The organism is Campylobacter concisus (assembly GCF_902460415.1).
Lineage (GTDB): Bacteria > Campylobacterota > Campylobacteria > Campylobacterales > Campylobacteraceae > Campylobacter_A > Campylobacter_A concisus_Y.
Map to the genome: position 1 here is coordinate 33,595 of NZ_CABPTY010000001.1, position 57,671 is coordinate 91,265.

At 36.9% G+C, this 57,671-nt stretch carries 54 protein-coding genes and 6 tRNA genes; 43 read left to right on the forward strand and 17 right to left on the reverse strand.

Translation table 11 applies throughout. The annotated features are described in order from the left end of the window. Positions 1 to 42 precede the first annotated feature (42 nt). From FZ940_RS00175 to FZ940_RS00315, 29 genes are all read left to right on the forward strand, one after another. Positions 43 to 118, forward strand: a tRNA-Thr gene (locus FZ940_RS00175). 54 nt (positions 119 to 172) lie between these two features. Continuing rightward, positions 173 to 257 (forward strand) — tRNA-Tyr (locus tag FZ940_RS00180). A gap of 7 nt (positions 258 to 264) precedes the next feature. Then, positions 265 to 341: transfer RNA gene (locus tag FZ940_RS00185), tRNA-Gly, on the forward strand. A 126-nt stretch (positions 342 to 467) separates the two neighbouring features. Then, positions 468 to 542 (forward strand) — tRNA-Thr (locus FZ940_RS00190). A 74-nt stretch (positions 543 to 616) separates the two neighbouring features. Next, complete coding sequence (gene tuf, locus FZ940_RS00195; RefSeq protein WP_021090663.1) at positions 617 to 1,816, forward strand: elongation factor Tu; 1,200 nt, start codon at positions 617 to 619, stop codon at positions 1,814 to 1,816. 58 nt (positions 1,817 to 1,874) lie between these two features. Next, positions 1,875 to 2,033, forward strand: coding sequence for a 50S ribosomal protein L33 (rpmG, locus tag FZ940_RS00200; RefSeq protein WP_107793184.1), 159 nt, complete (start codon positions 1,875 to 1,877; stop codon positions 2,031 to 2,033). Positions 2,034 to 2,046: 13 nt separating this feature from the next. After that, positions 2,047 to 2,122 (forward strand) — tRNA-Trp (locus FZ940_RS00205). Between the two features lie 17 nt (positions 2,123 to 2,139). After that, positions 2,140 to 2,319 carry a preprotein translocase subunit SecE gene (gene secE / locus FZ940_RS00210; protein ID WP_035167317.1) on the forward strand — a complete coding sequence of 60 codons (180 nt, stop codon included), beginning with the start codon at positions 2,140 to 2,142 and terminating at the stop codon, positions 2,317 to 2,319. Positions 2,320 to 2,336: 17 nt separating this feature from the next. Beyond that, positions 2,337 to 2,867, forward strand: coding sequence for a transcription termination/antitermination protein NusG (gene nusG, locus FZ940_RS00215; RefSeq protein WP_021090793.1), 531 nt, complete (start codon positions 2,337 to 2,339; stop codon positions 2,865 to 2,867). Positions 2,868 to 2,877: 10 nt separating this feature from the next. Then, positions 2,878 to 3,303, forward strand: a complete 426-nt coding sequence (gene rplK / locus FZ940_RS00220; protein WP_148821070.1) for a 50S ribosomal protein L11 — start codon at positions 2,878 to 2,880, stop codon at positions 3,301 to 3,303. A 59-nt stretch (positions 3,304 to 3,362) separates the two neighbouring features. Beyond that, the gene (gene rplA / locus FZ940_RS00225) at positions 3,363 to 4,064 is read left to right on the forward strand and encodes a 50S ribosomal protein L1 (RefSeq protein ID WP_107793183.1); all 702 of its coding nucleotides are present in this window, start codon (positions 3,363 to 3,365) and stop codon (positions 4,062 to 4,064) included. Between the two features lie 105 nt (positions 4,065 to 4,169). Next, on the forward strand, positions 4,170 to 4,655 hold the full coding sequence (rplJ, locus tag FZ940_RS00230) for a 50S ribosomal protein L10 (protein ID WP_072594865.1): 486 nt from the start codon (positions 4,170 to 4,172) through the stop codon (positions 4,653 to 4,655). A 29-nt stretch (positions 4,656 to 4,684) separates the two neighbouring features. Next, a complete protein-coding gene (rplL, locus tag FZ940_RS00235) occupies positions 4,685 to 5,065 on the forward strand; it encodes a 50S ribosomal protein L7/L12 (RefSeq protein ID WP_021090592.1) in 381 nt (126 codons plus the stop codon). A gap of 118 nt (positions 5,066 to 5,183) precedes the next feature. Continuing rightward, complete coding sequence (gene rpoB, locus FZ940_RS00240; protein ID WP_148821071.1) at positions 5,184 to 9,329, forward strand: DNA-directed RNA polymerase subunit beta; 4,146 nt, start codon at positions 5,184 to 5,186, stop codon at positions 9,327 to 9,329. Then, the gene (gene rpoC, locus FZ940_RS00245; protein WP_148821072.1) at positions 9,316 to 13,830 is read left to right on the forward strand and encodes a DNA-directed RNA polymerase subunit beta'; all 4,515 of its coding nucleotides are present in this window, start codon (positions 9,316 to 9,318) and stop codon (positions 13,828 to 13,830) included. The genes rpoB and rpoC overlap by 14 nt, the downstream gene beginning before the upstream one ends. Before the next feature lie 122 nt (positions 13,831 to 13,952). Beyond that, complete coding sequence (locus FZ940_RS00250) at positions 13,953 to 14,342, forward strand: DoxX family protein (RefSeq protein WP_084108347.1); 390 nt, start codon at positions 13,953 to 13,955, stop codon at positions 14,340 to 14,342. Positions 14,343 to 14,473: 131 nt separating this feature from the next. Further along, on the forward strand, positions 14,474 to 14,872 hold the full coding sequence (gene rpsL, locus FZ940_RS00255) for a 30S ribosomal protein S12 (protein ID WP_148821073.1): 399 nt from the start codon (positions 14,474 to 14,476) through the stop codon (positions 14,870 to 14,872). Between the two features lie 78 nt (positions 14,873 to 14,950). Beyond that, positions 14,951 to 15,421 carry a 30S ribosomal protein S7 gene (gene rpsG / locus FZ940_RS00260; protein WP_021090980.1) on the forward strand — a complete coding sequence of 157 codons (471 nt, stop codon included), beginning with the start codon at positions 14,951 to 14,953 and terminating at the stop codon, positions 15,419 to 15,421. Positions 15,422 to 15,433: 12 nt separating this feature from the next. After that, positions 15,434 to 17,512, forward strand: coding sequence for an elongation factor G (fusA, locus tag FZ940_RS00265; protein WP_148821074.1), 2,079 nt, complete (start codon positions 15,434 to 15,436; stop codon positions 17,510 to 17,512). Between the two features lie 78 nt (positions 17,513 to 17,590). After that, positions 17,591 to 17,667, forward strand: a tRNA-Arg gene (locus FZ940_RS00270). Between the two features lie 413 nt (positions 17,668 to 18,080). Then, positions 18,081 to 18,458, forward strand: a complete 378-nt coding sequence (locus tag FZ940_RS00275) for a rhodanese-like domain-containing protein (protein WP_148821075.1) — start codon at positions 18,081 to 18,083, stop codon at positions 18,456 to 18,458. Positions 18,459 to 18,608: 150 nt separating this feature from the next. After that, positions 18,609 to 19,043 carry a Dps family protein gene (locus FZ940_RS00280; protein ID WP_021090517.1) on the forward strand — a complete coding sequence of 145 codons (435 nt, stop codon included), beginning with the start codon at positions 18,609 to 18,611 and terminating at the stop codon, positions 19,041 to 19,043. Positions 19,044 to 19,126: 83 nt separating this feature from the next. Beyond that, a complete protein-coding gene (locus FZ940_RS00285; RefSeq protein WP_148821076.1) occupies positions 19,127 to 19,714 on the forward strand; it encodes a hydrogenase-4 component G in 588 nt (195 codons plus the stop codon). Positions 19,715 to 19,846: 132 nt separating this feature from the next. Continuing rightward, entirely contained in the window at positions 19,847 to 20,284 is a 438-nt protein-coding gene (locus tag FZ940_RS00290; RefSeq protein ID WP_103593124.1) for a hypothetical protein, read from the forward strand. 255 nt (positions 20,285 to 20,539) lie between these two features. After that, entirely contained in the window at positions 20,540 to 21,787 is a 1,248-nt protein-coding gene (locus FZ940_RS00295; protein WP_148821077.1) for a major outer membrane protein, read from the forward strand. 92 nt (positions 21,788 to 21,879) lie between these two features. After that, a complete protein-coding gene (locus FZ940_RS00300) occupies positions 21,880 to 22,437 on the forward strand; it encodes a c-type cytochrome (RefSeq protein ID WP_148821078.1) in 558 nt (185 codons plus the stop codon). 45 nt (positions 22,438 to 22,482) lie between these two features. Then, positions 22,483 to 25,578 carry a cytochrome c biogenesis protein CcsA gene (locus tag FZ940_RS00305; protein ID WP_148821079.1) on the forward strand — a complete coding sequence of 1,032 codons (3,096 nt, stop codon included), beginning with the start codon at positions 22,483 to 22,485 and terminating at the stop codon, positions 25,576 to 25,578. Positions 25,579 to 25,635: 57 nt separating this feature from the next. Then, entirely contained in the window at positions 25,636 to 26,010 is a 375-nt protein-coding gene (locus tag FZ940_RS00310; RefSeq protein ID WP_262367571.1) for a fatty-acid--CoA ligase, read from the forward strand. Positions 26,011 to 26,062: 52 nt separating this feature from the next. After that, positions 26,063 to 26,563 carry a hypothetical protein gene (locus FZ940_RS00315; protein ID WP_262367572.1) on the forward strand — a complete coding sequence of 167 codons (501 nt, stop codon included), beginning with the start codon at positions 26,063 to 26,065 and terminating at the stop codon, positions 26,561 to 26,563. A gap of 111 nt (positions 26,564 to 26,674) precedes the next feature. Here the strand turns inward: FZ940_RS00315 and FZ940_RS00320 are convergent, their stop codons facing one another. The 13 genes from FZ940_RS00320 to sstT form a co-directional block, all read right to left on the reverse strand. After that, the gene (locus FZ940_RS00320; RefSeq protein ID WP_072594993.1) at positions 26,675 to 28,507 is read right to left on the reverse strand and encodes a peptidoglycan D,D-transpeptidase FtsI family protein; all 1,833 of its coding nucleotides are present in this window, start codon (positions 28,505 to 28,507) and stop codon (positions 26,675 to 26,677) included. Positions 28,508 to 28,514: 7 nt separating this feature from the next. Then, positions 28,515 to 28,808, reverse strand: coding sequence for a flagellar hook-basal body complex protein FliE (fliE, locus tag FZ940_RS00325; RefSeq protein ID WP_021090507.1), 294 nt, complete (start codon positions 28,806 to 28,808; stop codon positions 28,515 to 28,517). Next, entirely contained in the window at positions 28,808 to 29,308 is a 501-nt protein-coding gene (gene flgC / locus FZ940_RS00330; protein WP_148821081.1) for a flagellar basal body rod protein FlgC, read from the reverse strand. The genes fliE and flgC overlap by 1 nt, the downstream gene beginning before the upstream one ends. Before the next feature lie 8 nt (positions 29,309 to 29,316). After that, positions 29,317 to 29,751, reverse strand: a complete 435-nt coding sequence (flgB, locus tag FZ940_RS00335) for a flagellar basal body rod protein FlgB (RefSeq protein WP_148821082.1) — start codon at positions 29,749 to 29,751, stop codon at positions 29,317 to 29,319. Positions 29,752 to 29,813: 62 nt separating this feature from the next. Further along, complete coding sequence (locus tag FZ940_RS00340) at positions 29,814 to 30,410, reverse strand: TlpA disulfide reductase family protein (protein WP_148821083.1); 597 nt, start codon at positions 30,408 to 30,410, stop codon at positions 29,814 to 29,816. 8 nt (positions 30,411 to 30,418) lie between these two features. Next, complete coding sequence (gene smpB / locus FZ940_RS00345) at positions 30,419 to 30,871, reverse strand: SsrA-binding protein SmpB (protein ID WP_035170093.1); 453 nt, start codon at positions 30,869 to 30,871, stop codon at positions 30,419 to 30,421. A 14-nt stretch (positions 30,872 to 30,885) separates the two neighbouring features. Then, positions 30,886 to 31,629, reverse strand: coding sequence for a 4-(cytidine 5'-diphospho)-2-C-methyl-D-erythritol kinase (locus FZ940_RS00350; RefSeq protein ID WP_148821084.1), 744 nt, complete (start codon positions 31,627 to 31,629; stop codon positions 30,886 to 30,888). After that, positions 31,626 to 31,856 carry a carbon storage regulator CsrA gene (gene csrA, locus FZ940_RS00355; protein ID WP_021090864.1) on the reverse strand — a complete coding sequence of 77 codons (231 nt, stop codon included), beginning with the start codon at positions 31,854 to 31,856 and terminating at the stop codon, positions 31,626 to 31,628. Before csrA ends, FZ940_RS00350 begins: the two co-directional genes overlap by 4 nt. After that, positions 31,850 to 32,671: a tRNA pseudouridine(55) synthase TruB gene (gene truB / locus FZ940_RS00360; protein ID WP_148821085.1), complete on the reverse strand. Its 822-nt coding sequence runs from the start codon at positions 32,669 to 32,671 to the stop codon at positions 31,850 to 31,852. The genes csrA and truB overlap by 7 nt, the downstream gene beginning before the upstream one ends. Beyond that, positions 32,668 to 34,737 (reverse strand): ATP-dependent helicase, encoded by a 2,070-nt coding sequence (locus FZ940_RS00365; RefSeq protein WP_148821086.1) that lies wholly within the window; start codon positions 34,735 to 34,737, stop codon positions 32,668 to 32,670. The genes truB and FZ940_RS00365 overlap by 4 nt, the downstream gene beginning before the upstream one ends. Positions 34,738 to 34,788: 51 nt before the next feature. Then, positions 34,789 to 35,238: a hypothetical protein gene (locus FZ940_RS00370; protein ID WP_148821087.1), complete on the reverse strand. Its 450-nt coding sequence runs from the start codon at positions 35,236 to 35,238 to the stop codon at positions 34,789 to 34,791. Position 35,239: 1 nt separating this feature from the next. Then, positions 35,240 to 36,961 carry a M3 family oligoendopeptidase gene (locus FZ940_RS00375; protein ID WP_148821088.1) on the reverse strand — a complete coding sequence of 574 codons (1,722 nt, stop codon included), beginning with the start codon at positions 36,959 to 36,961 and terminating at the stop codon, positions 35,240 to 35,242. Positions 36,962 to 37,049: 88 nt separating this feature from the next. Next, on the reverse strand, positions 37,050 to 38,417 hold the full coding sequence (gene sstT / locus FZ940_RS00380) for a serine/threonine transporter SstT (RefSeq protein WP_410368981.1): 1,368 nt from the start codon (positions 38,415 to 38,417) through the stop codon (positions 37,050 to 37,052). A 137-nt stretch (positions 38,418 to 38,554) separates the two neighbouring features. On the opposite strand from sstT, the gene metK reads away from it, so the two are divergent. Next, the gene (gene metK, locus FZ940_RS00385) at positions 38,555 to 39,760 is read left to right on the forward strand and encodes a methionine adenosyltransferase (protein ID WP_148821089.1); all 1,206 of its coding nucleotides are present in this window, start codon (positions 38,555 to 38,557) and stop codon (positions 39,758 to 39,760) included. A gap of 44 nt (positions 39,761 to 39,804) precedes the next feature. Here metK and FZ940_RS00390 read toward each other — a convergent pair whose 3' ends face one another. Beyond that, positions 39,805 to 41,097: an apolipoprotein N-acyltransferase gene (locus tag FZ940_RS00390; RefSeq protein WP_187422119.1), complete on the reverse strand. Its 1,293-nt coding sequence runs from the start codon at positions 41,095 to 41,097 to the stop codon at positions 39,805 to 39,807. Here FZ940_RS00390 and yajC point away from each other — a divergent pair. The 13 genes from yajC (at position 41,073) to epsC (ending at position 55,950) form a co-directional block, all read left to right on the forward strand. Continuing rightward, a complete protein-coding gene (gene yajC, locus FZ940_RS00395) occupies positions 41,073 to 41,345 on the forward strand; it encodes a preprotein translocase subunit YajC (RefSeq protein WP_021090619.1) in 273 nt (90 codons plus the stop codon). The two genes, FZ940_RS00390 and yajC, sit on opposite strands and share 25 nt — an antisense overlap. Next, a complete protein-coding gene (secD, locus tag FZ940_RS00400) occupies positions 41,345 to 42,925 on the forward strand; it encodes a protein translocase subunit SecD (protein WP_148821091.1) in 1,581 nt (526 codons plus the stop codon). The genes yajC and secD overlap by 1 nt, the downstream gene beginning before the upstream one ends. A gap of 2 nt (positions 42,926 to 42,927) precedes the next feature. Further along, on the forward strand, positions 42,928 to 43,899 hold the full coding sequence (gene secF / locus FZ940_RS00405; protein ID WP_148821092.1) for a protein translocase subunit SecF: 972 nt from the start codon (positions 42,928 to 42,930) through the stop codon (positions 43,897 to 43,899). 9 nt (positions 43,900 to 43,908) lie between these two features. Then, complete coding sequence (locus tag FZ940_RS00410) at positions 43,909 to 44,247, forward strand: DUF6394 family protein (protein ID WP_021090699.1); 339 nt, start codon at positions 43,909 to 43,911, stop codon at positions 44,245 to 44,247. An 8-nt stretch (positions 44,248 to 44,255) separates the two neighbouring features. Next, positions 44,256 to 46,721 (forward strand): leucine--tRNA ligase, encoded by a 2,466-nt coding sequence (gene leuS / locus FZ940_RS00415; protein WP_148821093.1) that lies wholly within the window; start codon positions 44,256 to 44,258, stop codon positions 46,719 to 46,721. A 3-nt stretch (positions 46,722 to 46,724) separates the two neighbouring features. Further along, positions 46,725 to 47,264 carry an LPS assembly lipoprotein LptE gene (gene lptE / locus FZ940_RS00420; protein WP_148821094.1) on the forward strand — a complete coding sequence of 180 codons (540 nt, stop codon included), beginning with the start codon at positions 46,725 to 46,727 and terminating at the stop codon, positions 47,262 to 47,264. Continuing rightward, positions 47,245 to 48,819, forward strand: a complete 1,575-nt coding sequence (locus FZ940_RS00425) for a GGDEF domain-containing protein (protein ID WP_148821095.1) — start codon at positions 47,245 to 47,247, stop codon at positions 48,817 to 48,819. Before lptE ends, FZ940_RS00425 begins: the two co-directional genes overlap by 20 nt. Then, positions 48,816 to 50,018, forward strand: a complete 1,203-nt coding sequence (locus tag FZ940_RS00430; protein WP_148821096.1) for a Mur ligase family protein — start codon at positions 48,816 to 48,818, stop codon at positions 50,016 to 50,018. The genes FZ940_RS00425 and FZ940_RS00430 overlap by 4 nt, the downstream gene beginning before the upstream one ends. After that, complete coding sequence (gene mfd / locus FZ940_RS00435) at positions 49,999 to 52,944, forward strand: transcription-repair coupling factor (protein WP_148821097.1); 2,946 nt, start codon at positions 49,999 to 50,001, stop codon at positions 52,942 to 52,944. Before FZ940_RS00430 ends, mfd begins: the two co-directional genes overlap by 20 nt. Then, on the forward strand, positions 52,941 to 53,705 hold the full coding sequence (locus FZ940_RS00440; RefSeq protein WP_148821098.1) for an ATP-binding protein: 765 nt from the start codon (positions 52,941 to 52,943) through the stop codon (positions 53,703 to 53,705). The genes mfd and FZ940_RS00440 overlap by 4 nt, the downstream gene beginning before the upstream one ends. Next, positions 53,702 to 54,370, forward strand: coding sequence for an endonuclease III domain-containing protein (locus tag FZ940_RS00445; RefSeq protein ID WP_148821099.1), 669 nt, complete (start codon positions 53,702 to 53,704; stop codon positions 54,368 to 54,370). Before FZ940_RS00440 ends, FZ940_RS00445 begins: the two co-directional genes overlap by 4 nt. A 118-nt stretch (positions 54,371 to 54,488) precedes the next feature. Then, a complete protein-coding gene (gene cysK, locus FZ940_RS00450; protein ID WP_148821100.1) occupies positions 54,489 to 55,394 on the forward strand; it encodes a cysteine synthase A in 906 nt (301 codons plus the stop codon). A gap of 4 nt (positions 55,395 to 55,398) precedes the next feature. Then, on the forward strand, positions 55,399 to 55,950 hold the full coding sequence (epsC, locus tag FZ940_RS00455) for a serine O-acetyltransferase EpsC (RefSeq protein ID WP_148821101.1): 552 nt from the start codon (positions 55,399 to 55,401) through the stop codon (positions 55,948 to 55,950). Positions 55,951 to 55,975: 25 nt separating this feature from the next. Here epsC and FZ940_RS00460 read toward each other — a convergent pair whose 3' ends face one another. From FZ940_RS00460 to rpmB, 3 genes are all read right to left on the reverse strand, one after another. Further along, complete coding sequence (locus FZ940_RS00460; RefSeq protein WP_021091004.1) at positions 55,976 to 56,176, reverse strand: HP1242/YdcH family protein; 201 nt, start codon at positions 56,174 to 56,176, stop codon at positions 55,976 to 55,978. 115 nt (positions 56,177 to 56,291) lie between these two features. Beyond that, the gene (locus FZ940_RS00465; protein WP_021090478.1) at positions 56,292 to 57,422 is read right to left on the reverse strand and encodes a potassium channel family protein; all 1,131 of its coding nucleotides are present in this window, start codon (positions 57,420 to 57,422) and stop codon (positions 56,292 to 56,294) included. A gap of 23 nt (positions 57,423 to 57,445) precedes the next feature. Then, complete coding sequence (gene rpmB / locus FZ940_RS00470) at positions 57,446 to 57,637, reverse strand: 50S ribosomal protein L28 (RefSeq protein ID WP_148821102.1); 192 nt, start codon at positions 57,635 to 57,637, stop codon at positions 57,446 to 57,448. Positions 57,638 to 57,671: the final 34 nt, after the last annotated feature.

Below are 57,671 nucleotides of genomic sequence, written 5' to 3' on the forward strand. Positions count from 1 at the left end.
TTACATTGTTTTGATATATAATTGCCACTTCACAAAATAGGTGCTGGTGTAGCTCAGTTGGTAGAGCTACTGCCTTGTAAGCAGTGGGTCGGCGGTTCAAGTCCGTTCACCAGCTCCATTTTTGTAACAGTGTTTGACCAGAAAATACCAAAATACTTTAATTAATGTTTAAGGTGAGATACTCAAGCGGCCAACGAGGGCAGACTGTAAATCTGCTGACTATGTCTTCCGTGGTTCGAATCCACGTCTCACCACCATTGTTATGCGGGAGTAGCTCAGTTGGCTAGAGCATCAGCCTTCCAAGCTGAGGGTCGCGGGTTCGAGCCCCGTTTCCCGCTCCAAAATTTGGGAAAATAAACTGGGAGCTGTATCTAGATTTTACTAAACACAGTTATTCCTTACTTTATTTTCAAAATTTTTAGTTGTTTGTATTATTTAATTGGAATCATCTCTGCCAAGCGTTTTTCGCTCATATGGCTCAGAGGTAGAGCACTTCCTTGGTAAGGAAGAGGTCGCGGGTTCAAGTCCCGCTATGAGCTCCACTGGTTAATATGATTTTATTATGATTATACAAATTTGGTAAGAAAAAAGACATATATCACATACGGAGGAAAAGATGGCTAAAGAAAAATTTTCACGTAACAAGCCGCACGTAAACATAGGTACTATTGGTCACGTAGATCATGGTAAAACTACATTAACAGCTGCAATATCTGCTGTTCTTTCACGCAAAGGACTTGCTGAGCTAAAAGATTATGATAATATTGATAATGCTCCAGAAGAAAAAGAGCGTGGTATTACAATTGCTACTTCACATATTGAGTACGAGACAGAGAAACGCCACTATGCCCACGTTGACTGCCCTGGTCACGCTGACTATGTAAAAAATATGATTACAGGTGCTGCACAAATGGATGGAGCTATTCTGGTTGTTTCTGCAGCTGATGGTCCAATGCCACAAACTAGAGAGCATATTTTATTATCACGCCAAGTTGGTGTTCCATACATTGTTGTTTTCATGAACAAAGCTGATATGGTTGATGATGCAGAGCTACTTGAATTGGTTGAAATGGAAATCCGTGAATTACTTAATGAGTATAATTTCCCAGGCGATGATACACCTATTGTTTCTGGTTCAGCACTTAAAGCTCTTGAAGAGGCAAAAGCTGGTCAAGATGGCGAATGGTCAGCAAAAATTATGGAATTAATGGATGCAGTTGATAGCTATATTCCAACTCCAGTTCGTGCAACAGATAAAGACCTTCTTATGCCAATCGAAGATGTTTTTTCGATTTCAGGTCGTGGTACAGTTGTAACTGGTAGAATCGAAAAAGGTGTTATAAAAGTTGGTGACACAATTGAGATTGTTGGTATTAAGCCAACTCAAACAACAACAGTTACTGGTGTTGAAATGTTTAGAAAAGAGATGGATCAAGGCGAAGCTGGTGATAATGTTGGCGTTCTTCTCCGTGGTACTAAGAAAGAGGATGTTGAGCGTGGTATGGTTCTTTGCAAACCTAAATCAATTACCCCTCATACAAAATTTGAAGGCGAAGTCTACATCTTGACAAAAGAAGAAGGTGGTCGCCATACTCCTTTCTTTAATAACTATAGACCACAATTCTATGTAAGAACAACTGATGTTACTGGTTCAATTACGCTTCCAGAAGGAACAGAGATGGTTATGCCAGGTGATAATGTAAGAATTTCAGTTGAGTTGATTGCTCCAGTAGCACTTGAGGAAGGCACTCGTTTCGCTATCCGTGAAGGTGGCAGGACTGTTGGTTCAGGTGTTGTTTCAAAAATACTTGGTTAATTTATAAAAAATTGTCAAAGGGAGGAGATATCCCTTTGATATCTTAATAAGGACTTATATGAGAATTAAAATTGGTTTAAGATGCTCCGAAAGTGGTGATATAAATTATACAACAACTAAAAATAGTAAAACTACAACGGATAAAGTTGAACTTAAAAAGTATTGCCCAAGATTAAAAAAACATACTATTCATAAAGAAGTTAAATTAAAAAGTTAATTAAGAAGCTATTAGGGCAATAGCTCCAACGGTAGAGCGCTGGATTCCAAATCCAATGGTTGGGGGTTCGAATCCCTCTTGCCCTGCCACGACTAAGGTTAAGATTATGGAAAAAATTATAAATTATATTAGGCTTTCTAAATTGGAAATAATGAAGGTTATCTATCCTACAAAAGAACAAATTAGAAACGCTTTTTTTGCAGTTTTTATCGTAGTTGCTGTTGTATCACTTTTTTTAGCTCTTGTTGATGTTATTATGTCCTTTGTTTTATCTAAAGTTATATGATATAAGGAAAAGAAGTAATGTCACATAAATGGTATGCTATACAGACTTACGCTGGAAGCGAAATGGCAGTAAAAAGAGGAATTGAAAATTTAGTAAAAGATCATGGAATAGAAGATCAACTAAAAGAAATTATAGTTCCTACAGAAGACGTAATAGAAATAAAAAATGGTAAGCAAAAAATCAACGAAAGAACTCTTTATCCAGGTTATGCTTTTGCATGCTTAGATCTTGATACGGCTCTTTGGCACAGGATTCAATCTTTACCAAAAGTTGGACGTTTTATTGGTGAGGCCAAAAAACCTACGCCATTATCTGAAAAAGATATAAATACTATTTTGGAAAAAGTTCAAAAAAGAGCTGCACCAAAACCTAAGATATTTTTTGAGGATGGTGAGAGTGTTCGTATAACAGAAGGTCCTTTTGCTAACTTTACAGGTATTGTGGAAGAATATGACATGATACATGGTAAACTTAGACTTAATGTTTCTATTTTTGGTAGAAGTACCCCTGTTGATATTTTGTATTCACAAGTTGAGAAGATAATTTAAGGAGCAAGAAATGGCTAAAAAAGTTATAGGTGAAATAAAATTACAAATTGCTGCAACAAAAGCAAATCCTAGTCCACCAGTTGGTCCAGCTCTTGGACAAAAAGGTGTTAATATTATGGAATTTTGTAAAGCCTTTAATGAAAGAACAAAAGACATGGTTGGATTTAATATTCCAGTTGTTATAACTGTTTATGCTGATAAAAGTTTTACATTTATTACAAAACAGCCTCCTGCTACAGATCTTATTAAAAAGGTTGCAGGTATAACAAAAGGAACTGATAATCCTTTAAAAAATAAAGTAGGCAAACTAACAAAAGCTCAAGTTTTAGAAATAGTTGAGAAAAAACTTGTTGATTTAAATACAAATGATAAAGAGCAAGCAGCTAAAATTATTGCTGGTTCAGCTCGATCAATGGGTGTCGAAGTAATAGACTAAAACCTTTACCGTCAGGTTGATTAGCAAAAGACGGAAGCAATATATATGCGGAGAAATTTATGGGAAAAACTAGTAAGAGATTTCAAGAATTGCTCAAAAAAGTAGAGCAAGATAAAATTTATAACCTTAGTGAGGCTATTGATACAGTCAAAACTCTAGCTTCTGCTAAATTTAATGAAACAGTTGAGATTGCATTAAAATTAAATGTTGATCCAAGACATGCTGATCAAATGGTTCGTGGTTCAGTAGTTTTACCAGCTGGTACAGGTAAAACTGTAAGAGTTGCTGTTATTGCTAAAGATGCTAAAGCTGATGAGGCTAAAGTAGCTGGTGCTGATATTGTTGGTGCAGATGATTTGGTCGAAGATATTCAAAAAGGTATAATGAATTTTGATGTTCTTATAGCTACTCCAAACCTAATGGGTCTCGTAGGTAAGGTCGGTAGAATTTTAGGACCAAAAGGATTAATGCCAAATCCAAAAACTGGTACAGTCACAATGGATGTTGCACAAGCTGTTAATAATGCAAAAAGTGGTCAAGTAAATTTCCGTGTTGATAAGCAAGGAAATATACATGCAGGTCTTGGTAAAGTTAATTTTACTAAAGAACAATTAAATGAAAATATTTCAACATTTATTAAAGCGATCAATAAACATAAGCCTGCAACCGCAAAGGGTAGATATGTTAAAAATGCTTCGTTGTCTTTGACAATGAGCCCATCTATAGCTCTTGATACTCAAGAAGTTATGGACTTAAAATAAAACTAAAAATTAAAATTTATATCTTAGATTGGAGATAGCCGAGGCCATTGGGCTTAATTGATTCGACCCGCTCTGCTTGAAATCGCCGGTCGGAAAGGAGAAAAAGTGACACGTAACGAAAAAACTGAAGTTGTTGCAAAATTAGAGAGTGAATTTAAAACTGCTGAAGCTATTATAGTTTGTGACTATCGTGGCCTTTCAGTAAAGAAACTTGAAGTTTTAAGAAATTCTGCTAAAGAACAAAATGTAAAAGTTCAGGTTATTAAAAATACTCTTGCAAATATTGCTCTTAAAAATTCTGATAAAGTCGGAATGGAACTCAAAGATACAAATATCTATCTTTGGAGTGAAGATCAATTAGCAGTAACTAAAGTAGCCGCAAAATTTGAAGAGTCTAATGCTGATCTTTTTAAAATAAAAACAGCTTATATTGATGGCGAAGTTGCTAGCGTTGATAAAGTTAAAGCTCTATCTAAAATGCCTAGCCGTGATGAGCTTATTGCGATGCTTTTACAAGTTTGGAATGCGCCAATTCAAAATTTTACAATTGGTTTGAATGCGCTTAAAGAGAAAAAAGAACAATCAGCTTAAATTAAATTAAAAAACAATAAGGATTAAAAATGGCAATTACTAAAGAAGATGTATTAGAGTTTATATCTAATCTTTCTGTACTTGAGCTTAGTGAACTTGTAAAAGAGTTCGAAGAGAAATTTGGTGTTAGCGCAGCTCCTGTAATGGTAGCTGGTGGTGCTGTTGCAGCAGGCGGTGCAGCAGCTGCAGCAGAGGAAAAAACAGAATTTAACATTGTTTTGGTTGATTCTGGTGATAAGAAAATCAATGTTATTAAAGTTGTTAGAGCGCTTACTGGTCTTGGTCTTAAAGAAGCTAAAGATGCAGTTGAGGGAACACCATCTGTTCTTAAAGAAGGCGTTAGCAAAGATGAGGCTGAGGCAGCTAAAAAAGAGCTTGAAGAAGCTGGTGCTAAGGTTGAACTTAAATAATTTTTTATTATTTGAGCTTAATATTTCAAGAGAGGGCAAAGGCTCTCTCTTTTTTAAATTTTAGATGCCTTGTTAAAAGGCTATACTTTTCTTTCAAAATTACCACGAGGTAGATGCAATGTTAAATAGCTTATACTCAGGAAATCGTCTTAGAGTTGACTTCTCTAATGTCGTTAAAGAGATAGACGTTCCGAACCTACTACAACTACAAAAAAAGAGCTTTGATAATTTTTTAAATCTAAATAACAATCAAACTGAAAGCGGTATCGAAAAAGTTTTTAAGTCGATTTTCCCTATACATGATCCGCAAAATCGTTTGACTTTAGAGTATGTTGGCTCAGAAATTGGAAAACCAAAATATACGATCAGAGAGTGTATAGAAAGAGGTCTTACATACTCTGTAAATTTAAAGATGAAAATACGTCTTATCGTTCATGAGAAAGATGATAAGACAGGTGATAAAGTCGGTGTTAAAGATATAAAAGAACAAGAAATTTTTATACGCGAAATTCCACTAATGACTGATAGAATTTCATTTATTATAAATGGTGTTGAGCGCGTTGTTGTAAATCAACTCCACAGAAGTCCAGGTGTTATTTTTAAACAAGAAGAGAGCGCGACTGTTGCAAATAAATTAATTTATACAGCTCAAATAATACCTGATCGTGGCTCTTGGCTACATTTCGAATATGACACAAAAGATATTTTATATGTTAGGATAAATAAACGTAGAAAAGTGCCAGTAACTATATTATTTAGGGCGCTTGGATATAAAAAGCAAGACATCATTAAGTTGTTTTATCCAATACAAAATTTAATTATTAAAAATAACAAATTCTTAACTCTTTTTAATCCTGAAGATTATTTGGGAAGAGTTGAATATGATATAAAAAACGAAGATGGAGAAATTCTTCACCAAGCGGGCAAGCGTCTTACTAAGAAAAAAGCTGACAAGTTGATCGAGGATGGAGTAAAATTTGTTGAATACCCAGTTGAAGCACTTATTGGTAGATATTTGGCAAACCCTGTAATAAATACAGAGAGTGGAGAAATTTTATATGATACACTATCTGCTCTTGACGAGAATAAACTTGCAAAGATTTTAGCTGAGTATGAAAGTATTGAGATTATAAATAACTCTGCTGCTGGTGTTGATGATGCGATTATAAATTCTTTCATAGCTGACAACGATATGCTTAAGGTTTTAAAACAAACTGAGGGCGTGGATGACGAAAATGATCTTGCGGCTATTAGAATTTATAAGGTCATGAGACCAGGAGAGCCAGTTGTTAAAGAGGCTGCAAAGAGTTTTGTAAATGATATGCTATTTAACCCTGAGAGATACGATTTAACAAAAGTTGGTCGTATGAAAATGAATCATAAGCTCTCACTTGATGTACCAGAATATGTTACTTTACTAACAAGTGAAGATATCATAAAAACTGCGAAATATCTTATAAAAGTTAAAAACGGACAAGGTCACATTGATGACCGTGACCACCTTGGTAACCGCCGTATAAGGTCAATAGGTGAGCTACTCGCTAGCGAACTTCATCTTGGTTTTGTAAAGATGCAAAAGGCAATCCGCGATAAATTTACAAGTTTAAGTAATAATACCGAAGAGATTATGCCATACGACCTTATTAACCCAAAAATGATCACAGCTACAATTATGGAATTTTTTACAGGCGGTCAGCTAAGCCAGTTTATGGATCAGACAAACCCACTTAGTGAAGTTACTCACAAGCGCCGTCTATCTGCACTTGGTGAGGGTGGTTTAGTAAAAGAACGTGCTGGATTTGAGGTGCGTGACGTTCACCCAACTCATTACGGCAGAATTTGTCCGGTTGAGACTCCAGAAGGTCAAAATATTGGTCTTATCAATACGCTTTCAACCTATGCAAAAGTGAACGATCTTGGCTTTGTTGAAGCTCCTTACAAAAAAGTTATAGATGGCAAAGTGACTGATGAGATAGTTTATTTAACGGCAACTCAAGAAGAGGGCAATGTTATAGCTCCAGCATCAACTAAACTTGATGAAAATGGACACATCGTTGAGGACTTGATTGAGGTTAGAAAAGATGGCGAGATGATGCTTGCCCGTAGAGAAGATGTTACTTTGATCGACCTTTGTTCTGGTATGATAGCTGGTGTTGCGGCTTCACTTATTCCATTCCTAGAGCATGATGATGCTAACCGTGCTCTCATGGGTTCAAACATGCAACGTCAGGCAGTGCCACTACTTCGCTCAACTGCTCCTATTGTTGGAACAGGTATGGAGAGCGTTATCGCAAGAGATGCATGGGAAAGTGTAAAAGCAAAACGTAGTGGTGTGGTTGAAAAGGTTGATAATAAAAATATATTCATTTTAGGCGAAGACGAAGCTGGTCCATATATTGATCACTACTCTTTGGAGAAAAATTTAAGAACAAACCAAAATACGACATTTTCACAACACCCGATCGTTAAAAAAGGTGATGAGATCGTTGCTAATCAAATCATAGCTGACGGTCCAAGCATGGAAAAAGGCGAGTTAGCTATCGGTAAAAACGCGCTAATCGCATTTATGCCTTGGAACGGCTACAACTACGAGGACGCGATCGTTATTAGTGAAAAAATGATACGTGAAGATGCCTTTACGAGCGTTCATATTTATGAAAAAGAGATCGAAGCTCGTGAGTTAAAAGACGGCGTTGAAGAGATAACAAAAGATATACCAAACGTCAAAGAAGAGGAGCTTATGCACCTTGATGAAAGCGGTATTGTTAAAATCGGTACAGAGATCAAGCCTGGCATGATCCTTGTTGGTAAAGTATCTCCAAAGGGCGAGGTTAAACCAACTCCAGAAGAGAGGCTATTACGCGCTATCTTTGGTGAAAAAGCCGGTCATGTCGTAAATAAATCGCTATATGCTTCGGCTTCGATGGAAGGCGTGGTTGTTGATGTTAAAATTTTCACTAAAAAAGGTTATGAAAAAGATAGCAGAACAAATAAAGCCTATGAAGAGGAGAAGACACTTTTAGAAAAGGAGCACCACGATAGACTGCTTATGCTAGATCGCGAAGAGATGCTAAAAGTTACAGCGCTTCTTTCTAAAAATCCACTAGCGAGCGATCAAGAGGTAAATAAAAAAGAGTATAAAAAAGGCTCAAAGATTAATAAGGCTGACTTTGAGAATATCAATAGATTTACCCTAAATGCTATCGTAAAGAGCTTCTCAAAAGATATCCAAAAGAAATATGATGAACTAAAAAATTACTTCCAAAATGAGAAGAAAAAGCTCAAAGAAGAGCACGACGCTAAGATAGAAATTTTAGAAAAAGATGACATTTTGCCAAGCGGAGTTGTAAAACTTGTAAAAGTTTATATAGCTACAAAACGCAAACTAAAAGTTGGCGATAAGATGGCTGGACGTCATGGTAACAAAGGTATCGTCTCAAATATCGTTAGAGAAGTCGATATGCCGTATCTTCCAAGTGGTCAGATCGTAGACATCGTACTAAATCCACTTGGTGTTCCAAGCCGTATGAACATCGGTCAAATTCTAGAGAGCCACCTTGGTCTTGTTGGCTACCGCTTAGGCGAGCAGATCAATGAAATTTTTGAGAGCAAAAAAGGCGAGTGGATAAAAGAGCTAAGAGCCAAGATGATAGAGATAGCAGGCGTTGCTAAGCTAATGGACGCTAAAAAAGCTCTTGGTAAGATGAGCGATGAGAAGCTTCTTGAGTATGCAAAAGATTGGAGTAATGGCGTAAGATTTGCAACTCCTATTTTTGAAGGCGTTAAGGCCGACGAATTTGCAAAATTATTTGAGATGGCAAAGATAGATAGCGATGGCAAGACTGAACTATATGACGGACGCACAGGCTCAAAGATAAGAGAACGCGTTAATGTTGGTTGTATGTATATGCTAAAACTTCACCACTTGGTTGATGAAAAAGTTCACGCAAGAAGTACTGGACCATACAGCCTTGTTACACAACAACCTGTCGGCGGTAAGGCGCTATTTGGCGGTCAAAGGTTTGGTGAGATGGAAGTTTGGGCACTTGAGGCTTACGGTGCTGCCCATACACTAAGAGAGATGCTAACTGTAAAATCAGACGATGTTGAGGGAAGACTTTCTGCTTACAAAGCTCTAACAAGAGGTGAAAACGTTCCTGAGACTGGTATCCCTGAGACGTTCTTTGTTCTAACAAACGAGCTAAAATCACTAGCTCTTGATGTGGAAGTATATGATGAGGATGAGACAAATGAAACTAACTAATTTAAAACCAGTTGAGATAAAAGAAGAGCATAGACCTCGTGATTTTGAAGCTTTTCAACTTCGTTTAGCAAGTCCTGAGAAGATAAAATCTTGGAGTTATGGCGAGGTTAAAAAGCCAGAAACTATCAACTACCGCACACTAAAACCTGAGCGTGATGGCTTGTTTTGTGCGAAAATTTTTGGACCGATCCGTGATTACGAGTGCCTTTGTGGCAAATATAAAAAGATGCGTTATAAAGGCATCAAGTGCGAAAAGTGCGGTGTTGAAGTAACAACATCTAAAGTTCGCCGCTCTCGCATGGGTCACATTGAGCTTGTAACTCCAGTGGCTCACATCTGGTATGTAAATTTCTTACCAAGCCGTATTGGTGCACTTCTTGGTATTAAGATGAAAGACCTTGAGCGCGTACTTTACTATGAGGCATACATTGTTGATAATGCTGGTGAGGCTTATTACGACAATGAAAATTCTAAAAAAGTTGAAAAATACGACGTTTTAAATGAAGAACAATATCAAAGCCTAGCTTCAAGATACGAAGAGACTGGTTTTACAGCTAGAATGGGTGGCGAGGTCATCTATGATATGCTAGCTGAGCTTGATTTGATGGAAATTTTAAATCAGCTAAAAGAAGAGATGGAGTCTACAAATTCTGAGGCTAAGAAAAAGACTATCGTAAAACGCCTAAAAGTTATCGAGAGCTTTTTAAATTCAGGCAACCGCCCAGAGTGGATGATGATAACAAATTTACCAGTTCTTCCACCTGATCTTAGACCGCTGGTCAGCCTTGATGGTGGTAAATTTGCTGTTTCAGACGTAAATGACCTATATCGCCGTGTAATAAACAGAAACAGTCGTCTAAAACGTCTACTTGAGCTTGACGCACCTGAGATCATTATAAGAAATGAAAAGAGAATGCTTCAAGAAGCTGTTGATGCGCTATTTGACAATGGCCGTAGAGCAAATGCAGTAAAAGGTGCAAATAAACGCCCACTAAAATCACTAAGTGAGATCATCAAAGGTAAGCAAGGCCGATTCCGTCAGAATTTGCTAGGTAAGCGTGTTGATTTCTCTGGACGTTCTGTTATTGTCGTTGGTCCAAAGCTAAAAATGGATCAGTGCGGTCTTCCAAAGAAAATGGCTCTAGAGCTATTTAAGCCACATTTACTTGCTCGCCTTGAAGAAAAAGGCTATGCGACAACTGTTAAGCAAGCTAAAAAAATGATAGAAGATAAGACAAATGAGGTTTGGGAGTGCCTAGAAGAGGTCGTTAAAGACTATCCGGTTATGCTAAACCGTGCTCCGACACTTCACAAACTTTCTATACAGGCGTTTCACCCAGTGCTTGTTGAGGGCAAGGCGATACAGCTTCACCCACTAGTTTGTGCGGCGTTCAACGCTGACTTCGACGGTGACCAAATGGCTGTTCACGTACCACTATCTCAAGAAGCTATCGCTGAGTGTAAAATTTTAATGCTTAGTTCAATGAATATCTTACTTCCTGCAAGTGGTAAGGCTATCACAGTTCCTTCACAAGATATGGTTTTAGGAATTTATTATTTAAGTCTAGAGAGAAATGACGAAAAAGGCGCAAATAAAATTTTCTCAAGCGTTGATGAAGTAATGATCGCTGAAGAGGCTAATACCCTTGGTCTTCACGCTAAAATCAAGACTATGGTTGATAACAAGATCATCTTTACAACAGCTGGTCGCTTGATCTTAAGAGCAATACTTCCTGATTTTGTTCCTGAAAATATGTGGAATAAGATCATGAAGAAAAAAGATATTGCAAATTTGGTTGATTACGTTTATAGAAATGGCGGCCTTGAAGTAACGGCTGATTTCCTTGATAAGCTTAAAAATTTAGGCTTTAGATATGCTACAAAAGCAGGAATTTCTATCTCTATCGCAGATATCATCGTGCCAGATAGCAAGCAAAAATATATCGACGAAGCTAAGAAAAAAGTTCGTGAAATTCAAAAGCAATATGGCGCTGGTCTTTTAACAGATAGTGAGAGATACAACAAGATCATTGATATCTGGACAGATACAAACAACAGCGTTGCAAGCGAGATGATGAAGCTTATCCAAAATGATAAGGGCGGATTTAACTCTATTTATATGATGGCAGACTCGGGTGCGAGAGGTAGTGCAGCGCAGATTCGCCAGCTAGCTGGTATGCGTGGTCTTATGGCAAAACCTGATGGTTCGATCATTGAAACGCCAATTATTTCAAACTTCCGTGAAGGTCTAAATATAATGGAGTACTTTAACTCAACCCACGGAGCTAGAAAAGGTCTTGCGGATACCGCGCTAAAAACTGCTAACGCTGGTTACTTAACAAGAAAGCTAATCGACGTAGCTCAAAACGTTAAAGTAACAATGCATGACTGCGGTACGCACGAGGGCGTTGAAATCACAGATATTACAGAGAGTGGCGAGCTAATAGAGAGCCTTGAAGAGAGAGTTTTAGGCCGTGTTTTAGCAGATGATGTGATCGATCCTATAACTAATGAAATTTTATTTAGCGAAGGCACATTACTTGATGAAGAAAAAGCTAGAGCTATAACTGAGGCTGGTATAAAATCAGTGAGTATTAGAACGCCTATTACTTGCAAAGCACCTAAAGGTGTTTGTGCAAAATGCTACGGCTTAAATTTGGGTGAAGGTAAACTTGTAAAACCAGGTGAAGCAGTTGGTATCATTTCAGCCCAATCTATCGGTGAGCCAGGTACACAGCTAACACTAAGAACATTCCACATTGGTGGTACGGCTTCTACTGAGCAACAAGATCGCCAAGTAATCGCCCAAAAAGAAGGTTTTATTAGATATTACAACCTTAATACTTATGATAACGGCGATAAGAAGATCGTTGCAAATAGAAGAAGTGCAGCAGTACTACTTGTTGAACCAAAGATTAAATCAACAATTGACGGCAAAATAGAGATCGAATATGCCCACGAAGATGTAAATATCGTGATAAAAGGTAAAAAAGAAGAGGTTAAATATACAATTAGAAGAAATGATCTTGCTAAACCAAATGAATTAGCTGGTGTTAGCGGAAAGATCGAAGGGAAGATGTATATACCTTATGTAAGTGGTGATAAAGTAAAAGAAAATGAAAGTATCGTTGAGATCATAAAAGAGGGTTGGAATATCCCAAATCGTATCCCATACGCTAGTGAACTTAAAATTTCAGACGGAGATCCGGTAACTCGTAAAATTTTAGCTGATGCAAATGGTGTGGTTAAATTTTTCATACTAAAAGGTGATTACCTTGATAGGGTTAAAGATATCAAAAAAGGTCACAAGGTAACTGAAAAAGGTTTCTTTGTGGTTGTTTCTGATAAAGATGGACGTGAGGCGGTTCGCCATTATATCCCAAGGAATTCTATCATCCAAGTTTCTGATAATGATGCAGTTGAGAGAGCTACTGTAGTTTCATTACCTGAAAAAGATGATAAGTTGATTATTGCTGAGTGGGACCCATACTCAACTCCAACTATTGCTGAAGAAGCTGGTGTGGTTAGCTTTGAAGATGTTGAACCAGGATATAGTGCGACTGAGCAAGCTGATGAGGCGACTGGACAAAGACGTCTTGTTATCAATGAATACTTACCAAGCGGTGTAAAACCTGCGATTATTATCGCTACTAAAAAAGGAAATTTAATCAAGTATCCGCTTGACCCAAAAACTGCGATTTTTGTCTCAAGTGGTGATGAAGTAGCTCAGGCTGATATTTTGGCTAAGACCCCAAAAGCTGTTGCTAAGTCAAAAGATATTACCGGCGGTCTTCCAAGAGTAAGTGAGCTATTTGAAGCAAGACGCCCTAAAAATACAGCTATCGTTGCAGAGATTGATGGCGTGGTTAGATTTGATAAGCCACTTCGCTCAAAAGAGCGCATAATCATCCAAGCTGAAGATGGCACAACTGCTGAGTATTTGATCGAGAAAAGTCGTCAGATCCAAGTAAGAGATGGGGAATTTGTCCATGCTGGTGAGAAACTAACTGATGGACTAATCTCAAGCCACGATATTTTAAGAATTCTTGGCGAAAAAGCGCTTCACTACTATTTGATTAGCGAGATTCAGCAAGTTTATCGCCGCCAAGGTGTTGCGATCGCAGATAAACATATCGAGATCATCGTCTCTCAAATGCTTCGCCAGGTTAAAATCGTTGATAGTGGAAATACAAATTTCATCGTTGGCGATATGGTCTCAAGAAATAAATTTAAAGAAGAGAACGAGCGTATCATGAACATGGGTGGTGAGCCAGCTATTGCTGAGCCGATCTTGTTAGGCGTTACAAGAGCAGCTATCGGAAGTGATAGTGTGATCTCTGCTGCATCGTTCCAAGAGACAACTAAAGTCTTAACAGAAGCATCGATTGCTGCTAAATTTGACTATCTTGAAGATCTAAAAGAGAACGTTATCCTCGGACGTATGATCCCAGTTGGAACTGGTTTTTATAAGGATAAAAAAGTAAAAATCAAAGAAAACTAGTCCTTTAAGCCCCTATTTTTGGGGCTTAACCTCTTTATAAAATTAAGTCAATTAAAAAATTTACAAGCTATTAACTATCACCTAATAAAATCCTTATCTTTAAATCACGTCATGGAGAATTTATGAAAAACGTTGATCTTGGACTTTTATTTATACGTTTAGGACTTGGCATCTGCCTTTTTATGCATGGTTTTGGTAAAATTTTACATGGACTTAGTGGGGTAAAAGGTATATTAGTAAATGCTGGTTTACCTGGATTTTTGGCATATTTTTCTTACCTTGGAGAGGTCTTAGCGCCAATTATGTTAATTATTGGTTTTTATTCAAGGGTAGGCGCTATCCTAGTTTTAGGTACTAGTATTACTATTTTATACTCGTACTATGGATTTGCAAATTTATTTGCATTAAACGAGGTTAATGGATTTAAATCAGAGCTTATTTACCTTTATATTACTATTTCACTTTGTATTCTTTTGATAGGTAGTGGCAAATATGCTGTCAAACAAGACTAATACAAAATAAAGACAGCAGAGTTTTTATAAAATCAAGAATTAGATGAGTAAGTCTAACTTATTAACCGTTATTTAAGTTTATTTTAAATAAAATTAGGTCTTTTTAATAAATTTAGTTGAAAGGAATTATTGTGCCAACCATAAATCAATTGGTCAGAAAAGAACGCAAGAAAGTGATTGTTAAGTCAAAATCTCCAGCGTTAAAAGAGTGCCCTCAAAGAAGAGGAGTTTGCACTAGGGTTTATACTACAACTCCTAAAAAACCAAACTCAGCTTTGAGGAAAGTTGCCAAAGTCAGGCTAACAAGCGGTTTTGAAGTCATCAGCTATATTGGCGGTGAAGGTCACAACCTACAAGAACACAGTATCGTTTTAGTTCGCGGTGGTAGGGTTAAAGACTTACCAGGTGTTAAATATCACATCGTTCGTGGTGCACTTGATACTGCTGGTGTTGCAAAAAGAACAGTTTCTCGTTCTAAATATGGTGCAAAACGCCCTAAAGCTGGCACTGCAGCTGCAACAAAAAAGTAAAAATTTAGGTTCGCAGACGTTGCTAAAATTTGCAAACGTTTGAGTAAAATTTCATAAAAATTTGAAGGAAAGATCAAAATGAGAAGAAGAAAAGCCCCTGTAAGGGAAGTCTTACCTGATCCGATTTACGGAAATAAAATAATCACTAAATTTATTAATTCTCTTATGTATGATGGCAAAAAAAGCGTCGCTACTGAGATAATGTATGGTGCTATTAAAGCCATAGAAAAGAAAAATGCTGAGGTTAAAGGCATCGACGTTTTTAACGATGCTATTGAAAATGTAAAACCTATTTTAGAAGTTAAATCACGCCGTGTTGGTGGTGCTACTTATCAAGTACCAGTTGAGGTTCGCCCAGCTCGCCAACAAGCTCTTGCTATTCGCTGGCTTATAACTTACGCTAGAAAGAGAAGCGAAAGAACTATGATAGATAAACTAGCGAATGAGCTCTTAGATGCGGCAAACTCAAAAGGTGCATCTTTCAAGAAGAAGGAAGATACTTACAAGATGGCAGAGGCTAATAAAGCATTTGCTCACTACCGCTGGTAAGAAAGAATTAGTATGGCAGAGAGAAAAACGCCTTTACATAAGGTAAGAAATATTGGTATTGCGGCTCATATTGATGCTGGAAAGACAACTACTAGTGAGAGAATTTTATTTTTTACTGGTATGAGCCATAAAATAGGCGAGGTTCATGATGGTGCTGCTACCATGGACTGGATGGAACAAGAAAAAGAGCGTGGTATTACTATTACTTCAGCTGCAACTACGGCATTTTGGAAGGGTTATCAAATAAACCTAATCGACACTCCGGGACACGTTGACTTTACTATCGAAGTTGAGCGTTCTATGCGTGTTCTTGACGGTGCTGTTTCAGTATTTTGTTCTGTTGGTGGTGTTCAACCGCAATCAGAAACTGTTTGGAGACAAGCAAATAAATATCACGTACCAAGAATCGTTTTTGTTAATAAAATGGATAGGATTGGTGCAAATTTCTTTAGAGTTGAAGAGCAGATTAGGGAAAGACTAAAAGCAAACCCAATACCTATTCAAATTCCTATAGGTGCTGAGGATAACTTTAGAGGTGTGGTTGACCTTGTAAGAATGAAAGCTTACGTTTGGAATGATGAGAAAAAGCCAACTGACTATGTTGAAGAAGAAATTCCAGCTGAAGTTAAAGATAAGGCAGAAGAATATCGTGCGAAATTAATCGAAGCAGTTTCTGAGACAGATGATAGCTTGATGGAGAAATTCTTTGCAGGTGAAGAACTAACTGAAGAAGAGATTAAAAAAGGTATAAAAGCAGGCTGCTTAAGAATGACTATCACGCCTATGCTTTGCGGAACTGCGTTTAAAAACAAAGGTATCCAACCTCTACTTGATGCAGTAGTTGATTATCTACCAGCTCCAGATGAGATCGCAGCGATAAATGGTGTTTATGAAGATGGCACTGAAGTAACTGTTGAAAGTACAGATGATGGCGAATTTGCCGCTCTTGCGTTTAAGATTATGACTGACCCATTTGTTGGACAGCTAACATTTATTCGTGTTTATAGAGGAAGCTTGGAAAGTGGTAGCTATGCTTATAATACCGTTCAAGATAGTAAAGAGAGAATCGGTCGCTTACTAAAAATGCACTCAAATAAACGTGAAGAGATTACTGAGCTTTTCGCTGGTGAGATCGGCGCTGTTGTTGGTCTAAAAAATACTCTAACAGGTGATACTCTAGCTAGTGAAAAAGATAAAGTTATTCTCGAAAGAATGGACTTTCCAGAGCCAGTTATTAGTGTTGCAGTTGAACCAAAAACAAAAGCAGATCAAGAAAAAATGGCGATCGCTCTTCAAAAACTAGCTCAAGAAGATCCAAGTTTTAGAGTTAGCACAGACGAAGAGAGCGGTCAAACTATTATTAGTGGTATGGGTGAGCTTCACCTTGAGATCATTGTTGATCGTATGCTTCGTGAATTTAAAGTTGATGCTGAAGTTGGTCAACCACAAGTTGCTTATCGCGAAACTATTCGTAAGACAGTTGAGCAGGAATATAAGTATGCTAAACAATCAGGCGGTCGTGGTCAATATGGTCACGTATTTTTACGTATTGAGCCGCTCCCAGCTGCTAGTGGATTTGAGTTTGTCAATGATATCAAAGGTGGTGTTGTTCCAAAAGAATATATTCCAGCTGTTGAAAAAGGTTGCAAAGAAGCACTTCAAAGCGGTGTTCTTGCTGGTTATCCAGTAGAAGATGTTAAAGTTACACTATTTGATGGTAGCTACCATGAAGTTGACTCATCTGAAATGGCATTTAAACTTGCTGCTTCAATGGGCTTTAAGGAAGGTGCTAGAAAAGCAGGTGCTGTTATTCTTGAACCTATGATGAAGGTTGAAGTTGAAACTCCAGAAGAGTATATGGGTGATGTTATAGGCGACCTTAATAAACGCCGTGGACAAGTAAATTCTATGGATGATAGAAATGGCGTGAAGATCATTGCTGCTTATTGTCCACTGGCTCAAATGTTTGGCTATTCAACAGATCTTCGCTCAATGACTCAAGGGCGTGCAACTTATTCAATGGAATTCGATCACTACGAAGAAGTTCCTAAAAATGTAAGTGATGAGATCATTAAAAAGAGAAATGGCTAACTACCAAAGAAGGGCAGAGTAATCTGTCCTTTAAAAATTAATTATTCTGATAAAATTTATCTACAAAATATATGAATTGTCCTCATAGCTCAGCTGGATAGAGCGTAGAATTCCTAATTCTAAGGCCACAGGTTCGAACCCTGTTGGGGACACCATCCATCAGCAATCATTTTTGTAAAATACAAAGTATCCAAACAAGTGTTTTTTAAAATATACTAAAACGTATAATAAGATATAGCAATTTATAAAAAATATTCTTATGCTGATCAGCAAATAGAGTAAAAGAAAAAATAGAAAGAATAAACTTTTAAAAAATAAGATCATAAGTGATATACAAATAAGATCACTAAAATCAAAGAAAAATTTTTATAAAAATGTGTAATGGTAAGCAGCTGTATTTTTCATCAATCTAGTCGGTTTATCTATATATGCATTCGTAGTGGGTTTAGTTTTTTATCAACACGTTATATTATTAATTTTTATCTAAACTAATAAATTTTATCAACAAAAATTTTTATATATTTAATAATCCGTGCTAACATTTCAAAAATTTATTTAAGGAGAGTAGATGAAAAAAATTTTACTTTTAGGAGCTGTTTGTTGTATGTTGTCAGCTGATGTTAAAACCGTTAATATAAGCCCAGATGAGATCAAAAAATATGATCAGATTATCGATATAAGAACTCCATCTGAGTGGCAAGAGACTGGCGTTATCGCAGGTGCAAAGACTATAACTTTTAATCCAAACGATAAGAGTGCATTTTTAGAGGAGCTTTCAAAGGTAGTTGATGTCAAAAAACCTATTGCTCTTGTTTGTAGAAGTGGCAGAAGAAGTACAGCAGCAGCCGCAGCGATAGATAGCTCGGATCTTAAGATAATAAATTTAGATGGAGGTATGAGTAGCTTGATCGAGCAAGGCTATAAAACTACGCCTTATAAAAAATAGACAAATTTTGTGATCCTATATTTGACTACAAGATAAATTTATTTTGTAGTCAAATTTTATATCAAATAATAAAATTTATTATTTGATTAACCATCGATTAACTCTAGCTATATATAATTTCATCATATTTATAATAAAGAAGGAGACAAAATGTCAAAAGTTATTTTACAATTAAATGTTATTCAGGCTGATGCAAATGCACTTTATATTAAATTTCACGATCTTCACTGGAATGTAAAAGGTATTCAATTTTTTAGCGTTCATGAATACACAGAAAAAGCTTACGAAGATATGAGTGAGATATTTGACGATGCAGCTGAGAGAGCTCTCATGCTTGGTGGCAGACCTATCGTCAAGGCTGAGGAGCTAGCAAAAGTTACTCACATCAAACACGAGCCAAAAGAAATTTACACTCCAACTGAGGTTTTAGAGATTGTCTTGGCTGATTATAAACACCTTTTGGGCGAGTTTAAAAAGCTTGACGAACTTGCAGAAGGCGATACAACAACTCAAATGTATGCACAAGATCAAATCGCAAAATTTGAAAAAGCGATCTGGATGCTAAACGCAACACTTAGCAAATAACCACTAGCGGGAGTTCTCCCGCTCTATCTAAATAAATTCTACTTTTTGGCGATATTGATTCTATAAATTTTAAGGGAGCCAAAATGAAAATTTCTCAAATCGCAAACTCATATAATAGTTCAAGTATAAAAGAAAATGTAAAATCAGAAATTTCGCTTCATAAAGATGAAAAGAATATCTCTAAAAAAGAGTCTGAAATTACAAATTTAACAGCCAAAGACATTTCAAATGGCTACTTTTTGCAGTATCAAAAAGAGATCGTTAAAAGTAGTAGTTCAAATTTACTAGCCCAAAGCGGCTTAAGCTTTAATGCGCCTAAAAATTTATCAGAAATTTTATCAGGTCTTGATTTTGCAAGTATCGGTTATAACGGTAAATCCTTAAACGAGCTAAGTAGTGACGAGGCAAATGATCTTATTAGCGAGAATGGATTTTTTGGTATCGCAAATACGGCTGAGAGGATAGCTAGCTTTGTGCTAAATGGTGCAGGTGATGATGTGGAAAAACTAAAAGCTGGCAGAGAAGGTGTGGCAAAGGGTTTTGAGGATGCGAAAAAAATTTGGGGAGGTGAGCTTCCTGAAATTTCTCAAAAGACTATTGAAAAGACCCTAGAGAGTCTTGATAAAAAGATCGCCGAGCTTGGCGGTAACGTTTTAAATGTTTCAGCTTAACTATCTTAGGCAGGCTCGCCTAAGATAAATTTATATGATTTGCATATAAATTTAGATACGAGCCTTTAATTTCCCGCAAAATTTATTTAATCTTAAAAGTTATACTTCGCCGTTTTACACTAAGGAGAAGAGATGAAAGCTAAAATTTTACTTCCACTGGCAACTGCTATCATGTTTTTGGGTTGCTCATTTTTTGAGGACAACCCACCAGTGCGAAAACAGCCAAGACAGGTCATGCAAAATACACCAGCAAAAAGCTCGATCAAAGGTTTTATAAAAGAGGTTACATATAAAGATTCAAAATACTGCTATGAAATAGTGGCGAGCGATACAAAAAATCACAAACTCAATAAAGCAAATTTTTGTGCAAATAGATACTATTATGATAAAGGTGACTTGGTCTATGCGACCTTTTATGCAGATAAACTTATAGATATGCTTCTTATAAAAGAGGGTGGCTCTAGTGGCTTATATAATGGTATAAAAAAGCCGCAAAATGAAGTGATTATTAAAAGAAAAAATGTAAAAACAAATATAGAAGTGCCAAAAGAGGAAAAAATTTCTTTTTAATTACCGTTGATTTACTGCTTGCTTATATAATTTCAACAGCAATCAAAACTAGAACTCCTTTTAAGGGGCAAAGCAACAGCCCCTTTTTCTTTTTACTCATTTTAATTTTTATCCTTGGTTTGTTTAAAATTATCAATTTTTATCTATTTTTGATTAATTACGGTAAACGATCGGTAACTGAAATTAAAAATTTTAAGCTTCATGTTAAATTTTATTGATTATAATCGTCAGCACAAAACCTTAAAAGGAGAAAAAATGAAACTAACAAAAATTAGTTTAGCCGCTTTGGTTGCTTTAGGTGCATTTTCAAGCGTAGCAAGTGCTACTCCACTTGAAGAAGCTATAAAAAATGTAGATCTTTCAGGATTTGCAAGATATAGATATACTCATACTCATGAATACAAGAAGTCACAAGATAATGTTTCAAAAAAGAATGGAACTAACGATGGCGATGGTCATAACTTTAAAATGATCGCAAATTTTAAAGCTGCTATCGATGATAACTTCTTTGGAGTTATAGGTTTAAGATATAATGCTACTGATGGCTCAGGCGATAATGCAGGCGCAGGAACAGATAAAACTAATACAACTGATCCATTTAAAGTTCATCAGTTCTATCTTGGCTATAAAGCTGGCAACACTACTATAACAGCTGGTAAACAAGAGATCGGTTCATACTTTACTGATGATGCTATTGGTACCGGTGTAAGAGTAGTAAATGAAGATATCGAAGGTCTTACTCTAACAGCTTTAGCTTTTGATGCTATTGAAGGTGATGATACTGAAAGTGATGGTGATTTATATAAGGTAACCACCTATCTAAGTAGTTATGATGTCGGAAATCTATATGCAGCTGGTATCGCTGGCTCATATGATCCTATTAACTTCCAACTATGGTATGCTAGCCTAACAAATCTAGCTGACCTACTTGCAGCTGATGTTTCAGCAAATTTTGCTATTAATGATGATATTAGCTTAGGTGGTAGAATCAACTACGTAAATAGCTCAGCTGATAAAGAAGCAAAAAAACATGTATATTCATCACATGGTGATAAATACAATGATGGTAACTTCTATGCTGGTGAACTTTCAGCTTCACTATTTGGTCTTGATTTATCTGCTGGTTATATAGGTTGGAAAGTTCAAGATAAGGGCGCAACATCATTTAGTTTTGAAGATCAGGGTTCTCTAATAGATGCTGGTGAAGATGTATTTGATTGGACGCTTACAGAAGGTAAAGGTAACTTTTTCTATGCAACAAGTGCATATACATTTGATAAATTTACAGTTGGCTTGGATTATGTAAAAGGTAATATAAAAACTGCAGGAGCAAATAATCAAGATACAAAAGAGAAAATAGAAGAATTTGTTCCAAGATTTGCTTACCAATACAACAAAAAGCTAACATTTAGCTCATTCTATTCTTTCCAAACTCACAAATTACCTAGTGATGAGAAGACAAAAGAAGATAAATTCAGATTTGAGGCTAAATACTCATTCTAATCGTAGCTCATTAATCAACTTATGATATAATCCCGGGTCGGAGCAATCTGATCCGGGATTTTTAAATTTAGAGCAAAATTTCAAGGAAAGTTATGAAAAGTATTAAAATTTCTTTTTTGGCGTGTTTTTTGGTGGCAAATGCCTTTGCAGCTTCACAAGTCTACTATATAGAAGCTCGTGGTGAGTTTGGTAAAGAACTTGCTGAAATGGCAAAAAAGCAGGCTAATGATAGAAATGAAAAAGTAAATGTCTATGTCGATGAAGATCCAAGACGTTATAAAGATAATAGAATTTTAAAATTAGGCGTTGATAGAAAGGGCAGATATAGTGTTTCTTTGGGTAAAGAGCTTTATGAAAAGCAATGTGCTAGCTGTCATGGTGAAAATGCTGATAAAAGACCATTTGGTTCAACGCCTCTAAAAAATATGGATGCTAAAGATATTGAAGATAGTATCATCTCTTATAGAAGTGACCCAAGTTTTGGCGGAAGCGGTAAAAATGTAATGCAAAACCAAGCTAAAATTCTCTCAAATAATGACCTTGGTGCGATTCTTGCCTATTTAAAAGGTAAAGATGCATTTACTGAACAAGACGCAAATGAAAACAAACCAGTCTCTACTCAAACAAAGCAAGGCAGTTATTTAAGATAAGTTTCACTTTGATAGCTTTGTCATAATATAAATAAAAGGAAGCAGATGTTAAATCCAAAATCATTATTTTTAAGTATGGGCTCAGCTATCATTCTGATGATAATCTTTGCCATAGCTAGTGGAGCCGCTACAATCATAGAAAGTAAAACTAGCACAGAAGCTGCATGGTACTATGTTTATGGTGCCAGCTGGTTTGCACTTATTCAACTACTTCTTGGCATAAATTTGACCTATAATATCTTTAGATATAACTTAATCGATTCCAAAAAACTCCCTTCGCTTATCTTTCACCTTGGTTTTATCGTTATCTTAATCGGTGCTGGAATAACAAGATACCTTGGCTTTGAGGCTGATATGCATATAAGAGAAAAAACTCAGTCAAATATCGTTACGACAAAAATATCCTATTTAAATTTAACCGCATTAAACGATAATGGAGAAGAGATAAACGCTGCTTTGCCACTAGGAATTTCTGATGCAAAAAAAGGTTTTGATCTAAAGCTAAAAATAGCAGATAATGAAGCTAATTTAAAATTTAAAGAATTTGTGCCAAATGCAAGTTATAAGTTTGTGGATGATAAAAATGGGCAACCAGTAGTGGAATTTGTGGTTTCAAACGAGAGTGAAAGTGAAGAAATTTTCTTGTTAGAAGAAGAGGAAGCAAGGGTTGCAGATATTAGTTTTATCTTTAATGCTAAGCCAGACGAGAGCAAAAAATATGTACTTTTTAAATTAGTGGACGGAAATTTCACAGTTACTTCAAATACTAATCTTTCAAAATTTACAATGAGTGATAGTTCAAAAACTGAGTTAAAAGCTGGTAGCGTAAATGAATTTGGCATGGGTAGTCTTTACACTATTTCAAATATAAATTTTGCTCCAAGATTAGTTTCAGCTCATGCTTCAAGAAAGCTAGTTAGTACAAAAGATAGCGAATTTAACGCCTTGATAGCTGAATTAAATTATAAAGGCGAGAGTAAAGAGATGCATATTTTTTACAACCTAACAGAGCCTTCACGCTTAGCTGTGGCTGGACAAAAATTTAACGCTTCATGGGGTGCGCAGCAAGTTAAACTTCCGTTTAGCTTATACTTAAAAGACTTTGAGCTTAAAAGATATCCTGGCTCAAATTCGCCTATGAGTTACTCAAGTGAAGTTATTGTAAAAGATGATACAAACATGTCGGGGCTTGACTATAAAATTTATATGAATCATGTGCTTGACTATGATGGTTATAGATTTTTCCAAAGTTCATACGATACAGATGAAAAAGGAACCATTCTCTCTGTCAATAAAGACCCAGGCAAGATACCAACTTATATCGGCTACTTTTTGCTTGGACTTGGCTTTGTGTTAAATGTTGTAAATCCTGGTAGTCGTTTTAGAAAGCTAGCTAAGTTAATCGATAGTGAATCAACAAAAGGCGGTAAAAAGGTTGTTGCTATCATTGCCATTATGCTTTTAAGTTTAAATTCTAGCTCGTTAAAGGCTGAAGACTTTTTGCCTAATATCAGCAAAGAGCACACACAAAAGCTTTCTAGGCTTATTGTGCAAAGCTCAGATGGTAGAATGAAGCCATTTGACACTCTTAGCAAAGAAATTTTAAATAAAATACATAGAAGCGAGAATATAAATAGCCTAAACTCGAATCAAGCGATGCTTTCAATAATGGTAACGCCTGATTTTTGGCGAAGTGAAAAAATTATCTCACTTGGACAAAGCAAGGAGCTAAAAAAAGAGCTTGGCATAGATGAGAATGCAAAATATGCAAGTTTTAATGATTTTTTTAGAGCCACAAAAGATGGTGGAAGTGAATATAAACTCACAAAATTTGCTGAAATTGCTAATCGTAAGCATCCTGGATCACGCAATACATTTGATAAAGATGTGATAAAGATTGACGAGAGATTGAACGTTTTTTATATGATATTTATTGGTGAAATTTTTAAAATTTTTCCAAAACAAGATGACCCATCAAACTCTTGGTATTCGCCTGCTAGTGCAATGATGTACTTTCCGCCTAAAGAGGCTGATCTGGTCATTAATATGATGAGAGAGTATTTTGCAGCAGTTGATGCAGCAACAAAAGATAGTGATTGGAGCAAGGCTGATGCTGCACTTGATAAAATTTCAGCCTATCAGCAAAAGTACGGCTCTGCTGTAATGCCAAGTGAAGAAAAGATAAATATAGAAATTTTGTTTAATAAAATTCAAATTTTTGAGCGATTGATACCGGTTTATCTTTTGGCTGGCCTTGCACTTTTATTTTTTGTTTTTGTCAAAATGCTAGCTCCAAAGGTTCAGATAAATGGCATTGTAAGAGTTGTATATATTATAAATTTACTAGCTTTTCTTGCCCATACTGTTGGGCTTGGGCTTCGTTGGTACATTGCTGAGCATGCGCCTTGGAGTAACGCTTATGAATCGATGGTCTATATCGCTTGGGCTCTAGGATTTTCTGGTATCGTCTTTGCAAAACGTAGCCCTATCGCTCTTGCTCTTACGTCTATATTGGCTGGTGTTACATTATTTGTTGCACATCTTAGCTGGATGGATCCGCAGATCACTACACTTGTGCCGGTGCTTCAAAGCTACTGGCTAACAATACATGTTTCTGTCATTACTGCAAGTTATGGATTTTTAGGGCTTTGCGCGTTACTTGGTGGCTTTACACTATTGCTTATCATTTTACAAAATAAGAAAAAGCCAAATCCAGAAATTTCTCGCAATATCCTCGAAGCTACTCGTATAAATGAGATGGCTATGATACTAGGACTTAGCTTGCTTACTCTTGGAAATTTTCTAGGCGGTGTTTGGGCAAACGAGAGCTGGGGTAGATATTGGGGCTGGGATAGTAAGGAGACTTGGGCGCTAGTTTCGATACTTGTTTATGCCGCAGTTCTTCATATAAGATTTATTCCAAAGCTAAACAATCAATATGCGTTTGCAGTTGCTTCGTTCTTTGCTTATTGGTCGATTATTATGACTTATTTTGGTGTAAATTTTTATTTAGCTGGCATGCACTCATATGCAGCAGGAGATCCATTACCAGTGCCTGATTTTGTCTGGATTAGTATCGTGATAATGGTGCTTATGAGTGTTTTTGCATTTACAAAGCGATCACTTTGCTCAAGGCTTTAAATGCTAATAAAAGGTCTAATAGTTTTCTTTATTGTATTGCTATTAATTGCAATTTGTGTGTTAATCTATATACTTTTAAGAAATAGGGATTATAGCACCGAAACAAAGGAACTTGAATTAGAAAAAGAAGAGATAACGATCGAAAAGCTTGAAAAGCTTGCGGGTGATAATAGTTTAAGTAAAAACGAGCTTTTCGAACTTATTCAAATTTTTGTAGGAAATTTTAGTATACCAGCTAAAAATAACCAAGTCATGCCAAAAGAGGCAAACAACTATATAAATTTCATAATTTTAATCTGTTCTCATAAAAATTCTGATGCAAAGCTCATCAGTTTTTTAGACAAAGAAGCTAAAAATAAAAATCCAAGCTACATTGTCGAAATAGAAGAGAGTGAGAAAATTGGCATAGAAAATCGTAAAAATCGTAGATAAATTTATTCAAAAAAGTGTAGTTAAAATATCTTAAAATTAAGTTTGGTATAAAATGAGTTCTTATGATTTTGATTCTATGTACGTGATATTTCTTATTTTCTTTTCAATCGTATTGCCTATATTTTTGATAATTCCTGCAGGTAGATATAATATAAAGGTTTATGCGAGTAAATTTGATCTAATTGGACTTCATATAATTTTTCCAATTATTATATTGCCTGCTTTGGTAGGTACTTTTATTTTAGTTTGTAGCTTTTTAAATATTTCAGATTATACTGGTTTAAGCTTTGTTTTCTATGCTTTTTTGATTCTAATGATATCCTACATAATTTATGGTTTTTATGTTTGTATCAGATATAACTACGGCTTTTTTCATTGTATCGTAGCGCTTTTCTTAAGATTTAATTATGTTACACCACTTATTTATCTGCTCTTTTTAGGCGGAAAAAACTACAAAGATGACAAAGAGATAACCTCTAAAAATATTAAAGATTTAAAATTTTTTGATCAGTTTAGATTTTCCATTTATAATTTAATTGCTAATAGAAACTAAAAGTATTTTAAGAACATTAAAGGTTTTGCAATTAGAGAAAACGCCAAAAAGCAAGAGAAATTTTTACATTTAGCTTTTGCTTAGTTTTTAAGTCTTTTTGTCTTTAAAATTTTAGTCCAAAGCAGGCTTTTGTTTTGTCTTATCGTTTTTAAGTTTATCTTTTTTGGCTTCAAACTCAGCTATTACATTTGCATCAGGAAATAAATATCCATCCTCAACCATAAGATCAACTGCTTTTTTAAACATAGGTAAGGCACTTTGAGCACCGAAGTAGTAGTAAGGTCTTTTAGGATCCCTTGCTAAAACGCCTATTGTGTAGCTATTGCCTCTTGTGTCATTTACAAAGCCAAAAAATGAGCCATTGTAGGTATTGCTGTATCCACCACTACCTGAAGCAATGTGTGCAGTTCCAGTCTTGCCACCTATCTCAAGCCCTGGCGTAAAGGCTTTTAGTCCAGTACCTTTCTCAACCGTTTTTATTAAAATTCTCTTCATTATCTTTGCGGTTTCTTGTGATATAACTTGAGCTGGCTCGGACTTTGGCAAATCGTATCTTTTTCCATTTCTCTCTAAGTAGGCAACCATGTGAGGAGTAACTTCAATGCCTTTATTATTAAATGTATTATAGGCTTTTAAAAGCTGCATAAATGTAGCTTGCAAGCCGTATCCGTAGCTCACAGTCGCCTTATATGTTGATGAGTTTAGCTTTGTAACTGTTGGCATCATACCTACTTGCTCGTAAGGTAGATCTATACCAGTCTTTCTTGAAAAGCCAAAATTTAAAAGTCCTTGATAAATTTGTGGACCATTTAAACGTTCAACAAGTTGAATCATACCGATGTTTGAGCTATGTACGATTATATCTTCAGCGCTCATAAAAGGCTCTGGATGGGTGTCTTTGATTATCCTTTTGCCAAGTTGATATCGTCCATTATAGGTATTTACAAGCTCGAATGGATTTACTTTCTTCTCTTGAAGTAAGATGGAAAATATAAATGGCTTAAAAACCGAGCCAACTTCATAAGCATATTCGCTAACGGTCGAATTTAGAGCGCTATAATCTTGCTTTCTTATGTTTGAAGGATCATATCTTGAGCTAGAAGCTAGGGCTAAAATTTCTCCATTTTTGCTATTCATTATGCATATAACTAACTCTTTTGCATCTAAAAATTCACGCTTTTCATCTAAAATTTGCTCTAGTTTGGTTTGAAATTTAAGCGGTATAGAAAGCACCGCATTGTAGCCATCTACTCTTGTTGCTAAATTTGAGTCACTTGTTAAAATAATATTGTTTCCAATATCGCGAGGCCCTAAAATTTTTGCATTTTGTATCGGAGCTAAATAATCTTCATAATATCTCTCAAGACCTTTTACGCCTTTACTTTTTGTAAGTGCGTCACTTTCAGTTTTGCTCACGTAGCCAATAGCTGGTGTGAGGGCATCTTTTGACATAAATTTACGATTTTGTCCGCTCTCCATTACTCTCATGCCCTGAAATGAAGCAAGGCCTGTTTTTGGATCAAGATATGAAACCAAAATGCTCTTGCGATTTAGCTTTCTTGAGAGCTCTTGAAGGTAGGTAGCGCCCTTTGCATCAATGCTATATGAGAGCGTAACGATACCTTTTGTGCCATTTATAATCTTTCTTACTTTATTTGGATCGTCGCCGCTGTAAAGCGAATATAGTTTGATAAACATCTCTTTTTTATTAGGATCGATGTTCCTAGTATCAAGCATCACTTTGTAGAGTTTTTGGCTTGAAGAGATACTAAAGCCATCTTTTGTGATTATATTGCCACGAATTGCTGTGTTTATATCGCTTGTTTGAAGTCTAGGAAGCTTTCGCTCTATACTTGCTCTATAAAATATGACAAGTACGAATATTGAAATTCCAAAAGTAATTAATAAAAAAAGTATGGTTATTTTTGATTTTCTGGAATTCATTAATGACTTAAATTTGTGTTCTAGAAATTTCTTTATAAGCACTTAGTGCTTTGTTACGAATTTCTAGCATAAGCTTCATGCTAGTCTCTGCTTTGCCTATCGCAATAGCAGCTTGGTGCAGGTCTTTTACCTCGCCAGTCGCAAGATCGGCTATGGCTTTATCTGCGTTGATTTGCACTTTATTTAGCTCTTTTAAAGAGTCGTTTAGAGCATTTTCAAAGCCACCTTCTTCGCCTGCTTTCGCTATTTTATTTGAATTTTCATTTTTATTTATTTTGTCTAAATTTATACTATTTATCATTATGCTTGTCCTGAAATAAGTGATATCGCACTTTGTGCTATTGTTTTTGCGTTTTGAAAGGCTACCACGTTTGCTTGGTATGCCCTTGTTGCTTCAAGTAGGTCAGACATCTCAATGACCGGATTTATATTTGGAAATGCGACGTAGCCATTTGCATTTGCATCTGGATGGCTCGGGTCATATTTTAGCTGAAAGTCATTATCATCACGCACCACTTTATCCACGATCACGCTAGTTAGGGTAGGGTGAGCGTTTCTTGGTGAGCTTGGGTCGTCAAGCGGATTTTCATACTCGAGTAGACTTTGTGAGCTTTTAAGCTGATCGTTTAAAATTTTATCAAAGTTCATCTCTTTAAAGATGACTTCTTGTCTTCTATATGGGCCACCTTCAGCCGTTCTTGTAGTTTGAGCGTTTGCTATGTTTGAGCTGATGACGTTCATCCTAAAGCGTTGTGCGCTTAGTCCGTATCCACTAATATCAAAATCATTTAAGTATGACATCATCTCTCCTAGTTCTTAGCGCTTGCGTCTATTACGTTTTTAAAGATATTACTTTGAGCCTTGTAGGCGTTATCAAGGGCGTTTATCATAACTGTGTTTTTACCCATTTCTGTTGTCTCAACATCAAGATCAACTGTATTTGCGTCATTTCTAGCCATGTGACCATCACGCAAGAAAATTTGAGCTGTGTCGCTTTTTGGAAAATCAACCGCAGCCATATGCGCTTCGTTTGTTTTAGCTAAATTTAGTTTTTTGCTCTCTGAAACGTTATAAATTTCATTTGCTTTTTCTTTTAAGACATCTTCAAATCTTATATCCCTAGCCTTGTAAAATGGTGTATCAACATTTGCGAGATTGCCAGAGATTAGCTTTTGGCGTAGTTCTCTGCCTGCAAGGGCTGATTCAACAAGTGGGCTAGATTTTGATTTATCTAAAACAAACATTTAAAGTCCTTCTAAAATTTCACACATTTATAAGCAAATGATGTTCCAAATATAAGGTAAATTTACTTTGTTTCATAAATTTTTGCCAGATCTTCTTTCATTTTTGTGACTTTTATACCACCAAGATAGTATTTTACCCCGTATTGTCCGCTATCTACGTCTGTTAAAATTTGATATTCGCCATTTTTTATCACGACCTTAAAAGGTAGTGCGATCTCGTGTTTATATTCGATGTCTCTTACGATCTGCTCGGCAAGTCTGTCATTTATCTTTTGATCGTTTGTTATGAAATAGTAGGCGTTAAATTTTTGCATAAATTCGTGTAAAACATACTCATTTGTGACATTTTCAAAATGAGTTAGTCCAATTAGTGTAAATTTATCTTTGTTTTCAAGCTGATATTTTGTAAGCTCAGCTGCCTCTTTTTGGCAAGGTGGGCAAAATGTACCAAAAATGTCGATCATTAAAACCTTATTCTCATCATTTTTGATAGCAAAGCCGCGATCTTTTCTAGCTAAAGTAAGCTCCTTGCCGCTTACATCTACAAGCTTAACTTCTTCATTTGGGCTAAATTCTTTAAAATTTGCACTGCTGCTCTCATCTTTGCCGCAACCAAAAAAAGCAAATAAAGCGATTATTAAAACAAGTAAATTTTTCATCTTATCCCTTAAACATATCTTTTTATGGCAGCTCTTGCCTCTTTGTCTGCCTCACGTCTTTTTAAAGTCTCGCGCTTGTCGTGTAAATTTTTACCTTTTGCAAGGGCTAGCCTTGCTTTTACGATGTTTTTATCGCTTAGATAAAGTGCTAAAACAACTAGAGCAAGCCCATCTTGTGAGACTTGACCGAAAATTTTATCGATCTGCTTTCTGTGCATCAAAAGTTTTCTGGCTGCTCGCTCATTTGGACGAAATGCGCTGTGCGTGGTTTCAAGATAGCTGATATGAGCGTTTAGTAAGAAAAGCTCACCCTTTATGACGCGCACAAAGCTATCTTTTAAATTTGCTCTGCCAGCCCTTAGAGCCTTGACCTCGCTGCCTTTTAAAACGATACCAGCTTCAAAGGTCTCAAGTATACTAAAGTCATGCAAAGCTTTCTTGTTTTTTGCTAGATCTTTTATCAAAATTTTACCTTTTATTTTACGCTAAATACGCTACTGCCGCTACCGCTTAGAAATTTATCTTTAAACTCATTCATCTGTGGATAGAGCTTAAAGCATGGGGCAAAAAGATCGTTTAGCTCCTCGTTTTTGTAAATTTCAAGTAGCTCTTTGCTCTTTAAATTTTGCATCTTTTTTGCAGCATTAACGTCTATGTATTGTAAGAAATTGCTTCTAAATTCTTGATAAACCATCGGTGTGGAGCAAAAAACATTTGGCGTGAAGATATTTAAATTTGGCACTTCATCGTCAAATTCTTCTATGATCTCACCTATACCGCTTACATTTGCTGCCTTGTAGCCACTTACGAAAAAAGCTACATCTGCACCGATTTTGGCAGCAATCTGCATCAAATTTTCACGTTTTATATTTAAATTTAGCTCGTCATTTACCATTAGCAAAAAGGTGGCGACATTTGAGCTGCCTCCGCCAAGACCAGCACCAATTGGGATATTTTTGTTGATGATGATTTTATGGGAGCTAAAAAACTCGTCAAGCTCGTTTGAAAAGCCAGCTCTTTTTAGCTCATCTATCGCTTTTTGAATGATGTTATCTTTTATATCGCAGTTGCTGCATTCTATGGCAAATGAATCTGACTTTTTAAAATAAATTTCGTCAAAAAGCTGCTCACAGAGGATAAAGCGCGATAAAATTTCGTGGTAGTTGCCTCTGGTGCCAACTATCTTTAAAAATATATTTATTTTTGCAAAGCTTTTCATTTCTCGATTTTTTTTGCTAGCTCATGAATATCGGCTTCACTTGCAGTTTTTGTGGCATGGATATTTTCGTTTTTGATATCGTTTGCTAGTTCGCTTCTTAGTATCATTGTATTTCGTGGCGCTTCGATACCAAGTTTAACAGTATTTTTTGAAATATTTACTATGACAACTTTTATGTCATTTCCTATTAAAATTTCTTCATTTTCTTTTCTTGCTAGGATTAACATTTTTCAACCTTATTTAGAGTGTAATTTATAGTATCATCCATGATTTGGATTACGCTCATAAATTTATCATAATTTAGCAAATAAATTCCTTGCTTTTGTGTTTCAAAATCGTTAATTTTTAATTTCTTACCATCAAGAATATCATTTATATCCCCAAAGTATGTATTTTTCTGAATATTTAAAAAATCACAAATATTCAAAAATTTTTCATTTTCGTAGCAAAATTTGCCTTCACTTATCCTTTTTAATGAGCTTAAAGTTACATTATAACCAAGTCTTTTCCCAAAAATTTCTGCATACGAACGGATATAACTTCCTTCACTTACGCTTAGACGGATAGCTAAAAATGGGTGTGAGTAGTTTAAAATTTGGCTATCAAAAATTTCCATCGTTTCTGTCTTTAGCTCAAATTCTTCGCCGTTTCTAGCTAGCTTGTAGGCTCTTGTACTATTTATGTGCTTGGCGCTAAATTTTGGTGGGATGTAGCTTATCTTGCCAGTTAGCTCGCCTCTAATGGCTTCAAGTTTTTCTAAATTTAGCTCTTTTACATTTGAAATTTCAGTGATATTTTCATTATCCATGCTAGGACTACTTGCCCCTAGCCAGATCGTAGCTTCATAGACTTTTGGACTTTTATCTAAAAATCTAAAAAATTTCGTATACGATCCAAAAGCGACTATTAGGCAGCCGCTAGCAAATGGATCAAGTGTGCCTGAAAATCCAGCCTTTTTAACGCCATACTTTCTCTTTAGTCGTCCTAAAAAGTGATTTGAGCTCATGCCAGCAGGCTTGTTTGCCACGAAGATGGCGTTCATACGGCCTTTTCCACGAAGCTTGACATTATTTCTCTTACATTGCCGCCGAAATTTATAGTTAGCTTAAACTCTTTTTTGATCTTGCTAACCGCACTCACCCTGCCGATACCAAAAATTTTATGTTTAACAAGGTCGCCTTTTTTAAATTCATTGCTCTGTTCGATAACCAGCGAGCCATGCGTGATACCACTCTCGCTTAAAAATCTACTTTTATTTAGCCTTGTGCGCTGACCTTTGTAAAAGCGCGAATTTGCAAAGCTTAGGCTAAGAGTTTTTTTGGCTCTTGTTATTGCCACGTAAGCGAGCCTGCGCTCCTCTTCGATGTCGCTACCATCGCCAATGAGCGGAAAAAATCCCTCTTCAAGGCCGATCACAAAAAGGTGCTCAAACTCAAGTCCCTTGCTCGCGTGCACGCTCATAATGCTAATAGCCTCGTCGCTAATGCCGTCTTGCTCGCTTGTTAGCGTGATCTCGTTTAAAAACTCTTCTAGATCAAAGCTTGGATTTTGCTTGATCTGATCTTTTAAAACAGCGTAAAACTCGTCGATGTTCGCCGCTCTTTCAGCACCATCTGGCAAGCTCTCGTAGTATTTTTTCACGCCAAATTTAGCTTCAAATTTATCTATCAGGTCAAAAACCGAGCTGCTTTCTTGAAGCTCTTTTAGGTTGTTTGCAAACTCAAGAAGGGCTGATTTTACCTTTTTACTAAAGGCTTCGTCGTTATCAGAGATGTTTGAGATCGCTTCAAAAATGGAAATTTTACCCTCAAATGCCATCTTTTCAAGCTTATCAAGGCTTACTTTGCCTAGCCCTCGCTTTGGGCGATTTATGATGCGTCTTATTGAAAAGTCATCATTTGGATTATTTATCAGTCTTAGATAGCTTATGATATCTTTGATCTCGGCTCTTTCGTAAAATTTAACGCCGCCTACCATTTTATAAGCGATCTGCTCTTTGTTTAGCCCATCTTCAAGCGAGCGAGAGAGCGCGTTTATGCGGTATAAGATAGCGATATCTTTTGCCTGCACGCCTTTACTTAAAAGCTCTTTTATATTCTTTGCGATATTGCCAGCCTCGACGCTCTCATCAAAGCTCTCTATCAAATTTACAGCTTCGCCTTCGCCCTTTGTGCCTACAAGCTTTTTGCCAAGGCGGTTGCGGTTATGATCTATCAGTTCGTTTGCAGCCTTTAGTATCGCTTCACTCGAGCGGTAGTTTTTCTCAAGTCTGATGATCTTTACGTTGCTAAACTGATCTTTGAAATTTAAGATATTATCTATCTTTGCACCGCGCCAGCCGTAGATGCTTTGGTCATCATCGCCCACCACGCAGATGTTTTCGTGGCATAGACAGAGCTTTTTTAGGAGCTTATACTGAAGGTCGTTTGTGTCTTGATACTCATCTACCATTATGTATTTGTAGCGGTTTGAAATTTCTCTAGCAAGATCTTCGTTTTCGTCTAAAATTTTATATGTAAGCCCTAGCAAATCGTCAAAATCAACAAGGTTGTTTGCCTTTAAATAGTCCTCATACTTTTCATAAATTTGCGCTGCTTGCTTATAAAAGTTGTCCTTGCTCTTGTCAAATGAAGAGAAATTTGCATTTTTATAGACCTCTTCGACGCTTAAAAGTGAGTTTTTGTAGTTTGAAATTTCACTTGACAAAATAGCCGTGGCGACTGGACTTTCAAAGCTTTTGATGATGCGCTTTTTATCGTCTGTGTCGATTATGACGAAGTTATTTTTTCTGCCAAGCTTTTCTATGTAGAGCTTTAAAAACAAAAGTCCAAATTTGTGAAATGTGCAAAGAAGCGGCGAGTAGTTTTTGCCGCTTTGGCTTAGCATCGCCATGGCTCTGCTGCGCATCTCGTTGGCGGCTTTGTTTGTAAAAGTAAGAGTTAGCGTGTTTGCCGCGTCTATGCCGACCTCGCCGATGAGATAGGCAAGCCTAGTTGTGATCGTCTTTGTCTTGCCGCTGCCAGCACCTGCTAGTATGAGCATCGGGCCATCTATGTGGGTGGCTGCTTCGCGCTGGGCTTCGTTTAAATTTGATAGTAAATTTTCCATTTTTCGCTTTTTAAATTTTCTTTTGATTTTAGCCAAAAATGCTTAAAATTACTATTTTTTCTTAAATATATCTTTATTTTTAGGATTTTGTAAAAAGACTGAAACCGATTTTTTTGTGTGGTCCGCTTGCTTCTCTTTTGGCTTATGAATAGAAAAATTTACAAGGATCGGGCTATTTTCAACCAAAATTTGAACCACCGCACCAAGTGGAAAGGAGACCACAGAGGCAAAATTTTCACTACCAAATCCAGCCTCGAAGCTAAGCTCATCTTGCGTTAGTTTCGCACTCTCAAGCGTATAGCCACCAAGTGAAAACATAATGACTGGCATATTAAAGCTTCTACTTATCTCATCTGGCAAACTTGGCTCAAAGCTAACTAGCGGTAAATTTGCCATAACTGAGAAATTTACGCCTTTTTCAAGCAAAAAATCAATGCACTCATAGACGTGCATCTTCATCAAAAGCGCAAATTTCTCGTCGTCTAAAATTTCGTCTAACATCTTAATCCTTTGAAATTTCTAAAAACTCATCTACTAGTTTTTTAACCTCGTTTATGCCTATCTGCCAGAAATTTCTATCATCTATATCAAAGCCAAATTTACCCACAAGCTCCCTTGGGCTGAGGCTCCCACCAAGGCTCAAAAACTCGGTGTAAATTTCAACGAAATTTTTGCATTTGCCGCTTTTATAAAGCCCAAAAAGTGCAAGCACAAGAAGCTGCGCGTAAGAGTAGGCGTAGCAGTAAAATGGCGTGTGGATGAAGTGTGGGATGTAGCTCCACCAAATTTTGTAGTAGTCATTTAGTGTGACGCTTTTGCCAAACATCTTTTTGCTCTCTCTTAGCCAAATTTTATTTAGCTCATCTAGGCTAATCTCGCCCCCATGTGCGTGCACAGCCCTTTCAAAGGTTGTGAAATTTATCTGGCGGTAAAGCGTGGCAAATATATCCTCGATCTTGCCAGCGAGCAGTGAAATTTTCTCTTTTTTGCTAAGGCCATCTTTTACGTGGTCAAAAACTAGCATCTCACAAAAGACTGAAGCCGTCTCAGCCGTGGTTAGCGGGGTGTCTGAGTTTAGGTAGCTTACACTATATGAGAGCTTTTGATGCACGGCGTGGCCAAGCTCGTGAGCTAGCGTGAAAAGGTCTCTACGCTGGTTTGTGTGATTTAGCAAAACATAAGGGTGCGTGTCGCTTGATCCTGAGTGAGAAAATGCGCCACCTCGCTTGTTTGGCGCTGGGTAAACGTCGATCCAGCCGTCATTAAAGGCGCTTTTTGCTATCTCGCCAAATTTAGGTGAAAATGTCCCAAACGCCTTTAAAACTATCTTTTTGCACTCATCAAATTTATACTCTCCTTCGCTGCTAAGAGGCGCGTATCTGTCGTAGTCATAAAGCTTTTTAAGGCCTAAAATTTCTCTTTTTCGCTCGTAAAATTTAGCGACTAGGTCAAAATTTTTCTCCGTTACTGAAATTAGCGAATCAACGCTTTTTTTACTGATTTGATTTTCCAGATGTCTTGGCTCTTCAGGAAGCTTGAAATTTCGCAGCTCGCAGCTCGTTTTTAGATCAGTTTTTATCATATTATATATGTAGCCAAGAAGGTGCTGGTGCTTGCTAAGCTCGTTTGAAAGGCTTTTGGCGGCTAGTTTTCGCACGCTTTGATCGCTCTCATGAAGCTTAGCTAAAATCTCTTCTTCATTTAAAAGCTCGCCTTTAAATTTAAACCTCATCTTGCTCATGCTCTCATCAAAAAGCCTTGAAAAGCCCTCGCCTCCAGTGCTTGCAGTGCGTAGCAAAACCTTTTCTTCAGCAACGCTTAGCTGGTGCGGTTTTGCTTTGGCGAGGTTGCTTAGATAGTAGCCATATTTTTTGGAGCTTTTGATGATCTCTTCTTGTTTTTTAGGGGCAAATTCATTAAATTTGATCTCAAAAAATATCAAATTTTCATTTGCTTTTGTCGCTATCTCATCGATCTTTGCGTAGAATGCACCCTTGCTTGTATCTTTGGCAAAATTTAAAAAAGCGTAAGTCATTACCTTTGAAATTTTAGCTATCAAGCTTTCATATTCACCAAATGCTTTTAAAAATTCATCTGTTTTTAAATTTTCATAATTTTCAAGGTATTTATCTTTAAATTTTTTGCACTCTTTTTGTAAATTTAGTGCGTTTTGCTCGCACTCTTTTTCGTTTGCAAAAAGTGCTTTTAGATCCCAAATTTGCATATTTATCCTTTAAATTTTTGGGACATTTTACAAAAAAATGGATAAAAGTAAAATTTCAGCCAAAATTTAGCTGAAATTTTATTGAAGGTTAGTTTGAAGTCTCTGATGCCACGGCTGTAAAAAGCACGTCTGATGAGCTATTTAGCGCAGTTTCAACTGAGTCTTGGATGACGCCAATCGTAAAGCCAACTGTGACAAACTGCATTGCTATGTCATTGCTGATACCAAAAAGACCGCACGCCAATGGCACTAAAAGAAGTGAGCCTCCAGCCACGCCAGATGCACCGCATGCACCAAGAGCTGAGATAAAGCAAAGAAGTAGCGCATCGCCAAATGTAACTGTGATAGATGGGATAGAATTTACCGCGGTAAGCGCTAGGATACTAATGGTAACTGCCGCACCGCCCATGTTTATGGTAGCTCCAAGTGGGATAGAGATAGAGTAAAGCTCCTCTTTTAGACCAAGCTTTTTGCAAAGTGCCATATTTACAGGGATATTTGCGGCCGAGCTTCTTGTAAAAAATGCCGAAATAGCACTTTCTTTTAAACAGATCATAACAAGTGGATAAGGATTTTTTCTAGTTAATACAAAAACCATGGCTGGATAGATGATAAATGCGACAACAAGCATTGCTCCAACAAGAACTAAAATCAGTTTTAGATATCCTGCAAGTACCTCAAATCCTGTTTCATGAATGCTAATAGCTACCATGCCAAAAATACCAAATGGAGCTAGTCTAATGATAAATTTAACAATATGAGTTACGCCATCGCTTATATCTTTAAATACTTTTTTGGTCTCAGCTGTGGAATTTCTAAGTGCTATACCACTACCGACTGCCCAGGTGATGATGCCTATATAGTTGCCATTTGCAAGGGCGTTTATTGGATTTTCGACCATTTTATAAATGAGATCTTTTAAAACGTTGGTAATTCCTTGAGGTGCTGACATATCAGCGCTTGCAAGACCTTTTAAAGAAAGCTCCACTGGAAATAAGAAACTAGCAATAACTGCAACAACGGCTGCTAAAAATGTACCAATTAGATAGAGTGTAATGATCTTTTGCATACCTTTTGTATGACCAAAATCTCTTAAAATAATGGATGTTGCCACTAAAACAAAGACAAGAATTGGTGCGATAGCTTTTAAAGCGCCTTTAAATAAATCTCCTAAAACTGAAGCTGAAGCCGCAATAGAATCGGCTGAACCGGCTTTTTCTTTGGCTTCATTTAGCTGTTTGGCTTCATCTTGACTAAGGCGAGTTTTTATAACTTCATCTATGCTCAAACCACTCTCGTTTTGAATAGTTTGAATTTTAGCTGAGATCTTGTTATAAGGAGCAGCTTCGTAGTGTGTGTAAAAGCCAACTAGGGCACCTAGAATGATACCAACTAAAATTTGAACTATCAAATTTCCATCGGCGTATCTTCTTGCTATGTTTTTAAGCATATTCATTTGACACCTTAATAAATTAGTTTTTTGTCGATTTTAGCTAAACAATTTTTAAATATAAAGAATTTGACAAAGATTAATTAGCCTTTTAAATAGATTTGTTACAATTGCACAAAATTTTAGTCAATAAAAGGATAAAAATGTATTTATTTACCTCTGAAGTTGTAAGTCCGGGCCATCCAGATAAATGTGCTGATATAATCGCTGATAGCATTGTTGATACTATTTTAACACAAGATCCAAATGGTCGTGTTGCAAGCGAAGTTTTTGTGGCTGGAAAAAACATAGTAATAGGTGGAGAGATAAACTCAAAGGTAAAACTCTCTTTTAAAGATTACGAAAAGATCGTAAAAGATGCTCTTGCACATATCGGATATGATGGAAAGAGTAATTTTACAAAAGAGCAGTGCTTGCATCCAGATGATATCGAGGTCAAAGTTTATTTAAATCAACAAAGTCCAGATATAAATCAAGGCGTTGATCAAAGTAGCGGTGAGATCGGAGCAGGGGATCAAGGCATTATGTTTGGTTTTGCGAGCTGCGAAGCGAAAGAATTTATGCCAGCAGCCATAACTTACGCAAGAATGCTTTGTGAAAAAGTATATAAATTTGCCAAAGCAAACCCTGATAAGCTTGGCGTTGATATTAAAACGCAAGTTACGATTGATTACGGTAGCAAAGACAACTTTGAAAACTGCAAACCTCAAAGCATCCATACTATCGTCGTCTCTGCCCCTTGCGTGGAGAGAATGAAGATAGAAGAGCTTCGCGCACTAATACAAAAATTAATAGACGAAACTGGCCTTCCAAAAGAGCTATATAATAAAGAAAAAACGATCATCTATATAAACCCAACAGGCAGATATGTAAATCACAGCTCACTTCACGATAGCGGCCTAACAGGTAGAAAACTAATCGTTGATAGCTTTGGTGGATATAGTCCAATAGGCGGCGGTGCTCAGTCAAGTAAGGACTACACAAAGGTTGATCGCAGCGGACTTTACGCAGCGCGCTGGATAGCTAAAAATATCGTCGCAGCTGGCCTTGCAAAAAAATGTATCGTCCAGATAAGCTACGCGATCGGTGTTGCAAAGCCAACTTCAGTTAGCGTTGATACTATGGGAACTCACGCAAATGGCGTAAATGACGATATGCTTTCAAAATTTGTAAGCGAGCATTTTGCTCTAACGCCTCGCTGGATAACAAATAAATTTGGTCTTGATAAGCCAAGTAAAGATACGTTTTTATACGCAAAAGTAGCTGCAAAAGGTCAAGTGGGAAATGCAAAATACCCTTGGGAAAAACTTGATGCAGTCGATACTTTCAAAGCTTTGCTAAAAAAATAATCAAAAAAGTGGCTTTATTCAAAAGCCACTTTAAATCTCTCTTTTTAAAACTCATTCCAAAACGCTTTTTTAGGCTTTATGATCTCACTTTTTGAGCCATTTACGCTGTGATAGACTGCTTTATTATATTTTGTCGCAAGGTACTTTATAAGTAGCCTTTGAAGCACAGGTTCGCTACTTGGCATAAACCAACCATTGTTTGTGATAGCTACAACCACGTCAAATTCACCATTATAAAGCTCTTCTCTTGTTGCCTCGTAGCAGATAGCATTTCTGATTTTAACTCCGTCTATCTCATAGTCACTAAAATTTTCCGCCTTTTTAAAGTCGCTAGCTCCACCAAAAAATAGCTTATTTACTGCGTCTTGCATAAATTTTGGCAAAGGAATTTCTTCGCCAAATGGCACTAAAAATTTCTTATCCATTCGCCTTAGACCACCATCTTGAAACAAAAATGCAGAGTTATAAATTTGCTTATTTTCATAGGCAAGCGCGCCAGCTACGATGGTTATCTTTTTTGAAAGCTCTTTTAGCTCATCAACAAGTAGTGGCTCATTTGTCATAAATAGTGGAAACGCGCTTTCAGGCAGCACGATGAGACGCTTTTGCTCGGCTATGGCGTTATTTATTAAGTCTAAATTTTCATTTGTAAATTCCATGCGTAAGCTTTTATCCCAGCGCACCCTTTGAGCGACATCGGTGTTTATTAGCTCCACGTCAAATGGCAAAGTCTTTGCCCCACCACCTTTAAACTGCAAAGCGGCGATCAGGCAGATAAAAGCTAGGATAAATTTTAAAATTTTGCTTTTTAAACTCAAAGAAATGGCTGCTAAAAATATAAATATAAGCCCTCTTGTGCTTGGCTCAAAAGCTCCTACAACAAGTGTGGCCTCGAGATTAAACCAGTTAAAGCCGAATGGATGAACGTAGCTTGCTAAAAATAGCAAAATGGCTCTAAGTGCTACAAAACTTGGGAAAGAGGCTATCCAAAACATAAATCCGTAAACAAATGCTACAAAGAGAATGACAAACGGTATAAGCCAAACGAGCTCATAGTAGATAAAACTAAAGCTGATCCAATAAAACCACAAAATTCCTGTGAAAAATCCAGCTGCGAAAAAACCAGCTCTGCTTAAATTTATGATGATGTAAATTCCAGTCAAAGTTAGAAACGGTGAGATGAAATTTAAGAGCAAATTCTCGAAGAGGCTTAAAAAAATAAAGTTGAAAAGCAAAAAAGCACCGACAAAGGCTTTTATTATAATTTTAGTGCTAAAATGCCCATTTAAAAATCTTACAAATAAGGAAATCCATGCAAAACGCTGATTTTTTAACATCATTACTACCTCTTGTTGTGCTTTTCGCCATATTTTACTTTTTGGTTATTAGACCTCAACAAAAACAACAAAAAGCCCATGCAGCAATGCTCGCAGCTCTTGATAAAGGTGATAAGATAATAACTAATGGCGGACTTATCTGCGAAGTGATTAAAGCCGAAAATGATTTTATCAAAGTTAAACTTAACGATGATGTAATCGTTCGCATAGCACGCGAGTTTGTAGCTAAAAAGATCGAAGATAAATAATGCGTAACGCAAGAGTCACATATAGGCTAATTATCTTAATATTAGCCTTGATTTTTGGTTTTGGCTTTTCGGTACCATCTTTTTTTCAAACTCAAAATGGGGCTAAAATTTCACTTGGCCTTGATCTTCAAGGCGGCCTTCATATGCTGCTTGGTGTTGAAACGAGCGAAGCTATTCACTCAAAAATAAAATCAATAGCTGGAAGCATAAATTATTATGCCAAAAAAGAAGATGTGTTAATTGATAAATTTAAGATTAAAGAAGAGAACATTGACTTTACTCTCCTTGATGGCGACGAGGCTCCAAAAGTAGATAAAGCACTAGCTGAGATAAAGGGGCTTGATATCAAAAAAGATGGTTTAAATTACAGCATATCTTTAACAGAACAAGAAAGAGTGGATACGATTGAATATGCGATCTCGCAAGCTGTTGAAACTATTAGAAACAGACTCGATCAGTTTGGTCTAGCTGAGCCAACTGTTGCCAGACAGGGCAAAGATAATATCCTAGTTGAGCTTCCTGGTATAAAGACTGAAGAGGATGAACAAAGAGCAAGAGATCTTATCGCAAAGGCTGCTCACTTGCAGCTTATGGCAGTTGATGATAAAAGACAAGATCAGGCTAATACAATGAGTGAGGCTGAAGCTGAGAGCTACGGCGATGTGATCTTTAAAGATGCTAAAAATGACCGTGTAAAATATGTCGTTAAAAACATCCCAGTGCTTGACGGCTCTATGCTAACTGATGCAAAGGTTGCATTTTCTCAGCAAAATAACCTACCGATCATAAATTTCACTCTTAACTCAGAAGGTGCTAGAATTTTTGGTGATTTTACTGGTGCAAATGTCGGAAAAAGGCTTGCTATTGTACTTGATGGCAAGGTTTATTCAGCTCCTGTTATAAATGAAAGAATAGGGGGTGGTAGTGGCCAGATAAGTGGTGGCTTTACCCTTGATGAGGCTCACGACGTAGCGATCGCTCTTAGAAGTGGTGCACTTTTAGCCCCTGTTAAGATGCTAGAGAAAAGAAGCGTTGGCCCATCTTTGGGACAAGAGAGTATCAACCAAAGTATGGTAGCACTTGTTGCTGGATCTATCTTAGTCGTGTTATTTATGCTAGTTTATTATGGAATTTCTGGAATTTTTGCAAATATCGCACTAGTTGCAGACGTCGTTATATTAGTAGCTGTCATGGCGCTTTTTGGAGCGACGCTTACACTTCCTGGTATGGCTGGTATCGTGCTAACGATCGGTATGGCAGTTGATGCTAACGTCATCATAAATGAGCGTATACGTGAGCTTTTGCGTGAAGGTGTAGCGATAAGGATAGCTGTTCAAAAAGGCTATGAGCACGCCATGAGTGCGATTATTGACTCAAACTTAACTACTATCATCACAGTTGCGGTACTTTACGCTTATGGTACTGGTCCAGTTAAAGGCTTTGCAGTAACAATGGCAATAGGTATCATGGCTTCTATGCTAACAGCTATACTTGGTACTCATGGCATGTTTGACGCTGCTATGGACAAGATAGAAAAAAGTGGAAATACCAGACTTTGGTTTGGTTATAAAAGGAGCTAATGATGCAAATTTTTACTAAGGCAAAAGTTTATGATTTTATGCGTTTTAGATTTGCTTCACTAGCATTTTCTATATTTTTATTTGTTGGCTCTATCGTTTTACTTGCTACAAAAGGGTTAAACTATGGTATCGATTTCTCTGGCGGTACGCTTATTCAGCTCAAATACGACACCAAAGCGCCACTAGATAAAATCCGCGACGCTTTTGGCACAAATGAAGTGCTTAAAAACGCCTCTGTTACTGAGTTTGGAAGCGAAGATGAGGCTGTTATTAGATTTTCAGGCTCAAGCTCAAATTTAACTGGCGACATCGGTACTGAGATAAAGCAAATTTTAAAAGATACTGGAAATTTTGAAGTAAGACGTGTTGATATCGTTGGACCAAAGGTTGGTGATGAGCTTAGAGAAAAAGGCTTGATGGCTCTTGGAATTTCACTAATTGGCATATTAATCTACATCACATTTAGATTTGAGTGGCGTTTTGCGCTAGCTGCGATTGCAACTGAAATTCACGATATAGTTATAACTGTTGGTGCTATTTCGCTATTTAATATTGATGTAAATTTGGATACGTTAGCTGCCGTTTTAACGGTGCTTGGCTACTCTCTAAATGATACGATTATTATCTTTGATAGGATAAGAGAAGGTATCAAAGAGAGCAAGCGAACTGACATCGAGGGCGTTATAAACGAGTCAGTTTCTGCTACGCTTTCAAGAACTATCTTAACTTCAGCAACTACAATGATGACAGTTCTTGTGTTATTTTTATTTGGTGGAGATATGATACATGGATTTTCATTTATTCTTATCGTTGGTATTATCATAGGAACTATCAGTTCGATCTATATCTCTTCGCCGTTTCTTATCTGGTTTAAATTTAGCATCGAGCATTTTAGAAGTAGAGAGACTGAAAAGCAAAAGATAAAAAAAGAGCGCGAAAAAGAGCGTGCTATGTTTGAGAAAGGCGTTGTGTAAGGAGGGATAATGAACTGGGGAAAAGTTATCTACATATTTTTTGCATTGATGAGTCTTACGACTACGGCAGAATTTTTATATGATAAAAACGAGATTGCGCTTTTTGTGGCGGCTAGTATAAATTTGGTTTCAACACTACTTAAGATCGGTGTTAAAAATTTACTCTCGGCTGAGCTTTTTGCAAGCTCACTGGTTGCTGATTTGCACCTTATACCAGCTTTTGTTATTTTGCAAGTCTCTGAAAATATAACACTTAGCTATTCGTTGGCTATTGGCGCAGTCATTGCAAATATATTTTCACTAGCCTTGGTTTTAATAGAATCAAGCAAAGCTCAAGAAGAATTTTAGGAGAAAAAATGGCTGAAAAGAGAAAATATGAGCCTTTAAAGATAGAAAAAAAATGGCAAGAAATTTGGGATAAAAATGAAGAATTTGAACCAAAGGACGACCTAAGCTTGCCAAAAAAATATATCCTAAGCATGTTTCCTTATCCAAGTGGACGCATACATATGGGGCATGTGAGAAACTACTCTATCGGCGATGCACTTGCTAGATCATATAGAAAAAGCGGCTACAACGTGCTTCATCCTATTGGCTTTGATAGCTTTGGTATGCCAGCTGAAAACGCAGCCATAAAACATAAAATTCACCCTAAAATTTGGACTTACGAAAACATCGACTATATGAAAAAAGAGCTTGCAAGCCTTGGCTTTTCATTTTCTAAAAAGAGAATTTTAGCCACGTCTGATCCACTTTACACAAAGTGGGAGCAAAGCTTTTTTATAAAGATGTTTGAAAAAGGGCTTGTTTATAGAAAAAATGCAATTATAAATTGGTGTGAATACGATCAAACTGTGCTTGCAAATGAGCAGGTAGAGGATGGTAAATGCTGGAGATGCGGTAATGAAGTGGTGCAAAAAGAGCTTCCAGGATATTACTTTAACATCACAAAATACGCTAGCGAGCTACTTGATGATCTAAAACTTCTTGAAGGCAAATGGCCAAATCAAGTAATTACAATGCAAGAAAACTGGATCGGCAGAAGCTACGGCTTGGAGTTTAAATTTTATCTTGATGAAGCTTCAAAAGAGGCTTTAGGTGGTAAATTTGATGGCTTTGAGGTGTTTACTACAAGGGCCGATACGATTTACGGCGTTAGCTACACAGCTCTTGCACCTGAGCATCCTATTGTAAAAGCATTGCTTGAGAGTGATAAAATTGATGAAAGCAAAAAGACAAAGATAAAAACAATCCTAAATCAAAGCCCAAGAGAGCGTCAAGCGAGCGAAAAAGACGGAGAATTTTTAGGAATTTACGTCGTTCATCCACTCACAAATGAAAAAATCCCAGTTTGGGTTGCAAATTTTATCCTAGCTGACTACGGCAGTGGCGCTATCATGGCTGTCCCTGCACATGATCAAAGAGATTACGAGTTTGCAAGTAAATTTAATCTTCCTATAAAGCCAGTAGTAAAGCCGCTTGAGGGCGAGAGCGACGGTTCTAAAGCATATTCTGAGTATGGAGTTACTATAAATTCTGAGCTTATAAATGGACTTGCTTCAGAAGAAGCTAAAAATTTCATAATAGAAAAATTTGAAAAAGATGGTTTAGGTAAAAGAATCACAAACTATAAATTAAGAGACTGGGGAATTTCTCGTCAAAGATACTGGGGTGCGCCAATACCAGTAGTTCACTGCAAATGCTGCGGCGTAGTGCCTGAAAAAGAGGAAAATTTGCCTATCGCACTTCCTGAAGATGTCGAGATCACAGGCGAGGGCAATCCTTTAGATAAACATCCAACTTGGAAATTTATAAAGTGTCCAAAATGCGGTAAAGATGCGATCAGAGAGACTGATACGATGGATACGTTTGTGGAGAGTAGCTGGTATTTTGCTAGATTTGCAAGCGATGAGAAGACTTGGGGGCAAAAAGCACTTGATGAAAAGAGTGTGAATTATTGGATGAATGTAGATCAGTATATCGGCGGTATCGAGCATGCGATCTTGCACCTTTTGTATGCTAGATTTTTCCAAAAGGTCTTAAGAGATCTAGGCTATCTAAGAGACGATGAGCCGTTTGAAAATTTACTAACTCAAGGTATGGTATTAAAAGATGGCAAAAAGATGAGCAAAAGTAAGGGCAATGTCGTAGATCCTGACGATATTATCAATAAATATGGTGCTGATACAGCAAGGCTTTTTATCCTTTTTGCAGCACCTCCTCAAAAGGAGCTTGAGTGGAACGACAGCGCAGTTGAAGGCGCATTTAGGTTTTTAAATAGGCTTTGGGAGAAGGCACAAACTATCAAAAAGATAGATAAACTGCCTGAGATAGACCATGAAAGCCTAAACAAAGATGAGAAATTTGCAAGACTAAAAATTTATGAAGCGCTTAAAAAATCAACCGAGGTTTTTAGCGACACATTTGCTTTTAATACATTGATCGCTGCTTGCATGGAGGCACTAAATGCTATAAATGCGCAGGATAACGAAGATGTAAATGCTGAGGGCTTTTTTATCATCTTAAATTTACTCGAGCCTATCGTGCCGCATATTGCAAACGAGCTTAGCGAAGAGCTTTTTGGTAGGAAAAATTTCACAAAGATAGACGTAAAAGAAGAGGTTTTTGTAAAAGATAGCATCGCTCTTGCAGTTACGGTAAATGGCAAAAAAAGGGCTGAGTTTGAAGTGGCAGCGAGCGAGAGTGAGGGTGAAATTTTAAAGCTAGCTAAACAAAATGTGGCTAAATGGCTTGAAGGAAAAGAAATTTTAAAAGAGATTTATATAAAAGGCAAATTAGTAAATTTTGTCATTAAAGGATAAATTTTGAGATATTTTTTAGCGTTTTTTATTGCGTTTTTTATCTGCGGGTGTGGTTATAAGCCGGTTTCAAAGATCACACATGATCTAGTTGGCGATAAAATTTATGTTGATGTGATCATCAGTAAAGAAGAGCCAAAAAATAGTGTTTGGATAAAGGATGCTGTAAAAGAGGGCATGGTCGCAAGGCTAAATAAAAATTTATCAAGCAAAGAGAGTGCTGATACTTCGATAATTATTTCGGTAAAAGATTTAAATTACGAAGCAATTATTTATGATGAGTTTGGCTACATTACGTCATATAAAGCACATCTTAGCTTAAATTATAAGACTAAATTTAAAGATGGCAGTGTAGTTGATATTCCAGCCACTGGCGAGTATGACTTTAGTGTCGCAAGACGTCAAAAAGATGTAAGATTTGCTGACAGCATTCTTAGTGATACTCAAAAATACGAAGCTATCAAAGAGGCATCAAAAGAGGCCTTTGATGAGTATATCGCAAGTTTAGCGGTAAAAGGATATAGAAATGGCAGCAGTAACCGTTAGTCAAATAGTCAAGGAAGCCTTAAATGAGATCAAAGATCGTCATTTGATGCTAACGCCAGAGAATTACACTGAAGTCTATAATGAAATTTCTAAAAAATATGGCTTTACAACAGAAGAGAGTAAAAAGATAGAAAAATATATCTCAAGGCTTGGTGATGAATATAAAAATCAAGCCCTAAGCCTTCATATAAAGACGGTCGATGAGTTTGTCGCTTTTATGACTGCTAGGCTCTCTAGAGGTGCTCAACAAGGAGCAAGTCTTGCAACTGATGATAAAAAACTACAGTCACTAAATGCATTTGCTAGAAGAATCCTCCAAGCAATCTCAATGCTTCACAATAAAGATGCAAAAAGCTTAGCAGAGCAAAGTATGCAGCTGCTCGCTAGAAGATATGATGAGAAAAATCTTGAAGAGATGTGCCTTAGATGGTTTGACTTTGTTAGCTCTTACGACACTGAATTTTTAGAATTTTTGAAATATTATGGTGTTAGAAATTTTGATGATTTAAAGACAATGAGTTCTGAACTTGAGAAATTTCTTACACAAAAAGATGAAGATGGCGAAGAGGATGTTTTGATTCAGCTTTTAAGCCTTACTCTTGAGCCTTCTATTACAAAGGATCTTGATGAAGAGCTTAGTTCGATAAGAAGTACTTTGAAGCAAAATCCTAAAACCTTAAGTAGCAAAGAATTTCAAGAAAAGGTAAAGTCATTTGTTGATCGCAGAATAGAAGAAGACAGAACGGAGATCATAGAAAAAGTTGGTTCGTTAAATAATGTTTTACAAAATATAAGCGAGAGAATTTCTGATATCGCGGTTAGTTCGCAAAGTAGTTCTGATAAAGTAAAAAGCATTAAAAATGATCTAAAAAATGTAAATTTAAATACAAACAGTATTGATCAAGTAAGAAGCATGCTTATTGAGATCGCTGGTGCTTTGGAGATCGAGAGCAAAGAGCTTGGTATCGAGATGCACAATAGACAAGCTACTATCTTAGAGCTTCAAAATAGAGTAAACAGCCTTGAAAAAGAGCTTGAGGAAGCTAAACTGGAGAGCAAAGAAGACTTTTTGACAAAGGTATCTACTAAGCGTGCTTTGATGAATGAGATTCAACGCATTGAAGAGGCATATAAACGCTATGGGACTGACTATTCTATCTGCTTTGTTGATATTGACTTTTTCAAAAGCATAAACGATACTTATGGACATGAGGCTGGCGATGTTATTCTTTCAGCAGTGGCTCAAGTGCTCAAGAAAAATGCTAGAAAGGTTGATTTTGTTGGTAGATATGGCGGTGAAGAATTTGTAATCTTACTTCCAAGTACTGGCTTAAAAGATAGTGTTAAATTTGGAGATAAGCTAAGAAGCATGATAGAAAATTTCAAATTTATCTATAAAAATGAGCGTATCAAGGTTACTATAAGCTCCGGTATAGCGACAAGAAGTGCAAATTTAAGTGAGACAATGACGCTTGAGGCTGCCGACAAGATGCTTTATCTCTCAAAAGAAAATGGTAGAAATCAAGTAATGCCAAAGATAATCGAGGAAAAATGAGCCTAGCTAAATTTCTTGATGGCAAACCACTTTACTATAAAGAGATTGACTATGGCAGGATTATTAGAGCGTATGCGACTATAAAAGAGCATATAAAGCCATTTAAGATTATTCACATAATAGGCACAAACGGCAAAGGCAGCACTGGCCGCTTTTTAGCGCAAATTTTAAGCCAAAATGGCGCAAAAGTAGGGCATTACACGAGCCCTCATATATTTAAATTTAACGAGCGATTTTGGTTAAATGGCGAAGTCGCTAGTGATGAAATTTTAGAAGCAGCTCACGAGCGCATGCAAGGACTTCTAAGCGATGAATACAAGATAAAAACAAGTTATTTTGAGTATATGACATTGCTTTCAGCTGTACTTTTTGAGGGTTGCGACTACTTTGTCTGCGAAGCTGGTATGGGTGGTGTGCTTGATGCGACAAATGTTTTTGAAAAAGAGTTAAGCATTTTTACGCCTATTGGGCTCGATCACACGGCAGTTCTTGGAAATAGTTTAGAAGAAATTTCACGCACGAAGTTTGAGGCTATGGGCACAAGAGCTATTTTAAATGACGAAATGAACGAGATAAGTATCGCTATAGCAAAAGAAATTTCAAGCGAGAAAAAGGCAGCTTTAAGCTTTCCAAGAGAAATCTTAACTGCTAAAAATTTAGATGAGATAGCAAGATACGCTGACAAATATAACTTACCGGAATTTTTACGCTCAAATTTAACTCTAGCCTACGCCGCTGCTAAAATTTTAGATAACAGCATAGACATAAAAAAGCTTGGCGCTCTCACGCTTCGAGGTAGATGTGAAAAGATCGATTCAAATTTATACGTTGATGTCGGTCACAACGAGCTTGGCGCAAAGGCTGTTGCTAAGAAATTTAGCCAAGGTGAGTTTGCCAGCAAGAAGCTTACCTTGGTCTATAATTCGTTCTTAGATAAAGATTTTAAAGCTGTTTTGACAGCACTTAAGCCGGTCATTAATGACGTACTGCTTTATCACTATCACTGCGAGGGCAGGGAGCTTGGCGGAGAGCTTATAAATAAAGCGTTAAACGAGCTTGAAATTTCGCATAGAGAGTTTGAGCCAAGCGATATGAACGATATAAAAGAGGCAAAAAACGGCAAAATTTATCTAGCTTTTGGCTCATTTCATCTAGTTGAAGCCTTTTTAAAAGAGTACTATGCAAGCAAAGGTCTATGAGTATCTTTTAACGCACGCCCCACAAATTCTCATCTGCGAAGATGACAAAGAGGCGGCACTCTGCGCTGATGCGGCCAGTTTTGCTGGCTTTAGCGCTTTTAAATTACCTGATTTTAGAGCTAAAAAGGGCGATGATCTAAGAAGCTTTAACGAAGAGCTTTTTGAAATTTCATCCGTTCTTAGTAAATACTATAAATTTAATGGCAAAAAGATCATTATAAGCCCATTTAGCACGCTTTTAAACCCACTTCCAACGCAAAAAAACCTAGAAAGCTCAACAATCAAGCTAAAAGATAATCTAAATTTAAGCGAATTTGCTGACCTACTCATACGCTTTGGCTACGAGTGCGTCGATATCGTTGAGAGCGTTGGCGAGTTTAGCATTCGTGGCGAAGTCATTGACATTTACGGTGTAAATATGGATGATCCTATTAGAATTTTACTCTTTGGCGATGAGGTGGAGAGCATAAGAAATTATAACACCGCCACACAAATTAGCAACAAAGCTGAGCTAAGCGAAGCCGAGATCGTGCCATTTCTCGCAAATTTGAGCAAAGATGAGTTTGAAAAAGTTAGCCAAAAGATCGAGGATATGCAAAGTGACGCTTTGGTGAGCGATCTAAATTCGCTTGGATTTTGGGCGATAGATAGCTTTAGCGACTACTTAAAAGAATTTGGCTCAAAGCTTGTTAAAAAGATCGATTTTGAAATTTATGATGCGCCTGAAGAGAAATTTAAGGGCATTGAAATTTTGCCAGAGCCAAAGGTCTATAAAGACCTAGAAGTCACTTTAAATTTTGACTTTTTTGAGCTAAATAAGAGCAAAAGCATAACCGTTCTTTCAAGAAATGAAGGGCTTTTTAAGGGCTATGAGCTTGATGGCTTTGCTAATGTAAAGCTTGAAATTTCGCCCCTTGTAGTAAATTTAACCTCAAGTGATAAGATCGTAGTCTCACTTAATAAATTTGAGAAAAAAAGACGAGTTAAACGCTCAAGTCTCGTGGTGGATGAGCTAAAGGTAAATGACTACGTCGTGCATGAAGATTATGGTATAGGCAGATTTTTGGGGCTTGAAAAGATCAAGGTTTTGGGCGTGACAAAGGAATTTGTGGTTATCGCCTACCAAAATGACGACAAGCTTCTTTTGCCAGTTGAACATCTAAATTTGATAGACCGCTACATCGCTCAAAATGGCTCTATGGCGGTGCTTGATCGCTTGGGCAAGGCAAATTTTACAAAGATAAAAGAGAGGGTTAGAGAAAAACTCTTCGCGATCGCTTCAAAGATCGTAGCAATGGCTGCAAAAAGAGAGCTAATCGCAGGCAAAATTTTACAAAAAGAGGATATCTCTTATCTAAATTTCGTTCAAGATGCTGGCTTTTCATATACGAATGATCAGCAAAAAGCGGTAAATGATATAAAAGATGAGCTAAAAAGCGGCAAGGTGATGGATAGGCTGCTTAGCGGAGATGTTGGCTTTGGCAAGACAGAAGTTGCGATGAATGCCATATTTACCTGCATAAAATCAGGCTTTAGCGCATTTTTCTTTGTGCCAACGACGCTTCTTAGCTCGCAGCACTACAAGACGCTAAGCCAAAGATTTAGCAAATTTGGCATAAAGGTTTTTAGATTGGATCGCTTCTCAAGTGCCAAAGAGAAGTCTAGCCTGCAAAAAGCACTAAAAGAAAATGAGCCGATAGTTTGCGTGGGAACGCATGCACTTCTTGGCATAAAGGCTGAGAATTTAGGGCTTATAGTGGTTGATGAAGAGCATAAATTTGGCGTTAAACAAAAAGAGCAGTTAAAAGAAATTTCTCAAAATTCACACATCTTAAGTATGAGTGCCACTCCTATACCAAGAAGCCTAAATATGGCGCTTAGTAAGATAAAAACATATAGTATTTTGGCCACTCCGCCAAGCTCAAGACTGGATGTTAGAACAAGTGTGAGAGAGTGGGACGAAAAGGTCGTCAAAGAGGCGATCATGCGTGAGCTAAGACGTGGCGGGCAGACCTTTTACATTCACAACCACATCGCAGACATTGAGCAGACAGCAAATGATCTAAGAAAAATTTTGCCAAAGCTTAGGATCTTGATACTGCATTCAAAGGTAAATGCGAAAGTTACTGAAGATGAGATGATGAAATTTGAGCGGGGCGAGTATGACTTGCTACTTTGCACCAGCATCGTTGAAAGTGGCATCCACTTGCCAAATGCAAACACCATAATCGTAGAAAATGCTAATAAATTTGGCATGGCTGACCTGCACCAGCTGCGCGGTCGTGTGGGCAGAAGCGATAAGCAGGCCTACTGCTACTTTTTAGTTGAAGATAAAGATGCCATTAGCAAAGACGCTCTAAAACGCCTTGTCGCACTTGAGGGCAACTCATTTTTGGGCGCTGGCTCAGTGCTAGCCTATCACGACCTTGAGATAAGGGGTGGTGGCAACATCATCGGCGAGGCGCAAAGCGGCCACATCGAGGCTATCGGCTACTCGCTATATCTAAAGATGCTAGAAGACGAGATCAATAAACTGCTAAATCAAGACTCCGCAAAGCTTGACAAGATCGATCTAAAGCTTAGTGTGAGCGCCTTTTTAAATCAAGAATTTATAAGAGAAGATAGGCTAAGGCTTGAAATTTACAGGCGCCTTAGCAAGTGTAAAGAGGTCGCTGAAGTCTATGAGATACAAAGCGAGCTTGAGGATAGATTTGGCAAGATAGATACATTTACAAAGCAGTTTTTAGACCTTATCATCATCAAAATTTTAGCTCTAAAAGCTGGCATAAAGACGATCTCAAACAGCGAACAAAATATACTAATAACAAAAAATGATGACGAGAAGATCAGGCTAAAGTCACGTAGCAAGGACGATGACGATGTTTTGGCTGAAATTTTGGTCTATCTAAGAAAGGATAAGAAATGATAGATTGGGGTGTGAAATACGCAGCGATTTATAAGAGCACAAAAGGGATGTTAAAGCCAGTTGAGGATATTGATTTTGTCGATATCGACTCACTTTATGGACTTGAAAAACAAAAAGAAATTTTGCTAAAAAATACTAGAAATTTTATAGCTGGCGACGAGGCAAATCACGTGCTTCTTTGGGGTGAGAGAGGATGTGGCAAGTCAAGCCTTGTAAGGGCTGTTTTTACTAAATTTTATAAAGCTGGACTTCGCATCATTGAGATCGGCTGCGAGGATCTAAAATACCTTGGTGACATCATCGATGAGATCAGAAAGAGTGAGTTTAAATTTATCATTTTCTGTGATGATCTAAGCTTTGAAAATGGTAGCAATGAGTATAAATTTCTAAAGTCTATAATGGATGGCTCTATTCAAAAGCCACCTAAAAACGTCCTTTTATACGCCACTTCAAACCGCAGACACCTAATAAGCGAGTTTAAAAGCGAAAATGAAAACTCAGAGCTAATAGACGGAGAAATTCACTACAGCGACGCAGCTCAGGAGAAAATTTCGCTCTCAGATCGCTTTGGTCTTTGGATCAGCTTTTATCAAGGCAACTACGATGAGTACCTAAAAATGGTTGATTTTTACTTTAAGGACTACACTGGCGACAAAGATGAGCTTCACACGCTTGCTAAAAATTTCGCCACGCTAAGAGCCAGCAGGAGCGGCAGGACAGCAAAGCAGTTTTATCTAACATTTAAAGAAAATTTCAAATGAGATCAACTGATCTGTTTTTGGTTCTACTAAATCACAAAAAGAGAAATTTAGACGAGCTAAAATGGCCAGGCGAGGGCACTTTTGAGGTCATTTTGGGCGCTATTTTGGTGCAAAATACCAACTGGAAAAACGTTGAAAAAGCGCTAGATAATCTAAAAAAAGCGAGCAAAGATAGCCTGCAAGGCATTTGCACGCTTGAAAACAGCGAGCTTGCCACACTCATAAAGCCAAGTGGCTTTTACAACACAAAGGCAAAACGGCTAAAGACGCTTTGCCTAGCTATAAAAAATGAATTTGAGAGCTTTGATAATTTTAAAGAAAACGCTAGCCGTGAGTGGCTCATAAGCGTAAGAGGCGTTGGTGCTGAGACTTGTGATGCGATACTTGCTTATGCTTGCGGCAAGCCTTATATGGTCGTTGATGCTTATGCGCTTAGGATAATGGCATATTTTGACTACATTTTTGAGAGCTACGACGAGGCGGCTGAGTGGTTTAGCTCGCTTGATTATGATGAAATTTACAAATTTCTTGATAGCGAGAAATTTGATGAGGTTGAAATTTTAAAACTCTATCACGCTCTTATTTTGGAGTTTTGCAAGGAAAATTTCAAAGGTAAAATCTTAAGCCAAAATGGTCAAAAAATATTAAGCAGTATTAAAAATTAAACTACTAATATTTAACAACTCTTTATAAATTTGCCAAAGATTGGGGCTTTTTATAATCTATTTTAAAATTCTGTGCTAAATTTACACAAAATTTATCTTATTTAATTTAGGAGGAGTGATGATTTACGATAACATCGTTAAAACGATTGGTAATACACCTATCGTAAAGGTAAAAACAGGTGCTGATGAAGCCGAAATTTACGTAAAACTAGAGTTTTTTAACCCAGGTGGCTCTGTAAAAGATAGGATCGCATTTAATATGATAACCAAAATGCTAGCTGACGGTACGCTAAAACATGGTGATACGATCGTTGAGCCAACGAGCGGAAATACTGGCATTGGCGTAGCGATGTGCGGTGCTGCACTTGGCTTTAAAGTGATACTTTGCATGCCAGAGAGCATGAGTATCGAAAGACGCAAGATCGTTGCTGCTTATGGCGCTCATCTTGAGCTTACTCCAGCGTCTGGTGGTATGAAAGCAGCGATCGCAAGAGCTACAGAGCTAGCAGCTCAGCCAAATCACGTAATGCTAAGCCAGTTTGAAAACAAGTATAACCCACAAGCTCACGAACTAACAACAGCTGCTGAAATTGTGGCTGATTTTAGTAAACTTGATGCATTTGTAGCTGGCGTTGGTACAGGTGGCACAATAAGTGGCGTAGCAAAAATTTTAAAAGAAAAGGGCTATGATACTAAGATCATCGCAGTAGAGCCTGAAGCATCCCCAGTTTTAAGTGGTGGCAACCCAGGACCGCATAAGATTCAAGGCATTGGAGCCGGATTTTTACCAAATACTATGAATATGAGCTTAGTTAGCGAAGTAGAAAAAGTAAGTAACGATGACGCACTAAACGCAGCTAGAGCGATCGCAAAAAGTGATGGCTTGATGATAGGCATAAGTGGTGGTGCTGCTTACGTGGCTGCAAAAAGAGTAGCTAAAAGACTTGGCACTGGCAAAAAAGTACTTTTCATAGCTCCAGATAACGGCGAGAGATACCTAAGTACAGAGCTTTACGGAGCATAAAAATATGTGGGAGAGTCTAAAGGAGTTAGTTCAAACTGTTCGTGAAAAAGACCCATCGGTACATAAGTGTTGCTTTTTGGCAATACTTATAAACACTCCTGGTATTCATGCGGTTTTGTTTCATAAAATTTCTCATTTTTTATATAAAAAAGAACGTTTTTTTCTAGCTAGACTCATCTCACAAATTGCAAGATTTTTAACGGGCATCGAGATCCATCCTGGAGCAAAGATCGGCAGGAGATTTTTCATAGATCATGGTATGGGTGTGGTTATCGGTGAGACAGCTGAGATAGGCGATGATGTAATGATGTATCATCAAGTAACACTTGGAGGTACCGGAAAAGAGTGTGGCAAAAGGCATCCGACTGTAAAAAATGGTGTGACTATCGCAGCTGGCTCAAAGATACTAGGTGCCATAACGATCAGTGAAAATGCTAAGATCGGTGCAAATTCAGTCGTATTAAAAAATGTCCCAGCAAACGCGACAGTCGTTGGTATACCAGCGAGAATAGTTCGAGTAAATGGGACAAAATTTGAACCAGAATTTATTATCTAATCTCAAAGACTAGATAAATTTATTCTTACTTTTTATGCTTTAAAATTTGAGCATAAATTTCGTCTTTTAGTTTTAACTTCTCTTTCTTTAAATTATCAATTTCAGATGGTTTTGCCAGATTGTCGTCTATTTTTTTATTTAGCTCATCATGTTTTTTGCAAAGAGCAGCAAAACGAGCATCGGTTTTCTTTAGCTCATTTATAAGGTCTGTATATTCATGTAACATATCGGCTCCTATAAAAATTTGAGAAATTTTATCAAGACTTTGTAAATGCTTGGATATAAAATAGACGCCAAGCCATTGCTTAAATTTTTAAAAAGAGTGAGTAGAAAAATTTATTTTATACGTATTTAAATTCTTCAGGTTTGTGTTTGCTTTTTACAACACGCTTGGTTAGACGTATCCCATCAACGGTACCGATAACTAAAAGCTTTGATCCTGTCCCCACTAATGTGTCACCATTTGGCATTGGCACAAAATTATTATTTATATCTCTAATGCCTACTATGTCCGCATTAGTGATATTTCGTAGATGAGTCTCTTTTAGTCTTTTAAATCTTATCCAAGAGTAATCAGGAACAAGAATTTCTTCTATATCGATAGGTGAATTTTTTGTATACAAAAACTGCTCTAATAAATTTTCCATGTCTGGCCTTACGCTCATGGCACTTAATCGCTGCGCGACTAAGCGAGATGGGCTTACTACATTGTCAGCACCTAATTTTTTTAATCTTTGCGTATCGTCTTCTGTCTCTGCATTTGTGATGATATGATAAGGCTTTCTGCGACCTATCTCTTTTTCATAAAGTCTTACAGATGCTATAAGGGCGATATTATCAGCAATATTTGAGCTAAGAGTTATAAGTCCTTTTGCGCTTGATAGATGTGTTTTTAAAAAGGCAATTTGTGTATGTGGCTGAGCCTTTATGAAATATGGATATTTATAAATTTGAGCTAGCTCTGCGATATCTTCTCTATCATCGACCACTACAAAAGGTATATGATTTTCGCGAAATTGAGCACTAAGTTCGATTGTGTATAGATTGTGATAACAAATAACGAAGTGATTCTTTAGTCTTGCGATCCTATAAAGCATGCGTCGTTCCTTTAAAATGCTAATTAATGTACCTCTTTTTAAAACCTCAACCACAATACCAATCGATAGTGTAAATATAATAAAACCAATAAGTATAAATGTGATAGTAAAAATTCTGCCCTTTGGAGTTATTGGAGCAACTTCGGTAAAACCAACTGTTGTAAAAGTCATGCCAGCTTGGTAAAAGGCATCTATTAGTGAGAAATTATCTATTAAGACATAACCTAATGTTCCAAAAAGTAACAGTAATACGACTGAAATTAGTGGAAATCTAAAAGGTTTTAATTGTTCATAAAGCTCAGTATCTAGGCTTATTTCTGGTTTTGTAGAGTTTGACCAGTTGAGGAATTTTAAAAGTCTTGAGAGAAAAGACATAAATTCCTCTTCATTTTATATTCTTAGTTTGATTGTTTTTTCATCGTTCTTAGAGTAGAAGCAGCAACTTTTATCTTTCTTGTAGTACCATCTTCTAGTGTAACGCGAATCGTTCTAAGATTTGGCAAGAATCTTCTTTTAGTTTTATTGTTAGCATGGCTCACATTGTTGCCTATCATTGGTCCTTTGCCTGTTATCGCACATATTTTTGACATTTTTTTTCCTTATAAACAAAAATTTCTGCTGATT

What these genes read in the sequence shown, in the direction of transcription:
- fusA (WP_148821074.1), top strand. Translation starts at nt 15,434, where the DNA reads ATGGCAGAGAGAAAAACGCCTTTACATAAGGTAAGAAATATTGGTATT.
- FZ940_RS00315 (WP_262367572.1), top strand. Translation starts at nt 26,063, where the DNA reads ATGAGTTCTTATGATTTTGATTCTATGTACGTGATATTTCTTATTTTC.
- FZ940_RS00295 (WP_148821077.1), top strand. Translation starts at nt 20,540, where the DNA reads ATGAAACTAACAAAAATTAGTTTAGCCGCTTTGGTTGCTTTAGGTGCA.
- cysK (WP_148821100.1), top strand. Translation starts at nt 54,489, where the DNA reads ATGATTTACGATAACATCGTTAAAACGATTGGTAATACACCTATCGTA.
- FZ940_RS00280 (WP_021090517.1), top strand. Translation starts at nt 18,609, where the DNA reads ATGTCAAAAGTTATTTTACAATTAAATGTTATTCAGGCTGATGCAAAT.
- rpoB (WP_148821071.1), top strand. Translation starts at nt 5,184, where the DNA reads ATGTTAAATAGCTTATACTCAGGAAATCGTCTTAGAGTTGACTTCTCT.
- epsC (WP_148821101.1), top strand. Translation starts at nt 55,399, where the DNA reads ATGTGGGAGAGTCTAAAGGAGTTAGTTCAAACTGTTCGTGAAAAAGAC.
- secE (WP_035167317.1), top strand. Translation starts at nt 2,140, where the DNA reads ATGGAAAAAATTATAAATTATATTAGGCTTTCTAAATTGGAAATAATG.
- FZ940_RS00370 (WP_148821087.1), bottom strand. Translation starts at nt 35,238, where the DNA reads ATGTTAGACGAAATTTTAGACGACGAGAAATTTGCGCTTTTGATGAAG.
- FZ940_RS00285 (WP_148821076.1), top strand. Translation starts at nt 19,127, where the DNA reads ATGAAAATTTCTCAAATCGCAAACTCATATAATAGTTCAAGTATAAAA.
- csrA (WP_021090864.1), bottom strand. Translation starts at nt 31,856, where the DNA reads ATGTTAATCCTAGCAAGAAAAGAAAATGAAGAAATTTTAATAGGAAAT.
- FZ940_RS00430 (WP_148821096.1), top strand. Translation starts at nt 48,816, where the DNA reads ATGAGCCTAGCTAAATTTCTTGATGGCAAACCACTTTACTATAAAGAG.
- FZ940_RS00445 (WP_148821099.1), top strand. Translation starts at nt 53,702, where the DNA reads ATGAGATCAACTGATCTGTTTTTGGTTCTACTAAATCACAAAAAGAGA.
- rplA (WP_107793183.1), top strand. Translation starts at nt 3,363, where the DNA reads ATGGGAAAAACTAGTAAGAGATTTCAAGAATTGCTCAAAAAAGTAGAG.
- FZ940_RS00390 (WP_187422119.1), bottom strand. Translation starts at nt 41,097, where the DNA reads ATGTTAAAAAATCAGCGTTTTGCATGGATTTCCTTATTTGTAAGATTT.
- FZ940_RS00320 (WP_072594993.1), bottom strand. Translation starts at nt 28,507, where the DNA reads ATGAATTCCAGAAAATCAAAAATAACCATACTTTTTTTATTAATTACT.
- secD (WP_148821091.1), top strand. Translation starts at nt 41,345, where the DNA reads ATGCGTAACGCAAGAGTCACATATAGGCTAATTATCTTAATATTAGCC.
- rplK (WP_148821070.1), top strand. Translation starts at nt 2,878, where the DNA reads ATGGCTAAAAAAGTTATAGGTGAAATAAAATTACAAATTGCTGCAACA.
- truB (WP_148821085.1), bottom strand. Translation starts at nt 32,671, where the DNA reads ATGAACGCCATCTTCGTGGCAAACAAGCCTGCTGGCATGAGCTCAAAT.
- yajC (WP_021090619.1), top strand. Translation starts at nt 41,073, where the DNA reads ATGCAAAACGCTGATTTTTTAACATCATTACTACCTCTTGTTGTGCTT.
- FZ940_RS00410 (WP_021090699.1), top strand. Translation starts at nt 43,909, where the DNA reads ATGAACTGGGGAAAAGTTATCTACATATTTTTTGCATTGATGAGTCTT.
- FZ940_RS00440 (WP_148821098.1), top strand. Translation starts at nt 52,941, where the DNA reads ATGATAGATTGGGGTGTGAAATACGCAGCGATTTATAAGAGCACAAAA.
- mfd (WP_148821097.1), top strand. Translation starts at nt 49,999, where the DNA reads ATGCAAGCAAAGGTCTATGAGTATCTTTTAACGCACGCCCCACAAATT.
- rplL (WP_021090592.1), top strand. Translation starts at nt 4,685, where the DNA reads ATGGCAATTACTAAAGAAGATGTATTAGAGTTTATATCTAATCTTTCT.
- FZ940_RS00460 (WP_021091004.1), bottom strand. Translation starts at nt 56,176, where the DNA reads ATGTTACATGAATATACAGACCTTATAAATGAGCTAAAGAAAACCGAT.
- FZ940_RS00305 (WP_148821079.1), top strand. Translation starts at nt 22,483, where the DNA reads ATGTTAAATCCAAAATCATTATTTTTAAGTATGGGCTCAGCTATCATT.
- FZ940_RS00375 (WP_148821088.1), bottom strand. Translation starts at nt 36,961, where the DNA reads ATGCAAATTTGGGATCTAAAAGCACTTTTTGCAAACGAAAAAGAGTGC.
- FZ940_RS00275 (WP_148821075.1), top strand. Translation starts at nt 18,081, where the DNA reads ATGAAAAAAATTTTACTTTTAGGAGCTGTTTGTTGTATGTTGTCAGCT.
- rpmG (WP_107793184.1), top strand. Translation starts at nt 1,875, where the DNA reads ATGAGAATTAAAATTGGTTTAAGATGCTCCGAAAGTGGTGATATAAAT.
- rpsG (WP_021090980.1), top strand. Translation starts at nt 14,951, where the DNA reads ATGAGAAGAAGAAAAGCCCCTGTAAGGGAAGTCTTACCTGATCCGATT.
- metK (WP_148821089.1), top strand. Translation starts at nt 38,555, where the DNA reads ATGTATTTATTTACCTCTGAAGTTGTAAGTCCGGGCCATCCAGATAAA.
- FZ940_RS00350 (WP_148821084.1), bottom strand. Translation starts at nt 31,629, where the DNA reads ATGAAAAGCTTTGCAAAAATAAATATATTTTTAAAGATAGTTGGCACC.
- rpmB (WP_148821102.1), bottom strand. Translation starts at nt 57,637, where the DNA reads ATGTCAAAAATATGTGCGATAACAGGCAAAGGACCAATGATAGGCAAC.
- FZ940_RS00250 (WP_084108347.1), top strand. Translation starts at nt 13,953, where the DNA reads ATGAAAAACGTTGATCTTGGACTTTTATTTATACGTTTAGGACTTGGC.
- FZ940_RS00290 (WP_103593124.1), top strand. Translation starts at nt 19,847, where the DNA reads ATGAAAGCTAAAATTTTACTTCCACTGGCAACTGCTATCATGTTTTTG.
- flgC (WP_148821081.1), bottom strand. Translation starts at nt 29,308, where the DNA reads ATGTCATACTTAAATGATTTTGATATTAGTGGATACGGACTAAGCGCA.
- secF (WP_148821092.1), top strand. Translation starts at nt 42,928, where the DNA reads ATGCAAATTTTTACTAAGGCAAAAGTTTATGATTTTATGCGTTTTAGA.
- FZ940_RS00365 (WP_148821086.1), bottom strand. Translation starts at nt 34,737, where the DNA reads ATGGAAAATTTACTATCAAATTTAAACGAAGCCCAGCGCGAAGCAGCC.
- flgB (WP_148821082.1), bottom strand. Translation starts at nt 29,751, where the DNA reads ATGTTTGTTTTAGATAAATCAAAATCTAGCCCACTTGTTGAATCAGCC.
- sstT (WP_410368981.1), bottom strand. Translation starts at nt 38,417, where the DNA reads ATGAATATGCTTAAAAACATAGCAAGAAGATACGCCGATGGAAATTTG.
- fliE (WP_021090507.1), bottom strand. Translation starts at nt 28,808, where the DNA reads ATGATAAATAGTATAAATTTAGACAAAATAAATAAAAATGAAAATTCA.
- FZ940_RS00340 (WP_148821083.1), bottom strand. Translation starts at nt 30,410, where the DNA reads ATGAAAAATTTACTTGTTTTAATAATCGCTTTATTTGCTTTTTTTGGT.
- FZ940_RS00465 (WP_021090478.1), bottom strand. Translation starts at nt 57,422, where the DNA reads ATGTCTTTTCTCTCAAGACTTTTAAAATTCCTCAACTGGTCAAACTCT.
- leuS (WP_148821093.1), top strand. Translation starts at nt 44,256, where the DNA reads ATGGCTGAAAAGAGAAAATATGAGCCTTTAAAGATAGAAAAAAAATGG.
- tuf (WP_021090663.1), top strand. Translation starts at nt 617, where the DNA reads ATGGCTAAAGAAAAATTTTCACGTAACAAGCCGCACGTAAACATAGGT.
- FZ940_RS00425 (WP_148821095.1), top strand. Translation starts at nt 47,245, where the DNA reads ATGGCAGCAGTAACCGTTAGTCAAATAGTCAAGGAAGCCTTAAATGAG.
- FZ940_RS00300 (WP_148821078.1), top strand. Translation starts at nt 21,880, where the DNA reads ATGAAAAGTATTAAAATTTCTTTTTTGGCGTGTTTTTTGGTGGCAAAT.
- nusG (WP_021090793.1), top strand. Translation starts at nt 2,337, where the DNA reads ATGTCACATAAATGGTATGCTATACAGACTTACGCTGGAAGCGAAATG.
- rpoC (WP_148821072.1), top strand. Translation starts at nt 9,316, where the DNA reads ATGAAACTAACTAATTTAAAACCAGTTGAGATAAAAGAAGAGCATAGA.